This is a genomic window from Oceanicella sp. SM1341, from assembly GCF_003448965.1.
In the GTDB taxonomy this organism is placed as follows: domain Bacteria; phylum Pseudomonadota; class Alphaproteobacteria; order Rhodobacterales; family Rhodobacteraceae; genus Paroceanicella.
Genome location: NZ_QRGC01000019.1, coordinates 57,672 through 105,561, shown reverse-complemented (window position 1 = coordinate 105,561; position 47,890 = coordinate 57,672). Strand labels below are relative to the sequence as shown.

Genomic DNA, 47,890 nt, shown 5'->3' with positions numbered 1-47,890 from the left:
GAGCGCATCCGCGCCGAGGCCACGCGCCTTGCCCGCCACCCCGCCTTCCGCGCCGCGCGCGAGCCGGGGGAGGCGCCCACGCCCGCCGGGCTCGCCTCCCTCGCCTGGCCCGACCGCATCGGCCTGCGCCGGCGCGGCGACGACCCGCGCTATCTCCTTTCCGGCGGCAAGGGCGCGGTGCTCGACGCCGCCGACCCGCTCGCCGCGCAGCGCATGCTCGTGGCGCTCGACCTCGACGGCGACCAGCGCGAGGCGCGCATCCGCCTCGCCGCCGCCTTCTCCGAGGCCGAGGCCAAGGCCCTGCACCCCGACATGCTGGCCGAGGTCGATGTCTGCGACTGGTCGCGGCGCGAGCGCGCGGTGGTGGCGCGCAGCCGCTCCATGCTCGGCGCGCTGGTGCTGGAGGACCGGGTGTGGCGCGACGTGCCGCAGGCCGCCGTCGCCGCCGCGATGCGCGAGGGCATCGCCCGCGATCTCGGCCTCGAGGCGCTGAACTGGTCGAAACCGGCCCGGCTGCTCGCCGCCCGGGTGGAGTTCCTGCGCGGGCAGGGGGCGGAAATGCCGGACATGAGCCCCGAGGGCCTGCTCGCCAGCCTCTCCGACTGGCTGGAGCCGCACCTGGGTCGGGCGCGCCGGGCGGCGGACCTCGGGCGCATCGACCTGCTCGGCCCGCTGGAAAGCCTGCTCGACTGGGAGGCCCGCCAGGCGCTCGACCGGCTGGCGCCCGCGCATATCACCGCGCCCACCGGCACGAAGCTGGCGGTGGACTGGTCGGGCGAGCAGCCCTCGGTGTCGGTGCGGCTGCAGGAGATGTTCGGCCTCACCGAACACCCGGTGATCGGGCCGAAGCGGCTGCCGCTGCAGCTCGAACTGCTCTCGCCCGCCGGCCGCCCGGTGCAGGTGACCGCCGATCTCCCCGGCTTCTGGGCCCGCTCCTATGCCGACGTGCGCAAGGACATGCGCGGCCGCTACCCCCGCCATCCCTGGCCCGAGGACCCCACCGAGGCCGAGCCCACCCTCCGCGCCAAGCCCCGCGGCACCTGAGCCGCCGCGCGCGGGCCCCGGGGCAGCCGGAGATGCGAGCCGGATGGCCGGCACCCGCCGCCTCGCCTAGCCCCGGGGCATGAGATGAGCCGGGCGCCCGACGAGACAGGTGCGGGCACCGGGACGCGAAGGGCATGCATCGGCGCCCGACATGCGGTGGGTCCGGGGCGCCGGGCCGGCCTGGTGAAGCTCCGGGGGGGGGGGTGAAAACCGGCCGTGGAGGCCGTGCGAATGCCGCCGTTGGCCTTGCGGTCCGAGCGGCGAAGGCCACCGAGCGGAGCCACCCGGGCGAGACACCCCTGGCATCGGCGCCGGCGCGCCGGGGGCGTGCTTTCCGCAGGATCGGGTGACAGCGCGGGGCCGCGCGCGCGGGCGGCCGGGTGGTTCAGCCGTGATGCGGAACTCCCGCCGCGGCGGCGAGGGGTTCAGCGCCGGGGGCCGGGCGCCGAGGGGGTCATCGCGTCGCGGCGGGAACCAGGCGGTGGCGCAGCCATACCGCGCCGCCCTCCAGCACCTCGGCGGAGACCAGCTCCAGCCCGGTGGGGACGGTGGCCCCGGCGTGGTCGTAGATGGCGCCGATGCCGCGCGCGCCGTCGAGCACGGGGAAGACGATGGTGCTGGTCTGGTCGATCAGCCCCGCGGCGAGGAAGGCGCCGTTGAGCGTGCCACCGCCCTCGAGCAGCAGCCGGCTCACGCCGAAGGTTTCCGCGATGCGCGTGAGCGCGCCGCCGAGATCCTCGCCTTCCGGGCCGGAGAAGAACACCGAAACCCCCGCCGCCGCCAGCCGCTCGACATGCGTGTCCGCCACCCGGCCCGAGACGACGACCACCAGGTGGTCTCCCTCCAGGGTGCCGCCGGCGGGCGCGAGCCGGCCGTTGCGGTCGAAACAGATGGCGAGCGACCGGCCCTCGGCCGCTGCCGGCCTGTCCGCGCGGCCCGGCGTGGCGGGGCCGGTGCGGGGCGCGGCGGCGGGAAGGTAGTGTTCCATCGTGCGGCGGCCGACGATCCAGCCGCCGGCGCCGAGCCTGGCGGCAACGCTGTCGTAGCATTGCACCACCACCTCCTCGGGCACGTTCCAGCGCTCGGCGGCCAGCCGGCCGTCGAGCGAGGCGATCATGTGGCAGAGGATTTCCGGGCGGGGCATGCGGCCTCCCTTCGCTGGCGCCGGCCGGCGGATGCGGCCGTTCCCCGCGGCGGCAGGTCGGCCGGCCGCCGCGGGCAGGTGGCGGCGTCCCCTCCGCGGTGGGGGAGGGCGCCGCGGGGACTGGCTCAGCCCTGGTAGTCGGCGTCGGAGACCTTCTCCATCCAGGTGACGGGGGTGCCGTCGATGCTCTCCTGGATCGCGATATGGCTCATCGCCGTCTCGGGGCTCGCGCCGTGCCAGTGCTTCTCGCCGGCCGGGAACCACACGATGTCGCCCTGGCTGATCTCCTCGATCGGGCCGCCCTCGCGCTGCACCCGGCCGCGGCCGAAGGTCACGATGAGGGTCTGACCGGCGGGGTGGGTATGCCAGGCGGTGCGCGCGCCGGGCTCGAAGGTCACGTGGGCGCCGCTGGTGCGCCCCGGCTCCTCGGCCGAGAACAGCGGGTCGACCCGCACCGTGCCGGTGAAATAGTCCGCGGGTCCTGCTGCCGAGGGGTTGCTGCCCGAACGGATGATCTTCATGGGTCTTCTCCTTGCAGTGGGTCGCGCGGCTGAGGCCGCGCGGCGTCGTGATCCGCGCGGCCTCAGCCGCGCAGCTTCGAAAATCGGTAGGTGAGCGCCGCCCCGCCCGGCTGGCCGTAGGCAAGCTCGGCCGTCACCATGGCGAAGGGCTCGACGAAGCGCGCCCCGCGCAAGCCGCCCGCGGCCAGCGGCTCGAACCCGAGGTCGCGGATGAGCGCGCCGGCCACCCCGGCGGCGGCGCTGTCGTCCGCGCAGGTGAGCACCTGGGGAGCGGGGCCGCTGCCCCTGGCCCGGAAGGCGGGCGCGAAGCATTCCGAGGGCACCGTGTTGAGGCAGGACACCCAGCGCGCGGCGGGGCGGCGGCGGGCCAGTTCCTCGGCGCCGGAGGTGGTGGTGCCCAGCACCAGCTCGCGGTCGGCGGTGTCGAGCGGCACGCAGCAGTTGAGCACGATCCGGCCGTCGAGCGGCCCGGCCTGGTCCAGCACGTCCCCGATGCGCGACCAGTGCACGGCGAGCAGCAGCACCTCGCAGGCGGCGACCGTTCCGGCCACGCTGTCGCTGTTGCCGCCGCACCCGGCCGCGAGGCGCTCCAGCTTCGCGGGGCTGCGCGCGTAGGAGAAGGTGACGCGGTGGCCACAGGCGGCCCAGATCGTGCCGATCGCGGCGCCCATCCGGCCCGAGCCCAGAATGCCGATCTCCATCACCTGCTCCTCGGGCAGAAGGCCCGGCGACGCCTGCGTGACGCCGCCGGGCGCCACATCAGTTCTCGCGGCTCTCGAACACGTCGCGGGCCACCGGCAGCGCGGAGAACACCCGGGGCCAGCCGGCGTAGAAGGCCAGGTGCGAGAGCATGGCGCCGGCCTCCTCGCGGGTGAGGCCGTTGTCCATCGCGCGGTTGAGGTGGAAGGTCATCTGCTCGGGCTGGCCGGCCGCGATCAGCGCCGCCACGGTCACCATGCTGCGATCGCGCGGCGCGAGGTCGGGGCGCAGCCAGAGGTCGAGGAACAGCATCTGCTCGGTGTTGTCGACCACGCCCTGGCTCACGGCGGAGTAGTTGCCGGACACGTTCTCCTGGCGGGCGGCCTCGGCCTCCTCGTCGAGGGGCAGCAGCTCGGGCTGGGCGCCCGGCAGGTCTGCGGCGGCGATGCCGCGCTCCTCGAACACCGGCGCCATGGCCTCGGCCGCGGCGGTGGCGTTGCCCCAGCCGGTGTAGAAGGCGAGGTGGGTGATGGTCTCCGACAGCTCCGCCGGGGTCACGCCCGCGTCGAGCGCCAGCTCGGTGAAGGTGGCGAGGTTCTGCGTCTCGTGGCGGGTGGTGAGCGCGGCGAAGGTGACCAGGGCACGGTCGCGCGTGGAGAGCTCCTCACCGGCCCAGACCTTGCCGAAGAGCCCGTTCTCCGAATAGGCCTGCAGCGCCGGGGCCACGCGGCCGACGGCGTCGGGCAGGGTGGTGCCGACCTCCTGTGCCGAGGCGGCGCCGGCGGCGAAGACGAGAGCCGAAGCGGCGAGATGTCGTTTCATCAGTAAACTCCCCTGTGTGGATGCCGGTGGCAGTGCCACTGATGTGGCGTCCGGGGGCCGCGAGTTAATGCCCCGATGCCGAAGCCACTCATGAGCCCGGCTCAGCAATCCTCAGGCTTTTTCGCGCAGCGCATCCAGCACCACCTCGAAGGCCGAGGAGGGGCGCTGGCGGCTGGGGTAGTAGAGATGAAACCCCGGAAAGCGCGGGCAGTAGGCGTCGAGGCAGGTGGTGAGCGCGCCGGAGGCGATGTCCTCGGCCGCGAGGCGCTCGGGCACGAGGGCGAGGCCGTGGCCGTCGCGCGCGGCGCGCAGCACCGGGTGGATGGTGTTGAAGCAGGTCTGGCCCTGCACCCGCACCCGGATCTCGTGGCCCTCGGCGTCCTCGAACTCCCAGGCATAGAGCGCACCGTGGGTGGAGAGGCGCAGGTTGACGCAGGAGTGGCCGGTGAGCTCCTGCGGGGTCTGCGGCACGCCGTGCCGGGCGAAATGCTCCGGCGTGCCGACGCAGATCATCCGCTCGTCCGGGCCGATGCGCATGGAGATCATGCCCTCGCTCACCTGCTCGCCGTAGCGCACGCCGGCGTCGCACTGGGCGGTGGCGAGGTCGGTGTAGCCGTAATCCATCACCAGCTCGATGTTCACGTCCGGATATTGCTTGAGCAGCGGCGAGAGCCTGGGCCAGAGCAGGGTGTCGATGGCGTATTCGGTCGAGACGATGCGCACCTTGCCGCGCGGCTGGGCGCGGGTGTCGTTGAGCGCGCGCAGCCGGGCCTCGATGGTCTCGAAGCAGGGGGTCAGCGTCGCCAGCAGGTCCTCGCCCTCCAGCGTCGGGGCGACGGAGCGGGTGGTGCGGGTGAGCAGCCGGATGCCGAGCCGCTTCTCCAGGGCCTTGATGGTGTGGCTGAGGGCCGATTGCGACACGTTCAGCCGGGCTGCGGCCCGCGTGAAGCTGCGTTCCTCGGCGACGGCCGCGAGCGCGATGAGGTCGTTGATGTTCTCTCTGAGCATCCGGGAAGCCTCGTGCTGACGGTCGGAGGTCATGTCAGGTCTCCACGGAGATATAGCTGCCGATGGCGCGTCGGCCAATGGCATTGCGGCGGCCATGCGGGCGGCGGGCCGCCGGAACGGCGGCGCGTCCGGCCTGATGCGGGCGCGCTCCGGCGCGCCGGAGGCGGGCGGAACCCCGGCCCCGGCGCTGCGACGGGCGCAGGCCGCGGGCGCGGGGCCGGGCTCAGCCCGGGCTCACTCGGAGGCGAACTCCTCGTCGGTCACGTGCGCGCCCCAGGTGACGGCCGAGCCGTCGACCACCTGCTGCACGGCGTAGTGGGTCACGGGGGTGGTGTCGGTCGCGCCATGCCAGTGCTCGACACCCGGCGGGCACCAGACCACGTCGCCCGGGCGCATCACGATCTTCTCGCCGCCGCGCTCCTGCACCCAGCCGATGCCGGAGGTGACGATGAGCTTCTGCCCGGCGGGGTGCGTGTGCCAGGCCGAGCGCGCGCCGGGCAGGAAGGTCACCTCACCGGCGCTGACCGAGCCCATGTCCGGGGCGAAGACCGGCGCGACCACGACGGTGCCGGTGAAATACTCCGGGTTGCCGGACTCGGCGCTGCGGGTCTCGGCCCGGGTGATCTCCATGGACTGGGCGAAGGCGGCAGGCGCTGCGGCGATGAGGGCGATGGCGGTGAATGTGCGTAGCATGGGTCGTCTCCGTTGGTGAAGAGGCGGCCGTCCGGCCAGAACGGGGGATGTCCCCCGCCCCTCCATAAGCTGGGCGCGGGGAGCGGCGGGACAATGCGCGCACACCGGAAGGGCTCATGAGCCGTGCTCATCAAACCGGCCGGCGCCCCTGCCGGGCCCGGGCCGCCCGCGGCCGGACGGCGGACGGATGAGCGGAGCACATGAGTGCTTGCGCCTCGCGGCCGTTGATCCCGGCGCCGGAAAGCGCGAGGAGGGAGCAGGCCCCCCGGCACGCCGCCGGGGCAGGGGCGGGTGGTCCGCCCCGACACGCAGTTCGACAGCCAGGACAGGACCATGACAAGCATAACCCTCACCGTCGGCGGCGAGACCGCCCGCGCCACGCTCGCCGACAGTGCCGCGGCCCGGGACTTCGCCGCGCTGCTGCCGCTCGAGCTCACGCTGAGCGACTACCACGGCATCGAGAAGGTGGCCGACCTGCCGCGGCGGCTCGATACCTCCGGCGCGCCGCGCAGCCACAGGCCGGTGACCGGCGAGATCACCTACTACGCGCCCTGGGGCAATCTCGCGATCTTTCGCAAGCCCTTCTCCGACTCCGCCGGCCTCGTGCTGCTCGGCGCGCTCGAGGGGCCGGCGGCGGCGCTGCTCGCCGAGGGGCGTTTCCCGGTGCGCATCGAGATCGCCGGCTGAGCGGCACTCCCCTGTGCCTCGCCGGTGCCTCGAGAGTGGCGGAATGCGCGCGGCTCACTATGATGTTCCCCGTGAAGACACGCGGAGAGCCGCTGCGCTCTTCCCGCGCGGGGCACCGCAGACACTCCGGGTGCCGCGCCCCGGGCCGGGCCCGGGTGCCCCGGAAACCGGGCCCGCCCGGACCCGCGGGAGGCCGAGGCTGCCGCGTGCCGGATCCGAAACGATAAAGGCCCGCCACGACCGGGCACAGGGGATAGGAATGCAGATCCAGCACGAACCGAGCTTTCGCCAGTCCGTCGACATCATGTTCAACCGCGCGGCCGCGCTCCTCCACCTGCCCGACGGGCTGGAGGAGAAGATCCGGGTGTGCAACTCCACCTACACGGTGCGCTTCGGCGTGCGGCTGCGCGGGCAGATCCACACCTTCACCGGCTACCGCGCCGTGCATTCCGAGCACATGGAGCCGGTGAAGGGCGGCATCCGCTACGCGCTCTCGGTCAACCAGGACGAGGTTGAGGCGCTCGCCGCGCTGATGACCTACAAGTGCGCGCTGGTCGAGGCGCCCTACGGCGGCTCGAAGGGCGGCCTGTGCATCGACCCGCGCGCCTGGGAGGAGGACGAGCTCGAGCGCATCACCCGCCGCTTCGCCTACGAGCTGGTGAAGCGCGACCTCATCAACCCCTCGCAGAACGTGCCCGCGCCCGACATGGGCACCGGCGAGCGCGAGATGGCCTGGATCGCCGACCAGTACCGCCGCATGGCCACCACCGACATCAACGCCCGCGCCTGCGTGACCGGCAAGCCGCTCAACGCCGGCGGCATCGCCGGGCGCACCGAGGCCACCGGGCGCGGGGTGCAATACGCGCTGCGCGAGATGTTCCGCCACCCCGAGGACGTGGCCGAGGCGCATCTGAGCGGCAAGCTCGGCGGCAAGCGGGTGATCGTGCAGGGCCTGGGCAACGTGGGCTACCACGCGGCCAAGTTCCTCTCCGAGGAGGACGGCTGCCTGATCACCGGCATCATCGAGCGCGACGGCGCCATCCTCGACCCCTCCGGCCTGCCGGTGGAGCGGGTGCGCGCGCATATCAACGAGACGGGCGGCGTGCGCGGCTTCCCCGGCGCCACCTACGTGGCCGACGGCTCCTCCGCGCTCTGCGAGGATTGCGACATCCTGATCCCCGCGGCGATGGAGGGGGTGATCAACCTCTCCAACGCCCATTCCATCAAGGCGCCGCTCATCGTGGAGGCGGCGAACGGCCCCACCACGGCGGGTGCCGACGAGGTTCTGCGCTCCAAGGGCACGATCATCCTGCCGGACATGTACGCGAACGCCGGCGGCGTGACCGTCTCCTACTTCGAATGGGTGAAGAACCTCTCGCACATCCGCTTCGGGCGCATGCAGCGGCGGCAGGAGGAGGCGCGCCACCAGCTTCTCGTCGACGAGCTGGAGCGCATCGGCGGACAGATGAAGTTTCCCGGCGGGCTGTCTGACGCCTTCAAGCAGTCCTACCTGCACGGGGCGGGGGAGCTGGAGCTGGTGCGCTCGGGGCTCGACGACACGATGCGCGAGGCCTACCAGTCGATGCGCGCGGTCTGGCGCAACCGCGCCGACGTGACCGACCTGCGCCTCGCGGCCTACGTGGTGTCGATCGACCGGGTGGCGCAGAGCTACCGCGCGCTGGGGCTCTGAAAGAGGGCGGTGCGGCGCACGGAAAGCGCGCCGCGCCGCCTCAGTTCCCCGCCCCGGGCTCTGCCACCCCGGGGTAGACCGAACCGTGCCAGTCGTAACCCTGCAGCGCGTCGGCGCGGCCGCGGCGGAAGAGGGCCCGCATGTAGTCGCGGTCGAAGGGCTCGGTCTCGTGGCCGTCGAAATCCTCGGGCACGTAGGCGAGGTGGAAGGCGAAGCCGTCCTGCCGCGCACGGCTCTCGATGGCGAAGAGGTCGCCCGTGGTCTGCGACTTGATCAGCGTGCTCACCGAGCGCTGGGCGATGTCGAGCACGCGGGTGCGCAGCGGCGCGTAGTCCGGCCGCAGGCTGGCGTTGCGGATCAGCCAGAGCGCGCGGCCCTCGGGCGGGATGCCCAGCCGCTCCATGATCGGGCGGGCGTCGAAGCCCGGCGGGGTGACGAAGATCGAGCGGGTCACGCCGCCGTCCACGTGCAGCTCGCTGCCTTCCACGCCGTCCTGCGTCACGTCGAAGAGCACCGGCGGGAAGGCGGCGGGAATGGCGGCGGAGGCCAGCATCACCTCGCGGATCAGCTCCGGCGCGTCGTCGCGCCCGGAGGCGGCGATGGCGCCGATGTCCCAGATCACCGGGCGCTGGGCGTCGAGGTTGGTGGTGCCGATCAGCAGGATGCGCCCGCGCCGGTATTGCGCGGCGATGCGGGCGACGAACTCCGGCGTGATCTCGCGCTCGAGCAGCGCGCGCAGCGGCGCGGAATCGCCCAGCGAGGGCGCGCCGAACAGCGCGCCCAGCGGCGCGAGGTCGACGATCTGGTCGAGCGAGATGCTGGTGTAGAGCGCGCCGATCTCGTCGTCCTCCTGCCCGCCGAGGAAGGCGAAGGGGGCAATGAGCGCGCCGGTGGAGATGCCGGTGACCACGTCGAACTCCGGCCGGTCGCCGCGCGCGCTCCAGCCGGCGAGCAGCCCCGCGCCATAGGCGCCGTCCGAGCCGCCGCCGGAAAGGGCGAGGATGTCGAAGCGCCCGGGATTGGGCCGCGCGGCCAGCCTGCGGGCGATGAACGTGTCGATCATCTCCGGCGTGCGGGGCGGCACCTGGTCGCCGAAATAGCGGATCTGCCCGTAGCCCGGCAGGCTGGCGATGCCCTCGGGCGCAGGGGCGGGGATGGCCGGCGGCATGCGCGGCAGGCCCGAGCAGGCGGTGAGCGCGAGAGCCGCGCCGAGCAGCCCCGCGCGCAGGCTCACGAGGGCTCCCCGGGGGTGTCGCCCTCTGCCCCGGCGCGGCGGGCGGCGAGGCGCATCGAGATCGCCTGGGCCATCGCCTTCGCCTCCGGCGCGGAGACCGAGCCGCCCACGCCGAGCCGGCGGCCGAAGCGCCACCAGAGCCCGGGGGCGAAGCCGCGCGGCATCGGGTGGCGCAGCCGCAGCACGAAGCCGTTTGCCGGGCGGAAGGCGAGGAAGCCGTTCTCCACTGCCTCGATCTCGTCGAGCGCGGTGAGCAGGCGCCCGTCGGAGGTGACGAGCGCATCCTCCGTGAGCAGCACCGCGGTGCCGGTCGCGCGCCAGACCAGCAGCGCGAGGGCGAGCGCGCCGAGGCCGGCGAGGCCCAGCACGAGGGTTTTCCAGGCGCCTTCCTGCTCCGCCGCGATCACCGCCATGAACACCCCGAGCCCCGCCAGCACCGCGGTGGCGATGAAGCGCCGGGGCGCCGCGCAGCCGAGCCGGGCGATGGGGTGGGGCGCGTTCACCCGCGCCTCGATCGGGCTGCTCATCGGGCCCTTGCCGGGGGCGCTCATCGTGCGATGCCCAGCCAGGCCGGCAGCTCGGCGATGCTGGCGAGCACCACGTCGGCATGCGGGGCGAGGTCTTCGGCGCTCGCCACGCCGGTGAGCACGGCGATGGCGCCGGTGCCGGCGGCGCGGGCTGCCACGAGGTCGTGCAGGCTGTCGCCCACCATCGCCACCTCCTGCGGCGCGAGGCCGGTGGCGGCGAGGAAGCCCTGCACCATGCCGGGCCCGGGCTTGGCGCCGTAGCCGCTGTCGTAGCCGGCGATGTAGTCGAACCCGGCGGCGGCGGCGCCGAGATGGCTGCGCGCCGCGGTCTCGCCGTCGTTGGTGGCGACCCCGGTGCGCAGCCCGGCGCGGCGCAGGCGGGCGGTGAAGGCGGCGAGATCGGTGACCGGCGCCATCGCGACACCGGTGGCGCTGCGGTTGAGCAGCCGCTCGAGCCGGGGCAGGTCCCAGCCCGGCAGGTGCGGCAGCAGGGCGGCGGCGACATCGGCGGAGGTGCCGGCGATCACGGTGGACTCCGGGGTGAAGCGGCCGTTCGCCGCGTCGAAGCCGCCGGCGGCGCACAGGGCGCCGGCGCGGGCCGCATCGCCCTCCGCCAGCTCCGCCACCACCCGGGCGAAGACCGGCGCCCAGGAGGACTGGAAGTCGAACAGCGTGCCGTCCTTGTCGAACAGCAGCCCCTTGATCCGCTCTTGCATCGCGGCAATCCTCCGGCAGGCAGCGCGGCGCCGGGGCCGCGGGAGAACACAGGTGAGGCGAGGCCCATGCCCAGAGACCGCGCGCCGCGCGCAAGCTATGCATTTTTCCGCGAGATGACCACCCGCTGGCGCGACAATGATGTCTACGGCCACATGAACAACGTCGTCTACTACGAGTTCTTCGACGCGCTGGCGAACCTCTGGCTGATCGAGGCGGCGAAGCTGCCGGTGCCGGGGGGCGAGGTGATCGGGCTGGTGGTGGAGACGGGCTGCATCTATCACGCCTCGCTGGGCTGGCCGCGGGGCGTGGAGGCGGGTCTCGGAGTGGAGCGGGTGGGCACGAGCTCGCTCACCTTCCGCATCGGCCTCTTCGCCCCGGGCGAGGCGCTGGCCGCCGCCGAGGGCCGCTTCACCCACGTCTACGTGGATGCGAGCACCCGCCGCCCCGTGCCGCTGCCCGAAAGCCTGCGCGCCGCGGCGCAGGCGCTGGCGGCCGAGACGCGGACGGGCTGAGAGCGTCGGCCGGGAGGCTCGCGGGCCGGGAACGGGCGTTCAGGACGCTGGTTGCCGAGAGGCCGGCGGACAGGGCGCCGGTGGCCCAAACGCCAAGGACCGAAACGCTGGTTGCCGAAACGCCGGTGGGCGGGGTGCAGCTGACCGAAGCGCCGGCGGGCCGGGAGCGGACCGCCCTTCCCGGCGCCCGCCCGCGCGCCGCCGCGGCCCGGGCGCGCTCAGGCCCCGAGCAGTCCGGCAATCTCTTCCCAGCTCAGCACGGCATGGTCGGCGCGCGGCACCGGGGGGAGGATGGCGCGCAGCATCTCCGAGCCGCTGAAATGGATGCGCCGCACACCGGCCGCGTGGCGCGCGGCGCTGTCGATCTGCAGCGGGCTGTCGTCGACAAAGGCCACCGGCGCCGAGACCCGGCCCGCGAGCGCGGCGAGCGCCGGTCCCTTCGGCCCGGAATTGGCCAGCAGCGGGTAGCCCATGCCGAGGGCGGCGAGGTTTGCCACCCGGTCGGCGCGCACCCGGGCCGGCACGTTGGTGAGCACCACCACCTGGGTGTGGCGCGAGAGGGCGGCGAGCGTGTCCGCCGCCCCCTCCACCGCGAGCTGGTTCCGGGTCTCGGCATCGATGAACCCGTCGAGCAGCTCGCGCAGGCGCAAGGCGCCGGGGGGCTCGCCGGTCTCGATGTGGCGGATGGCGCCGTCGAGCTTGTACTCGGTGAGCCGCAGCGCCCAGCCCTGCGCCTCCAGCCAGCGGGTGAGATGCTCGGCGAAATGCACCATCACCTCGTCGGCATCGACCACCAGGAGCGGGCGGTTCTCGTCGAGCGCGAGCGCGCGGATCTCGGCGTGCAGGGCGGCGTCCAGGGTCATGCGCGCTCAGGTCCAGGCCGGCAGGTCGCCGCCCGGCAGCGCCTGGCGGGCGCGCATCGGCGCCTCGGGCGGCAGGCCGGCGGCGGCGCAGAAATCGCACACCTGCCAGTCCTCGGTGAGCAGGAAGTCGAGCACGAAGCCGAGGAACACCGGGTCCTCCAGCCGCCCGGCGAGCTCGGAGGGGTCGGTGCCCGACCAGCCGAGGAAGGCGCCGGCGCGCTCGGGGTCCTCGAGCAGCCAGGAAAACGCGGCTAGTGCGATTTCCTCCGGCGTCGACTGCATCTGGTGACGCATGATGTGAACTCCGCTATACTCGTTTGTGTTGGATCAAATATTCGAACGAGATCGATTCTGTCAGCCCGTGACGGGAAGCGCAAATTTCGCGCGATGACCGGGTGGGAACCAGTACGGGGGCCCGGCCTGTCCGCCATGCGGCAAGAATGTCATTCTGGGCGGTCCTTCCGGGCCGCGGTGCCATGCCGATTTTCCGGGGCGCGGTCTGCCGGACCGCGGGGAGAGAGGCCGGCCGCTTTCGGGGAGCGGAAATGTCGGGAAGAATTCTTGTGATCGATGACGTGGAGACCAACCGCGTCATTCTCAGGACCAGGCTTGCTTCGGCCTACTACTCTGTACTGCTTGCGGAAAACGGACTTCAGGGGCTCGAGATCGCCGCGCGGGAGGAGCCAGATGTCATCCTCCTCGACGTGCTGATGCCCGAGCTCGACGGCTTCGAGGTGTGTCGCCGGCTGAAGGCGGATGCCCGGCTCGCCCATATCCCGGTGGTGATGATCACGGCGCTCAACTCGCCCGAGGAGCGGCTGCGCGGGCTCGAGGTGGGCGCGGATGACTTCCTCTCCCGCCCGCTGCGCGACGTGGCGCTGCTCGCCCGGGTGCGCAACCTGCTGCGCTCCAAGCTGATGTTCGACGAGCTTCGCCTGCGCGACCGCACCAGCCGCGGTCTCGGGCTGGGCACCACCCTGGCGGAGGGCGACGCCCTGCTGGCCGGCGGCGCGGGCAGCGTGATCTTCGTGTCCGACCCGCCGGAGGAGGCGCGCGACTGGGCCGACAAGATGGCCCGCCGGCTGGGCGTGCGCACCCGCTGCTGCGCTGACGGGGCGCAGGTGATGGCGCTCGTCGGCTCCGAGCCGCCCGACGCGATCGTGATCTCGCAGAACCTGGGGCGCGGGGCGGCCTGCGGCGCGGGTGGAAGCCCGGACGGGATCCCGGACGGGCGTCAGCTCCTCGCCGCGCTGCGCTCGCACCCCGAGACGCGGCAGGCCGCGATCCTCTTCGCGGTGAACGGCGATGATGCCGAGTTCGCGGCCCAGGTTCTCGACCTCGGCGCGAACGACTATTTCCATGTGCCGCCCGATCCGGCCGAGCTGGCTGCCCGGCTGCGGGCCCAGCTGCGTCGCAAGCTGGTCTCCGACGGGCTGCGCTCGAGCCTGCGCGACGGGCTGCGGCTGTCGATGGTCGACCCGCTCACCGGCCTGTTCAACCGCCGCTACGCGCTCCATCACCTCGACAGCATCCTCACCCGTGCGCGTGAGACCGGGCGCGGGTTCGCCACGATGATGCTCGACCTCGACAGCTTCAAGGCGGTGAACGACCGCTACGGCCATGCCGCCGGCGACGCGGTGCTGCGCCAGTTCGCCGAGCGCCTGCGCCAGACGGTGCGCGGCGAGGACCTGGTGGCGCGGCTGGGGGGCGAGGAGTTCTTCGTGGCCATGCCCGATGTCGACGCGCGCATCGCCGCCCAGGTGGCCGAGCGCATGCGCGTGGCGGTCGAGTCGACCCCCTTCCTCGTCGAGGGTCTGCCCGAGGGCCTGCCGGTGACGGTGAGCATCGGGGTTTGCGTGGGCAGCAGCCCCGCGCCCGCGGGCGTCGAGGAGCTGATGCGCCGCGCGGATGCGGCGCTCTACGCCTCGAAGCACGGCGGGCGCAACATGGTCACCGTGGTGGCCGACGCCGCCTGAGCCGCAGGCAGGCAGCCCGCGCCGCCGCCGGGTGCTGCGCCTGCGCGGGCCCGGCCGGTGCTCCCTTGAAATCGCGGCCTCCGCGCTCGCAGGCCCCCGCGCCGACCGGAAGCCGTCGCCCGGAAACCATCGGTCCCCGCACCACCTGTACGCGCCGGAGGTCGACCCTCGGGCCGCCGGGCCGGGATGCGGTCGCGGCACGTCGGGCCGCGCGCAAGCGGGGCGCTCGGAGCGGCCGGTGAGCAGCCCCGTGGGGCTTTCGCCCCGCTCGCGCGACCGCAGGGAACCGCGCCGGGCCGACTTCGCGGGATCGCGGCGCCACCTGCGGGCGGTTGCCGCTGTCGCGATGCCGCCGCGCCGCAGGCGCGGCCCGGCCCAAACCGCAGGAGACGCGCCCGCGAGGGCGGGTCGACGCAGGGCGGGAGGCCCCCGGCCCGGAGGGATGCCCGGAGACGGAGAGGGCGCCCTCCCGTGCCGGGGCCACCTGTCGGTGTCCCCGCCTTTGGGCCCGGCCGGGTGCTGTGCACCCGGTGGATCGCTGCGCCGGCGGGAGGCAGGGAACCCGGGTGGGGCAGCCCCCCGTGCAGGCGCCCGCCTGCGCGCGGGGTGGTCCGCGGCCCTCAGCGCCGGGCGAGCAGCTTCGCGTAGACGTCGAGCGTCGCCGCCTGCATCGCGGCGATGGAATACTGCGCGCGGACCCGGGCGAGGCCCGCGGCCCCCATCGCGGCGCGGGCGTCCGGGCCGAGGGCCAGGGCCTCGCGCAGCGCCTGTGCCAGCGCGCCCGCGTCCCCCGGCCGCACGAGCCAGCCGGACACCCCGGGCGCCACCGTCTCGCGCGCGCCGCCGTGGTCGGCGGCGATGACCGGGCGGCTCATCGCCTGGGCCTCGACCACCGCGCGGCCGAAGGCCTCCGGCTCCAGGGAGGGGCAGACGACGACCGCCGAGAGGGCGAGCGCCGCGGGCATGTCGGTCACCGAGCCGACCAGGCTCACGTCGCCCGAGAGGCCGGCCGCCCGCGCGCGCTCCTCGATCTCGCGGCCGAAGGCGCCGTAGGGGTCGCCGCCGGCGAGCACGATGCGGAAGGGCAGGGGGCCGTCCTGCGCCATCAGCGCCGCCGCCTCCACCAGCAGGCCCTGGCCCTTCCAGCGGGTGAGGCGGCCGGGCAGCAGCACGATGGGGCGGGGATCCTCGGTCAGCTCCCAGTCCTGCGCGATCGCGGCCGTGCGCTCGGGGGTCACCAGCCTCTCGTCGAACACCGAGAGGTCGGCCCCGCGCGGGATCACCACGATGTCCTCGCGCGCCAGCCCGTGTTTCTCCATCACCCGTGCCGCGATGAATTCGGAGACCGCGATCACCGGCCGCCCCTTCGCCATCACCGAGTTGTAGAGCCGCTTGCCGGGAAAGCCCTCGGAGTAGCTGCCGTGGTAGGTGGTCACGAAGGGCCGGTGCTCGGCGCGGGCGGCGAACCAGCCGGCCCAGGCCGGGGCCCGGCTGCGGGCGTGCACGATGTCGACCTTCTCGGCCAGGATGATCTCGCGGATGGCGCGGATGAAGTCCGGCAGCTTGAACGGGTTCTTCGCGTCGAACCCCGGCCGGCGGATCAGTTCGCCCCCCGCCCGGCGCAGCGCCGGCTCCAGCCGCCCGCCCGCCGAGGCCAGCAGCGCCCGGCCACCCGCCGCGGTGATGGCGGCCGATATCTCCACCGCACCGCGCTCGACACCGCCCTCGTTCAGCGCCGGCACCAGTTGCAGCACGGTGAAAGCCGGTGCATGGTCGGCCCCGCCGCGCGCGCCCGGCGCGGGCTGCGCCGAAGAGGCCCGTACTTTCGAGGCCCGTTCTGTCGAGGCCCGCTCTGTTGAGGATTGCTCCATGACCGCTCCCCAGTTTCATTCCACGACCCATGGCCGCCGCATTGCCTATAACAGAACCATGCCGGAGGGGGATGGGGCAAATCTCCCGGGGATCGTGTTTCTGGGCGGGTTCCGCTCCGACATGGAGGGCACCAAGGCGATCTGGCTCGAGGCGCAGGCGAGGGCGGAGGGCCGGGCCTTCCTGCGCTTCGACTATTCCGGCCACGGGCAGAGCTCTGAGGATTTCCTCGACGGTTGCATCGGAGACTGGGCGGCGGATGCGGCGGAGGTGATTGCGGCGCAGAGCGAGGGGCCGCAGATCCTCGTCGGCTCCTCGATGGGGGGGTGGATCTCGCTCCTGCTGGCGCGGGAGCGGCCGGAGCTGGTGGCCGGGCTGGTGGGTATCGCCGCGGCGCCGGATTTCACCGAGGACAGCATGTGGGAAGGCTTCTCCGACAAGCAGCGCGCCGAGATGGAGGCGACCGGCCGCGTGGCCCTGCCGTCGGACTATTCCGAGGAGCCCTACATCATCACCGCCCGGCTGATCGAGGACGGTCGGCGCAACCTCGTGCTGCGCAGCCCGCTGAAGCTGCCCTTCCCGGTGCGCCTGCTGCACGGCACGGAAGACACCGACGTGGCGCTTTCCGTGCCCATGCGCCTGATCAGTCATGCCGAGGCGGCCGACATGCGCCTCACCGTGATGAAGGGGGCCGACCACCGCTTCTCCGCCGCCACGGACCTGCACCTGATTTGGGGCGCCGTGTCGGAGGTGACCGAGAGCCTCGGCTGAGGCTCAGACCCCGAGGATGAGGGCGGCGAGCACCAGAGCCGCCCCGAGGAAGCCGGTGGAGATCGAGCCGAGGTTCACCGCCACGAGCCGGCGCATCTCCACCTTCGCCTCCTCGGGCGAAAGATCGCTGCGCTGCAGGGCGCGGGCGCGGACCACGCACCAGCCGAGGCCGCCGATGCCGGCGAGGGCCATCAGGATGCCGATGATGAGCAGGGCGGTCATGGTCGGGCCTCCTCCGGGGGCTGCGGCGTGGGTGGCTGCCCGCATAGAGACGCGGGCGGGGCCTGGCAAGCCCTTGCGGGCGGGCGGCGGTCTTTGTAGGGTCCGCGCTTCCCCTTTCCATGCAGGACGACACGGATGGACGAGATCATCGAAGAGCACGAGGGTGCCCCCTCCCAGTACCGCGTCACGGCGGGCGAGTTGCGCCAGTTCATCGAGCGCTTCGAGCGGCTCGATGCCGAGAAGAAGGACATCGCCGACCAGCAGAAGGAGGTGATGGCCGAGGCAAAGGCCCGCGGTTACGACACCAAGGTGCTGCGCAAGATCATCTCGCTGCGCAAGAAGGACCCGCAGGAGATCTCCGAGGAGGAGGCCGTGCTCGAGCTCTACAAGGAAGCGCTGGGCATGTGACGCCCGGCCCCGGCCCGGCGGAACGCCCGCCTCGCCGAGGGGTCTTGCGCCCCCGCAGCTCGCCGGGCGTGGCGAAGGCCCCGGAGGGCCTCCGCCCCTTGCGGCACCCGGGGGGCACAGCTCACCCTCTGCCGTACGGCGGTGTTGCGCTGCACCTGCAGCTTTTCCCTTCCGCCCGGGCGACCAGCCCGGGCCGCGCCCGACCCTCCCCCCCCGGGAGGGCGCGATGGCGATGTCGGTCGGGGTTCAGCCGTCGTCCGGGGCTTTCGGGATAAACCGCTGACCACACGCGTGGCGCGCGCCCGCCCAGGGTCGGGCGCGGCCCTCCGCGCGCGGCGGAGGCGTTGCAAACATGCCCCTTGGGCGGCGGCGGTAGGTTCTTCAAATGCGCCGTCAGAATGGGTCTTGCACGGGCGTTCGAGCATAGGCATGCGCGCTTCCGGCTTCCGGCTTCCGGCTTCCGGCTTCCGGCTTCCGGCTTCCGGCTTCCGGCTTCCGGCTTCCGGCTTCCGGCTTCCGGCTTCCGGCTTCCGGCTTCCGGCTCCCGGCTCCCGGCTCCCGGCTGCGGCGGACGGGCCCGCGGCGGCATGCTCTGCCAGCGGGATGAGGTGCGGCGGTGCTGGCGGGGGGGAAACAAGGCCGGGAGGCTGTCTGCCCTCGCCCGGCTCTTTCCGCCGCCAGGGCGCAGGGCGATCGCCGGGCCCTTCCTGGCCATCCCGCCTCTCTTCATGCTGCCCCCGGGGCACCACCCGCACGGCTCCGCCGCCTGGCGCGGCCTCCGCGCTGTCTCAGGGCCGGCGCGGGCCTCACCGCTGCCACAGGACCTCCTGCCGCGCGACAGCGCGGCCGGGCCCAAACCGCAGGAGACGCGCCCGAAGGGCGGGTCGACGGAGGGCGGGAGGGCTCCGGCCCGGCGCAAGAGAGGCCGACCGCGGTGCGACCTCCTGCCGGGGCCGCGGCTCCGTGGCGGCGGCCGATGGGGAGCATACCTTCGCTTGCCCGCGCTGCGGGGCGGGGCGGGGCGGGGGCGAGGCGCACCGGAGCAGGCGGCCTGCTCCGGCGCTCGTCGCTCAGGCGCGCGCGGCGTGGAACCGGCTGCGCAGCGCTTCGCCCAGCACCATCGAATCCGAGCCCATGATCACGAAGGGGATGCCGGAGGCGATGCGGGCGCGGGCCTCCTCGGGGGTGCCGGCGAAGATGCCGGCGGCCACCGGCGAGGCGGCGATCTCGGCCGCAAGGCTGGCGATCGCGGCGTCGAGCGCGCCCTGGCCGGGGCGGCCGGAGGCGGCAAGCGTCACCGCGAGGTCGCCCGGGCCGATGAAGGCGAGGTCGATGCCGGGCAGGGCGAGGATCTCGGCCGCGTTCTCCACCGCCTCCGCCGTCTCGAACTGCACCGCGAGCACGGTCTCGTCATTGGCCCGAGCGATGTAGTCCGGGATGCCGGGGCCGTAAAGTGCCGCCCGGCCGGGCCCGGCGCCGCGCTTGCCGAGGGCGGGGTAGCGGGCGGCCTCGATCACCGCGCGTGCCTCGGCCACGGTGGAGACCCGGGGTGCCAGGATGCCGGCCGCGCCCGCGTCGAGCGCCGCGGCGATCGCCTCTGGCGCATGGCCGGGCACGCGCACAAGGGCGGGCACGCCATGCACCTGCGCCGCGCGCAGCATGTTCTCCAGCCGCTCGCCGGCGATGGGGCTGTGCTCGCCGTCGATGCACAGGAAATCCGGGCCCGATGCGGCGAGGATCTCCACCGTCATCGGGCTGGGAATGGCGGCGAAGGCGCCGATCAGCGGCGTGCCGGCGGCAAGCGCCGGGCGCAGGGAGACACGGCTCATGCGAAGGCCTTCGTGGGGTTGAGGATGTTGTTGGGGTCGAGCGCCGCCTTCACCTGGCGCATCAGCGCGATCTCCTCGGGGGTGCGGCTGTAGCCGAGATAGGCGCGCTTGATCAGCCCCAGCCCGTGCTCGGCCGAGATGGTGCCGGCAAGATCACGCGTCATGCCGTAGACGAAGCCCTTGATCTCCTTGTCCGGCTGCTGCTGGCCGGCGGAGGGCACGTTCACCACGAGATGGAGGTTGCTGTCGCCGATATGGCCGTAGGACAGGGTGATCGCGTCGGGGAATTTCGCCTTCAGGCCGGATTCGAGCGCCGCGACCGCCTCGGCCATCCGCTCGAGCGGGATGCCGATGTCGAAGGCGTTGATCGGGCCCATCAGGTTGGGATACTCGGCCACGCTCTCGCGCACCGCCCAGAGCGCGCGCTCGTCCTTGCCGGAGGCGGCGAGCACGGCATCGGTCACGTCGCCCTCCTCCATCGCCGCGCCGAGGCAGGTCTCGAGCATCTCGCGCGCCGCGGTTTCGGTGAAGGCGGAGGCTTCGACGATCACGTAGATGCCGTGCTCCTCGGCGAGGATGCGGCGCTGGTGGGTGCCGTCGGACATGAAGTGGTAGAAGCTCGGCCACATCACCTCGAAGGAGGTGAGCGCGGGCCCCAGCGCCTTGCGCGCGGCCTGCAGCAGGCGCAGGCCGGCGGGCAGGTCGGGGCAGCCGCAGAAGGCGGTGGCGGTGAAGGGCGGGCGCGGCTGCAGGCGCAGCACCGCGCGCGTCACCACGCCCAGCAGGCCCTCGGAGCCGATGAAGAGCTGCTTGGTGTCGAGCCCGGCGTTGTTCTTGATCATCCGGTTCATCGCGTTCACCACCGTGCCGTCGGCCAGCACCACCTCGAGCCCGAGGATGTGCTCGCGCGCCATGCCGTAGCGGATCACCTGGTTGCCGCCGGCATTGGTGGCGATGGTGCCGCCCACGGTGCAGGAGCCGCGGGCGCCCAGGTCATAGCCCAGCATCAGCCCGGCCTCGGAGGCGGCGGCCTGTGCTGCCTCCAGCACCACGCCGGCCTCTACCGTGAGGGTGGCCATTTCGGGGTCCACGCCCTCGATGCGGTTCATCCGGTCGAGCGAGAGCGAGACGGCGGCGGCATCCGGGTGCGCGCCACCCGAGATGCCGGTGAGCCCGCCCTGCGGTGTCACCGGCGTGCCGGTGGCGTTGCAGATCGCGAGGGCTTTCGACACCTCTTCCGTGCTGCGCGGGCGCAGCAGGGCGAGCGGCTGCACCGGCGGCAGGCCCGACCAGTCGTGCCGGTAGCGGGCGGGGATGGCATCGCCCGTGCTCACCACGTCGGGGCCGAGGGCTTCGAGAAGCTGGGAAAGAACGTCGGACATTGAAGGTACCTCGGAGGGGGTCAGGCGGGCGCGATGGTGAAGGTGCAATGCGCTGCACCGCAGGCGGCACAGCCGGTCTCTTCTACCCGGACAGGGCCGCCGAGCACCATGGGGCCGATGGCCCCCAGCATGCCGCGGATCGGGGCGCAGACCGGGGCGGGGGCGGGGCCGTGGCCGGCGGGGAAGGGGGCGTTCGCCACGGTGAGGGTGAGGCCATCGGCGCCGCGCGCGAAGGACCACACGCCCCAGCCGAGCTCGGGCGCCGTGGCGGCGATGACGCCGAGCAGCGCGTCGGCCTCCGCCGCGCCCATGTCGCGGTAGGCGGCGGCGGACTTGCCGCCGGCCTTCGTGATCGAGCGGGCCATGGCCTCGAGCACCGCCGGGCGGCTTTCCTCGGGAAGCTCGTGGAGGATGCCCATCAGCGCGTCGGGGCGGATCATCATGTAGCGGATCCCGCTGTCGAGGTATTCGCCCCGCGCGGCGTCGAAGCTGAGCCGGTCGCGAAAGCTCATTGCCGCAGCCCCGCCTCGCGCAGGAGCGGCAGCACCTCCGCGAGGAAATACGGCAGCTCGTCGAGGAAGTTCACGAAGCTCACCGTGGTGCCGGCGAAACCGGCGTCGGCCATGCGCACCATCTCGGCGGCGATATGCTCCGGCGTGCCCACCAGCGGGTAGGTGCCCGCGCCGCCCGCGAAGCGCTTCTGGTGGCGCGCGAAGGTCTCGGGGTCGTGCGAGGCGGCGTGCTTCATCTTCTGGCTGGTGTGGTAGTCGAGCGCGCCCTGGTCGGCCTCGGTGACCGCGTAGCGCTCGTAATAGGCCTCGGCCTCGTCCTGGCTGGGGCGGCAGACGACATGGGTGGTGGTGTAGGTGCCCACCGAACGCCCCGCTTCCGCTGCGCGGGCGGAGATGTCGGAGATGGTCTCCCGTCCGCCCTCGATGTCCACGAAGGTGGTGAAGAGATAATCCGCATGCGCCGCGGCAAAGGCCCGGCCCGGCGGCGAGAAGGCGGCGTTCAGCACCACGGGGCGCGGCGACTGCAGGGATTTCGGCGCCGTGACGGCGCCCTTCACCGAGTAGAACTTTCCTTCGAAGTCAAAGGGCTCCGGCGCGGTGTAGAGACGCTCGATGAGCGAGATCCACTCCGCCGCCTGCTCGTAGGGCGCGTCGGTGCGCTCCAGCCCGAACATGGCGAACTCGTCGGGGTTCCAGCCCGCCACGATGTTGAGGCCCGCGCGCCCGCCCGAGGCATGGTCGACGGTCGCCAGCGCCTTCGCGGCGAAGATCGGGTGGACCATCGGCACATGCACGGTGGAGAACAGCGCGATGTTGCGCGTCACCCCCGCCAGCGCCGCGGCGAAGGTGAAGGTCTCGAAGGAATGTTGGCGCGAGTTGGTCTCGCCCTCGAAGCCCTTCCAGCGCGCGATGGGCAGGAAGAACTCGATGCCCGCCGCATCGGCCATCTGCACCACCTGCACGATCTCCGGCCAGCGGGCGGGCCAGCGCTCGGGCACCTTCGTGAGGGTGAGCCCGCCATCGGCATTGGCCGAGAAGATGCCGAGCTTGAAGCGGTTCGCGCCATGCATGGGATGGGTCATGACGGGGGTCCTCACATGATCGCCGGCAGCCAGGTGGCGAGCGGCGGAAAGACGATGAGCAGGGCGATGAGCAGGAAGACGCAGAGCATGTAGGGCAGGGCGGCCTTGGCCACCTCGGCAAGGCTGGTGCCCGGTGGCGCCACGCCCTGCATCACGAACAGCAGCAGGCCGAAGGGCGGCGTGGTGAAGGACACCTCGAGCATCAGCAGCATGATCAGCCCCCACCACACCATGTCGAAATGCAGGCTGGCGGCGAGCGGCACGAACACCGGCAGGGTGATGAGCATCATCGACACCTGGTCCATGAACATGCCGAGCACGAAGAGGATCAGCAGCATCACGAGGAGCATCTGGGTGGGGCCCATCTCCATCCCCGTCGCCCACCGCACCAGCCCCGAGCTCGCACCCGAGAAGGCGAGCAACTGCGCGAAGGTGGAGGAGGCGGTGATGAGCAGGAAGGTCATGCCGGTCACCCGCGCGGCCTCGATCACCGCCTTTTCGATCGCCTTCCAGTTCAGCGCGCGGAAGGCAAGGGCGAGGAAGCCCACCGCGAAGACGCCGAGCGCGCCGCTCTCCGTGGGGGTGGCGATGCCGGTGAGGATGGAGCCCACCACCGCGGCGATGATGATCGCCATCGGCATCACGTCACGCGCGAACACCCAGAGCCGGCGCGACAGCGGCATGGCCTCGACCTCGTAGAAGGGCGCCGCCTCGGGGTCGAGCTTGGTCTGGGCATAGATGAGCCCGGCGTAGAACACCGCGAGCACCAGGCCGGGGATCAGCCCCGCCACCAGCAGCGCCCCGATGTCGATGCGCGCGAGCGAGCCGAGCAGCACCGCGAGCGTGGAGGGCGGGATGATCACCGCGAGCCCGCCGGAGCCGAGGATCGGCCCCAGCGCCATGTGCTTCTTGTAACCGCGGTCGATCATCTCCGGCACCATGAGCGAGCCGAGCATGCCGGTGTTGGCGAGGCTGGAGCCCGAGAGCGCGGCAAACACCGTGCCCGAGGTGACGGTGAGATAGGAGAGCCGGCCCGGCAGGCGGCCGATCAGCAGGTCGATCGCGTCGAGCACCCGGCGCGCGAGGCCGGAGTAGAAGAACAGCGAGCCCATCACCAGGAAGAGCGGCACCGGCGCGAGCGAGTAGGTGGAGACGGCGGTGGTGGCGTTGGACAGCATCTGGTCGATGCCGCGCGAGCCGCCCATGAAGATGTAGACGCCGATCACGTTCACCGCGAAGAAGGCGAGCGCCACCGGCAGGCCGATGCCCATGGCAAACAGCAGGCCGCCGACGAGAATGGCGATGGAGACGGTCCAGTCGAGCATCACAGGCCTCCCTTTTCACCGGCCGCACCGGCGAAGAAACTGTCGCCCCTGAGCGGGAAGGCGAGGAACTGCAGCCCGCCCAGCAGGAAGCCCGCGGGCATTGAGGCGAAGAGCATCCACATCGGCATGTCGAAGGAGCGCACCTCGTAGGAGCCCTTCACGATCGTGTCGGCCAGCGACAGGCCGGAGCGCCAGGCGAGGTAGAAGCAGATCAGCGCCGAGACGATGTGCAGCGCCAGCTCCCAGGCCGTCCGCACGCCGGCGGGCAGGTAGCTCAGCACCAGCTCCACGCAGACATGGCCGCGCGTGCGCACCAGCCAGGGCAGGGCGAGGAAGGTGATGTGCAGCATGCCGTATTCCACCGTGTTCACCGCCCAGTTCGGCGGGGTGAGCCCGAGGTTCCGCGCGCCCACGTCGTAGGTGACGATGAACACGAGGGCGGCGGTGATGAGGATGGCGAGCAGGAAGAGCAGGCGGGAGATCAGGTCTACGGCGGTGATCAGCATGGACATTTGGGCGCCCCGGCGCGGGAGGTGGGCAGGGCCCGGCGGCGCACCGCCGGGCTGGAGAGGTGGGGCCGAAGGGCCGGGATCACTCGAAGGGAGTGAAGAACAGCTCGCGCAGCTTGTCGTAATGCGTGGCGTCGCGCGATTTCAGCCGCTCCCAGGAGGTGGCATAGGCCGCCTTGAGGTAGTTCTGCGCCGCGTCGCCCTCGAGGGTGATCACCTCGATGCCGCTGTCGCGCAGGGCCTTGTCCTCGGCGGCTGTCGCCTCGGCCATCGTTTCGTAGGAGATCTGCTCGTACTCGGCGCCGACCTCGTTGAGGATCGCCTTCGCCTCGTCCGACAGGCCGTTCCAGCTGTCGAGGTTGAGCGAGATCAGCACGTCGGTCTGGAAGAAGCCGGGGTCGATCCGGTATTTCACGAACTTGTGCCAGTTGAAGTCGCGCATGCCCACGATGGTGTAGGCGGTGCCGTCCACGATGCCGCGCTCGAGCGAGGTGTACACCTCCTCCGGCGACTGGGTGACGTTGATGGCGCCGAGGTTTTCCACGAAGGCGCGCTGCAGCGGCGCGGTGCGCACGCGGAACTCGGAGAGGTCCACCGTGCCCTCGGGGGTCATCTCGGGCTTCTTGGTGAGGAACAGGTGGAAGCCGTTGCCGCCGTCCACATGGGCGATGATGTGGGCGTTGGCCTTCTCGTGGTAGATCTCGTTGATGTAGTCGAGCGCGCCGGAGGCGCGGTTTTCCATCGGCGTGTGGTTGGAGCCGGAGAAGGCCTCGCCCTCGGGCACCATGTTGAGGTAGAGGCCGGCGGGCAGGTTGAAGATGTCCGCGACACCGTTCTGCTGCGCCTCGCCCTGCCGCAGCGAGGGGATGGCCTCGGGCCCGCCGATGATCTGGATCTGCACCACGCCCTCGCCGCGTTCGTTGACCATGTCGACGAAGGTCTGGAAGTGCTGGGCGTAGATCACCTGCGACGGGGTGAAGGTGATGGCGCGCAGGGTGACCTCTTCCGCATGGCCGGCGAAGGCCGATGCGGCGAGGGCGGCGGCGGCCAGGCCGGCGCGCAGTTTCGTCATGACTTTCATTGGCTTACCTCTCCTTGTTGGTCGTGCTTGTCAGGGGCGGTCTTCGGGGAAGGCCGCCTCGAAGAACTCGAAGGCGGAATCGACGAATTCCGACATCTCGGCGGCCGCGCGCTCCGCGTCTCCGGCGAGGAAGGCGGCGGCGAGCCGGTGCAGCCCGTCCAGCGCCACGCTGCGGGCGCGCGGGTCGACCAGCGTGGTGCGGCGCACCAGCGAGACCTGGTCGTCGAAGCGCAGCAGGGTCTTGCGCAGCCGCCGGTTGGCGATGCGCGACACCCAGAGGCCGCGGAAGGCGATGTTCGCCTCGGCGAACTCGATCACGCTGCGCGCGGCCTCGGCCCGGGCGAGGGCGTCGCGGAACGCGGCGTGGTCCTCGGCGGTGAGGCTCACGGCCACCTGTGCGGCGGCATGCGGCTCGAGCAGGCGGCGGATCTCGAAGATCTCCTCCACGTCCTCGAGGGTGAGGCGCAACACCGCCACCCCGCCGTCCTGGAACTCCACCAGCCCGTCGGAGGCGAGCCGCGACAGCGCCTCGCGCACCGGGGTGCGGGAGACATCGAGCCTGCGGGCGAGATTGGCCTCCACCAGCCGCTCGCCGGGCTTGAAGGCATGTTCGCGCATCAGCTCGCGCAGGCCGCGGTACACCTGGTCGGCAAGCGGCGGGTTGCGCTGGATGCGGTCACTGTCTGGCATGCGGCGGGATCCCTTGCGATGTCATGCTCGGGACACGGTGCACGGTATACCTTCATGTGTAAAATAATTTTCGCCCCACCGGGCGGAATCTTTCGTCTTGCCTGCTTATTGAGCAACTTCCGCCCGAATTTCCGGCGCTCGCGGCCGGTCGGGCGGGGTTGGGGCGCGCAGAATCACGCGCCGCCCGGGCTGGCAGGCCCGGGCGGCGTGGAATCGGCCGTCTGGCGGGAGAGCAGTCGCGTCAGGCGGCGTCGGCGCGCAGGGTGGTTCCGGGGCCGGGGGAGGCCTCGTCCGGTGCACCCTGGGTGATCAGCCGGGCGCTGCGCTGGTTTCGGGTATGGATCCACAGCCAGTTCACAGCCACGGCCAGCCGGGCGCGCATGCCGATCAGGAAGAAGATGTGCGCAATGCCCCAGATCCACCAGGCGAGCGCGCCGCGCAGGCGGATGCGGCCGAAGTCGATCACCGCCCGGCGCTTGCCGATCTGCGCGAGGCTGCCCTGGTGGCGGTAGGCAAAGCGCGGGGCGGGGCGACCGGCGAGCCGGGCCCGGATGGTGGCCGCCACATGGGCGCCGCCCTGCTTGGCCGCGGGGGCGATGCCGGGCACCGGGCTGCCGTCGGGCCGCGCCACGGAAACCGTGTCGCCGATGGCGAAGATCTCCGGGTGGCCGGGCACGGTGAGGTCGGGCTCCACCCGCAGGCGGCCGGCGCGGTCGGCCGGGGCGCCGAGCCATTCCGCCGCCGGCGAGGCGCGCACGCCCGCGGCCCAGATCATCGTGCGGGCGGGCAGTGTGGTGTCGCCGTAGACCACGTGCTCGCGGGTGCATTCGGTCACCGGCTGGCCGAGCGCCACCTCGACGCCGAGCCGCTCCAGCTCGGCCTGCGCATAGGCCGAGAGGCTCTCATGGTAGCCGCCGAGCAGCCGCGGCCCGGCCTCGATCAGCAGCACCCGGGCCTTGCGCGTGTCGATGGCGCGGAACTCGGGGGCCAGCGTGTCATGCGCGAGCTCGGCGATGGTGCCGGCCATCTCCACCCCCGTGGGCCCGCCGCCCACCACCACGAAGGTGAGCAGGGCGGCCCGGCGGGCGGGGTCGGGCTCGCGCTCGGCCCGCTCGAAGGCGAGCAGGATGCGCCGGCGCAGCAGCGTGGCGTCCTCAATGGTCTTCAGGCCGGGGGCCGCCTCCTCCCACTCGTCATGGCCGAAATAGGCGTGGCGCGCGCCGGTGGCCAGCACCAGCGTATCGTAGGGCAGGCTGTCGCCATCGGCGAGCAGCACCCGGCGGCCTGCGGCATCCACCCCGGTCACGGTGCCGAGCAGCACCCGCACCCCCTCCTGCCCGCGCAGCACGCCGCGGATCGGCCAGGCCACCTCGGAGGTGGCCAGCGAGGCGGTCGCCACCTGGTAGAGCAGCGGCTGGAAGATGTGGTGATTGCGCTGGTCGACGAGGGTGATGTCGACACCGGCGCCCTTCAGGCGCTTGGCCGTCTCCAGCCCGCCGAAGCCGCCGCCGACGATCACCACCCTGTGCCGGGCGTCGGAAGCGGGGCGGTCCTGCGCGGAAACGGTGTGCGGAGCGGGGGTGGTCATCGGGGCTCTCCTCGGACTGGCAAGGCAACAGCGCGGAGGGCGGAGCGGGCTCCGGCCCGGCAGTCGCGGGGCCGGGGGCCCCGGAGGCGCGCCGCGCTGTCCTGCTTATGTCGGTGCGATCCCGCCCGATGACAAGGTGCGCGCCATGCCTTCCATGCATGGCGTGACGGCGCAGGGCCTGCGCAAGTGCCTGATCGGGCCGGGATATCCGGAGGGAACGGCATGCCGTGGCATGCGGAAGGCTGCGCCCGGGCGGGCGGCGCGATGCCCCGGGGCGGGGCATCGCGGGGCGTCAGAAGTCGAGGTTTTCCACGCTCAGCGCATTGTCCTGGATGAACTGGCGCCGGGGCTCCACCACGTCGCCCATGAGCTTGGTGAAGATCTCGTCGGCCTCGTCCATGTGCTCGATGCGCACCTGCAGCAGGGTGCGGGCCTCGGGGTCGAGCGTGGTTTCCCAGAGCTGGTCGGGGTTCATCTCGCCCAGGCCCTTGTAGCGCTGCAGCGAGAGGCCGCGCTCGCCCTCGCTCATCACCGCGTTGAGCAGCTCGGAGGGGGCGTTGAGGCGCAGCTCCTTGTCGCGCCGCACCAGCCGCGCGGTGGTGGAATAGACCTCCTGCAGCGCCGGCGTGAGGTTCGCGAGCCGCCGCGCCTCGGGGGAGCGCAGCACCGGCCCGTCGAGGGTGCGGACCTCCTCCACCCCGCGCACGGTGCGGAAGAAGCGCAGGCCGGCGTCCTGGGTGGGGCGGCCGGTCCAGCCCTTCTCGGCCTCGGCGGCGACGATGTCGAGCCGGGCGGCCACGCTGTCGGCCAGCGCCTGGGCGTCGCCCTCCAGCGCATCGGTGCCGAGCGCGCCGGCAATGGCCGCCTGCTCGAGCACGAAGCGCGGGTAATGGGTGGGGAAGTTGGCCAGCGTGTTGCGGGTTACCCGGGCCTCTTCCACCACGCGGGCAAGGTCGGCGCCGGTGAGGGCGGCGCCGTTGCCAAGGTGCAGCACGGCGTCGGTAAGCCCCTGTTCGATCAGGTAATCTTCCAGCGCCGGCTGGTCCTTCAGGTAGACCTCGGACTTGCCGCGCGCCACCTTGTAGAGCGGCGGCTGGGCGATGTAGAGGTAGCCGCCCTCGATCAGCTCGGGCATCTGGCGGTAGAAGAAGGTGAGCAGCAGCGTGCGGATATGCGCGCCGTCCACGTCGGCATCGGTCATGATGACGATCTTGTGGTAGCGCAGCTTGCCGATGTTGAACTCGTCGCGCCCGATGCCGGTGCCGAGCGCGGTGATCAGCGTGCCGATCTCCTGGCTCGAGAGCATGCGGTCGAAGCGGGCGCGCTCGACGTTGAGGATCTTGCCGCGCAGGGGCAGCACCGCCTGGTTGTGGCGCGAGCGGCCCTGCTTGGCGGAGCCTCCGGCCGAGTCACCCTCCACCAGGAAGAGCTCGGACTTGGAGGGGTCCTTCTCCTGGCAGTCGGCGAGCTTGCCGGGCAGCGAGGCCACGTCCATCGCGGTCTTGCGGCGGGTGAGCTCGCGCGCCTTGCGCGCCGCCTCGCGCGCCAGCGCCGCCTCGACGATCTTGGTCACCACGATGCGCGCGTCGGATGGGTTTTCCTCGAACCACTCGGCGAGCTTCTCGTTCATCAGGCTCTCGACCGCGGGGCGCACCTCGGAGGAGACCAGCTTGTCCTTGGTCTGGGAGGAAAACTTCGGGTCCGGCACCTTCACGGAGAGCACGCAGGAGAGGCCCTCGCGCGCATCATCTCCCGAGAGGGTCACCTTCTCCTTCTTCGCGAGGCCGGAGGAGGCGACGTAATTGTTGATGGTGCGGGTGAGCGCGCCGCGGAAGCCGGCGATATGGGTGCCGCCGTCGCGCTGGGGGATGTTGTTGGTGAAGGGCAGCACGTTCTCGTGGTAGCCGTCGTTCCACCACATGGCCACTTCCACGCCGATGCCGTCCTTCTCGCCGGTCACGTAGATCGGCTCGGAGATCAGCGGGGTCTTGGAGCGGTCGAGGTATTTCACGAACTCGCGCACGCCGCCGTCATAGAGCATCTCGATGGAGAGCGGGTCGGCCGGGCGATCGTCGCACAGGGTGATGCGCACGCCGGAGTTCAGGAAGGCGAGCTCGCGCAGCCGGTGCTCCAGCGTCTTGAAGCTGTAGTCGAGGTTGGAGAACGTGTCGGTGGAGGCGAGGAAGCGCACCTCGGTGCCCTTGCGGCCGTTCGCGTCGCCCACCACGCGCAGGTGCTCCACCGTGTCGCCGCGCTCGAAACGGGCGTAATGCTCCTTGCCGTCGCGCCAGATGCGCAGCTCCAGCCAGTCGGACAGGGCGTTGACCACCGAGACACCGACGCCGTGCAGACCGCCCGAGACCTTGTAGGAATTCTGGTCGAACTTGCCGCCCGCATGCAGCTGGGTCATGATGACCTCGGCCGCCGAGACGCCCTCTTCCTTGTGGATGTCGGTGGGAATGCCGCGGCCATTGTCGGAGACCGACACGGAACCGTCAGCATGCAGGTGTACGGAGACGGTGTCGCACCAGCCCGCGAGGGCCTCGTCGATGCCGTTGTCGACCACCTCGTAGACCATGTGATGCAGGCCCGAGCCGTCATCGGTGTCGCCGATATACATGCCCGGCCGCTTGCGCACGGCTTCGAGGCCCTTCAGGACCTTGATGGAGTCGGCACCATAGGCCGAATTCTGCTCGGTATCCGCCATTTTGTTGTCCTTCTTGGAAGTGGCCGCAATCTATCGTGGCGGGGGGGGAATGTCACGCGCAGGGGGGCGCCTGCGCGGGGCGGAATCGGGGTTTTTTCCCTTAATCCGGCAGGGTCAGGCTGCCGTCCGTGCCCAGCGGCCAGAACGGGTTCACCGCGATCTCCCAGACATGGCCGTCGGGGTCGGCGAAATAGCCGGAATAGCCGCCCCAGAACACCTTTTCCGGGGCTTTCAGCGGCGTGGCCCCGGCGGCGAGCGCCTCTTCCCACAGCCGGTCCACGGCCGCCTCCTCGGACAGGTTCTGCGCGAGGGTGACGGCGCCGGTGCCGAGGGCCGCATCCGGGCGGCCCTGGTCGGCCGCGAGCGCGTCGCGCCCGAAGAGCGCGAGGGCCATGCCGTTCATCTGGTAGAAGCGCACCCCCTCCTGGCTCTGCGCCGAGGGCCGCCAGCCGAGGGCGGCGTAGAAGGCCTCCGAGCGGGCGAGATCGGCGACGCCGAGGGTGATGAGCGTGATGCGGGGATCCATGTATGCAATATCGGCATTCGCGGGCCCCGGGGCAAGGTGCAAGGGCCCGCCCGGGCCCCTGAAATGCCGCCTCAGAGCGCTGCGGGGGCGAGACGGGAGGCGCCGGCCTCCTCCGTGACCGCGAAGGCCATGGCGCGGGGGCCGAGGGTGGAGAACAGCTCCGGCCCGGTGCCGGTCATCCAGGCCTGCGCGCCGAGGGCTGCGATCTCGTCATGCAGCGCCGCGCGGCGGTCGGCGTCGAGATGGGCGGCGACCTCGTCGAGCAGCAGGAGGGGCGGGCCCTCGTCGGCCGCGAGCGCCCGGGCGTTGGCCAGCACCAGCGAGACCAGCAGCGCCTTCTGCTCGCCGGTGGAGCAGAGCCGCGCCTCCACCCCCTTCTCGGCGTAAAGGGCGGTGAGGTCGGTGCGGTGCGGGCCGGTGAGCGAGCGGCCGGCGGCCATGTCGCGCGGCCGGCCGCGGGCCAGTGCCTCGCGCAGGGCGGGCTCGTCCTCCGGGCCCGGGTCCTCGGGGTCGGCCAGGGCGAGGGTGGCGCGGGGGAAGGCGGTCTCGGCCCCTTCCTGCGCGGCGGTGATCCGCTCCAGCGCCGCGGCGCGGCCGGCGATGATCTGCGCGCCGGCGCGGGCCATCTGCAGCTCCAGCGCCTCATACCAGCGGGCATCGCGCACCTGGTCCTTCAGCAGGCGGTTGCGCTCGCGCATCGCCTTCTCGTAGGCGAGCGTGGCCTCGGCATGGGCGGGCAGGAAGCTCATGGTGATGCGGTCGAGGAAGCGGCGGCGCTCGGAGGCGCCCTCGGTCCAGAGCCGGTCCATCGCGGGGGTGAGCCAGAGCACGCGCAGCAGCCGGGCGAGGGCCACCTGCGGCTGGGCCTTGCCGTCGATCTCCACCTCGCGGGTGCCGCCCTGCGACCAGGTGGCGAGCTCATGCGCGTCGCCCCCGTTGGCGAGCTCGGCGGTCACCTTCCAGCCCAGGCCCGCGGCGCGGCGGGCCATGTCCTCGGCCGGGGCGCGGCGCAGCCCGCGGCCGGGCGAGAGCATGGAGACGGCTTCGAGAATGTTGGTCTTGCCCGCGCCGTTCGGCCCGAACAGCGCCACCGGCCGGCCGTCGGTCTCGATCACGCTGCGCGGGTGCGAGCGGAACTGCGACAGCGTGAGGCGGGTGAGGGCGGTCATGGCGCGGGCCTTGTCTGCCGGGGCGGAAGGGCCGGGGCGGCGGGGCGACCGGAGGGGGGCGGAGCGGCCCGGGGCCCGGGCCGTTCGCTGATCGGAAAGGCGCGCCTCAGACGCGCATCGGCATCACCACGTAGACCGCGCTCTCGTCATCGCCCTCGCGCACGAGGGTGGGGTCGTTCATGGAGTTGAACATGAAGACGGCGTTCTCGCGGTCGATCTGGCTGGCGATTTCCTGCAGGTATTTCGCGTTGAACCCGATGTCGAGCGGCTCGTCGCCGTAGGCCACGGCGAGCTCCTCGGTGGCGGCACCGCTGTCGGGCGCGTTCACCGAGAGGGTGAGCCGGTCCTCGTCGAGCGAGAGCTTCACCGCGCGGGACTTCTCCGACGAGACGGTGGACACGCGGTCCACGGCGGAGGCGAACTCGGCCGCATCGACCTCGAGGCGCTTGGTGTTGCCCTGCGGGATCACGCGCGTGTAGTCCGGGAAGGAGCCGTCGATCACCTTCGAGGTGAGGCTCACCTCGGGCGTGGCGAAGCGGATCTTGGTCTCCGACACCGAGACGGCGATCTCCGCCTCGTCATCGTCGAGCAGCTTGCGCAGCTCGCCCACGGTCTTGCGCGGCACGATCACGCCGGGAGCGGCCTCGGCGCCGGCCGGCACCTCGGCGTCGATGCGCGCGAGGCGGTGGCCGTCGGTTGCGACACAGCGCAGGCGCCGGCCCTCCGGGCTCTCGGCCACATGCATGTAGACGCCGTTGAGGTAGTAGCGCGTCTCCTCGGTGGAGATGGCGAATTTCGCCTTGTCGAACAGCCGCCGCAGCACCGGGGCCGGGCAGGTGAACGAGCAGGAATATTCGGAGGAGGCCATCACCGGGAAGTCCTCCTTCGGCAGGGTGGCGAGCGAGAACTGGCTGCGCCCGGCGCGCACTTCCAGCCGGCCTGCGGTGCCGTCGTCCTGCAGCTCGACCATCGCGCCGTCGGGCAGCTTGCGCACGATCTCGTGCAGCGTGTGCGCCCCCACGGTGGTGGCGCCGGCGCGCTCGACCATGGCCGGCGTGCGGTCCAGCACCTCGATGTCGAGATCGGTGGCGCGGAAGGCGATCTCCGCCCCCTCGGCCTCGATCAGCACGTTGGAGAGGATCGGAATGGTCGTCCGCCGCTCGACAACACCCTGAGCCCGGCCCATTGCCTTCAACAGCGCGCTGCGTTCAATGCTGACCTTCATCTGCCTCTCGCCTTCCGGTAATCAGGTGGCCCGCCGGACGCCCGGCAGGGCTTGAGACACTATCCGAACCGCGAGCAGGGTCAATCGCTTATAGCGTGTGAATCGCGCCCGGCGCACCGTTCGGGGCCCCGCGCGGGGGCGGGCGCCGCGCGGGGCCGCGCGTTGCGTGCAATACGACCCCCGCGGGCGGTGTTTGAATGGGAGGGCGGGGCGCTCAGGCCTCGAGCATGCGGCGCAGCAGCTCGATGTCCTCGGCCAGGCCGCTGTCGGTCTGGCGCAGTTCCTCGATCTTGCGCAGGGCGTGGATCACGGTCGTGTGATCTCTCCCCCCGAAGCGCCGTCCGATCTCGGGCAGCGATTTCGAGGTGAGCGATTTCGCCAGGAACATGGCGATCTGCCGCGGCCGGGCCACGGAGCGCGCGCGCCGGGCCGAGAGCAGGTCGTTGATCTTGAGGTTGTAGTGGTCGGCCACCTTGCGGATGATCTCGTCGATGGTGACCTTGCGGTCCGAGGCGCGCAGCGTGTCGGCGAGGCATTCCTGCACCATGTCGAGGTCGATGCGCCGCCCCACCAGCCCCGCGAAGGCGAAGAGCCGGGTGAGCGCGCCCTCGAGGATGCGCACGTTCGAGGAGATGCGGTGGGCGAGGAACTCGATCACCCCGGAGGCCAGCTGCACGTCCGGCTGGGCGGCGAGATGGGTCTCGGCCTTGGACTGCAGGATGCCCAGGCGCAGCTCGTAATCGGTGGGGTGGAGGTCGACCACCAGGCCCCACTGCAGGCGCGAGCGGATGCGGTCTTCCAGCCCGTCGATCTCGCCGGGCGCGCGGTCGGCGGAGATCACCACCTGCTTGCGCTGCTCCACGAGGGCGTTGAACGTGTGGAAGAACTCCTCCTGGGTCGAGCCCTTGCCGGAGATGAACTGCACGTCATCCACCATCAGCACGTCGACGGAGCGGAAGATCTGCTTGAAGCCCAGCGTGTCCTTGAAGCGCAGGGACTGCACGAACTTGTACATGAAGTGCTCGGCCGAGAGGTAGAGCACCTTCTTGCCGGGGAACTGGCGCTGATATTCCAGCGCGATGGCGTGCATGAGGTGGGTCTTGCCGAGGCCCACGCCGCCGTAGAGGAACAGCGGGTTGAAGCTCACCGGGCCGCCCTCGGCCACGCGGCGCGCGGCGGCATGGGCGAGCTCGTTGGGCTTGCCGACCACGAAATTGTCGAAGTTGTAGCGCGGGTCGAGCGGCGAGCCGGGCAGCTCCGGCTCGGGCGCCGCGGCGGCCGCGGGGGCGCGGACCGGCTCCGGCGCCGGGGCAGGGTGGTTCGCGGCGGCCATCGACAGGCCGGAGGAGACCGGGGCGGAGACCTCGAGGCCCTGCACGGCCGCCGGCACCGCGGCCGGCCGGCCGTGACCGATGATGTCGAAGCTCAGCCGGTCGACCAGCACGCCCTCGGACTGCATCAGCGCCACGATGATGTCGCGGTAGTTCCGCTCCACCCAGTTGCCGAAGAAGGTGGTGGGAACGCCGAACTGCGCCACGCCGTTCTCGGCCGAGCGGAAGCGGAGGGGCGCGATCCAGGCCGTGAAGGCGTCCCGGCCGATCGCAGCCTCGAGCGGACCGCAGATCCTGCTCCAGACGGTTGCCTCCTGCTCGACCATTCTTGCTGTCCCCTGCACTTCGTCACCCCCGACCGAAGAAAAAACCACTGCCCGGGGCCAGGCCCCGGTCTGCCCGCTACGCTCTCGGGGGCGTCAACTCTGCCGCCAGGCGAGTCCTCGCGCCTTCCAACCGTTGAGGTGCGCGCGGTGGCCCTCCTGGTCGAGGTCGCCCTCGAAGCCCTCGCGCACGTTGATGCATTCGGTGGCCTCGCCGAGATGCGCCGCGGTGTGCATCGCGGCTTCCATCGACCTGGCGCCGGAGCGGCACAGGAAGAAGATCTTCGCCGGCGGCGTGCCGATCTGCTCCATCAGGGCGGGAACGAAGGCCTGGTTCACGTTCATGCCGGGAAACTGGCGCCACTCGGTGAGGATCACCTGCTTGCCGATGCGCGTGAGATCCGGCGTGCCGACGAAGCCCCACTCGGGCCGGGTCCGCACATCGACCAGCACGGCATCGGGCTCGTTCTCGAGCACCTGCCAGGCCTCTGCGGGATCCACTTCGCTTACCTTCGCCGCCGCCATCATAGTCTCCCGCACGTTCTGAATCGTCCTCCGGAAGTTACGAAATCGAGCGGCCGTTTGGCAACTGGATGTCGACCTCGGGGGAAAAAAAGCAGTTGGGTATCAAGCTCTTCGCGAAACGCAAAAGTTAAAGACAGATTAATACTCTACCAGCAAGCATTGAATACTTACCGGTGGTATATCTGTTCGGCTTTCGAGAGTTTTGAAGGGCTGTTTCCGATTCCCTGCGTAGGACAAACCTAGCCCAGATGGGGGGTCATCTCAACCGGACCGAACACGGAACATGTCAGTCCGATGGCAGGGAAATGACAAACGCTCCCGGCGAGGGGAGCGTTGGACATCGTCTCAGGCTGTTCCGGTCGGGATCAGGCGAGAGCCTTCACCCGGCTGGACAGGCGGGACACCTTGCGGCTGGCGGTGTTGGCGTGCAGCACGCCCTTGGTCACGCCGCGCATGATTTCCGGCTGCGCGGTGCGCAGGGCTTCCTGGGCCACCGCCTGGTCACCGCCGGCAATCGCTTCCTCGACCTTCCGGATGAAGGTGCGGATGCGGCTCTTGCGGGCCTTGTTGACGGCGGTCCGGCGCTCAATCTGGCGGGCGCGCTTTTTGGATGACGGCGAGTTGGCCATAAGTGATTCCGGTTCTCTAGGGTGTGAATTCTGTCGAGCGGCGTCTATACACAGGGGGGGCAGGCGGGTCAACCGGTTTCCGGCCGGAAATTCGCGCCCGCTCCGCCGCGCCCGGCTCAGCGGTCGCGGAACTGCGGCGCGCGCTTCTCGGAGAAGGCGGCCATGCCCTCGGCCTGGTCCTCGGTGGAGAACAGGCTGTGGAACACCCGGCGCTCGAAGAGCACGCCCTCGCGCAGCGAGGTCTCGTAGGAGCGGTTGACCGATTCCTTCACCGCCATGGTGGCGAGCAGGGATTTCTCGGCGATCTTGGCCGCGGTGGCCTTCGCGTCGTCCATCAGGTCCTTGGCGGGCACCACGCGGCTCACGAGGCCGGAGCGCTCGGCCTCGGCCGCGTCCATGAACCGGCCGGTGAGGTTCATCTCCATCGCCTTCGACTTGCCCACGAAGCGGGTGAGGCGCTGGGTGCCGCCCATGCCGCCCATCACGCCGAGGTTGATCTCCGGCTGGCCGAACTTGGCCGTGTCCGAGGCGATGATGAAGTCGCACATCATCGCCAGCTCGCAGCCGCCGCCGAGCGCGTAGCCCGAGACCGCGGCGATGATCGGCTTGCGGAAGCGCAGCAGCGCCTCGGTGGGGCCGGTGAAATAGTCGGCCTCGAACATGTCGGTGAAATTCTTCTCCGACATCTCCTTGATGTCCGCGCCGGCGGCGAAGGCCTTCTCGGAGCCGGTGATGATGACCACGCGCACCTTGTCGTTGCCCGAGAAGCTCGCCAGCACGTCGGCCAGCTCCTCCAGCAGCTGCATGTTGAGCGCGTTGAGCGCCTCGGGCCGGTTCAGGCGGATCAGCCCGATATGGTCGGCGACCTCCACGATCAGCGTTTCATAGGCCATCAGATCGGCTCCTTTGTGGATGTTCCGGGGCGCGTCCTTACCGGCTGGGAGGCTGGACGATCAAGCGCATGTTGTCGAGTGTGATCGAGGGGCGGCGCCGCTGTGGGAACATCGGGGGGGTGGTGTCTTCGGGGGGAATGTCCCGGGATATGTCTCGGTTGCTCCTGCCTAGACCTGGCATGCCGGGCAGAAGAAGCTCGACCGGCCCGATTGTACAATCCGGCTCACCGTTCCGTTGCAACCCGCAGTGCGGCAGGGCTGCCCCTCGCGGCCATAAACTGCGAAACTGTGCTGAAAATATCCCAGATCGCCATCGGCCTGGCGGTAGTCGCGCAGGCTGGAGCCGCCGGCGTCGATCGCCTCGAGCAGCACGGCGCGGATGGCGGCGACGAGTCGCTCCAGCCGGTCGGGCGCCACCGAGCCCGCGAGCCGCTCCGGCCCGATGCCGGCGCGCCACAGCGATTCGCACACGTAGATGTTGCCCAGGCCCGAGACCAGCCGCTGGTCGAGCAGGGCGGCCTTCATCGGCATGCGCCGGCCGGCGAGGCGGGCGGCGAGATATGGCGCGTCGAACGTGTTGCCCAGCGGCTCGGGCCCCAGCCCGGCGAGGAGCTTGTGCGCTTCCACCTCGGCCGTGGGGGCGAGGTCCATCGCGCCGAAGCGCCGGGCGTCGTTGAAGGTGATGCGCGCGCCCCCCTCCATGTCGAGCACCACGTGGTCGTGCTTCTCGGGCGCGGGGTGCTCATGGTGGAAGGCGCCGGGGGCCGCGCGTTCGGCCTTCGGGGCGGAGATCAGCATGCGGCCGGACATGCCGAGGTGGATGATCAGCGTCTCGCCGCCCGAGAGATCGGCGAGGATGTATTTCGAGCGCCGGCGCAGTGCGGTCACCACCTGTCCGGTGAGGCGCTCGGCCATGCGCGGCGGCAGGGGCCAGCGCAGGTCGGGCCGGCGGGCCTCGGCGGCGAGGATCCGGCGGCCCTCCATCACGGGTGCGAGGCCCCGGCGCACGGTTTCGACCTCGGGAAGTTCGGGCATGTCGGGGGCGTCCTGTCAGATCTCGCGGTCCGGCGCGCGGGTGCCGGAGGCTTCGGCGATGGCGATGGCATGGGCGGCGAGATGCCCGAAGCCGCGCAGCGCGGAGCCGATCCTCACCGTCTCTCCCGCGCGTGTGCGGGCGACGAGGGCGGCCTGGCGGGTCGGGGCGAGGGCACTTGCCGGGCGGCGTGTCTCGATGCGGATATCGCAAAGCGCGCTCCAGGGCCAGTGCTCGCGCCGCCCGCCGGGCGAGAGCCGGGTGAGCCCCTCCGCGTCGTAGCGCAGCCGCAGGCCGCGCCGGTGCCAGGCGAGCCCCGCCCCGAGCGCGCAGATGAGCGCGAGCCCGCCCAGCACCGCCGCCTCGCCCGCGCCGCGCCCGCCGAGCGCCCCTGCAGCGAAGCTCACGCCCGACAGCGCCAGCGCCGCCGCCACGGGCAGCAGGGCCGCCGAGGGCCGGGCCTCGAAGCCGCCGCCGGGCAGGGGGGCGGGGGCCGCATCCCGGTCCTTCGCGGCCTGCCAGAGCGCGAGCCCGGCCAGAAGGCCGATCGCCGCGAGCGCCGCTGCCAGAAGCGCCAGTGTCATCCCGCTCACGCACCTCCCCGTGCCGTTGTCGCTGCCCGCCCCGCGCCATCACGCCGCCGGGAGCACGGCCAAGCGGAATTGTGTCTCGCCGCCGAAGCCCTATAAGGAGTCCAGACGCGAAACGGGCAGAGGCCGAGCATGAACGAGCGCAGCGAAAACACCACCCATTTCGGTTTCCAGACCGTGCCGGAGGCCGAGAAGGCCGGCCGCGTGCACGGCGTGTTCACCTCCGTCGCCTCGAAATACGACGTGATGAACGACGCCATGTCGCTGGGCATCCACCGCATCTGGAAGGACGCGATGATGGACTGGCTGGCGCCCCGGCCCGACATGCGCCTGCTCGACGTGGCCGGCGGCACCGGTGATGTCGCCTTCCGCTTCCTCGACCGCAAGGGCGGCTCGGCGGTGATCTGCGACATGACCGCCGCCATGCTGGAGGAGGGCCGCCGCCGCGCCGAGGCCGCCGACCTCGCCGAGCGGCTCGACTGGGTGTGCGGCGACGCGATGGCGCTGCCCTTCCCCGATTCGAGCTTCGACGCCTACACCATCTCCTTCGGCATCCGGAACGTGACGCGCATTCCCGACGCGCTGAAGGAGGCCTACCGGGTGCTGCGCCCCGGCGGCCGCTTCCTGTGCCTCGAGTTCAGCCAGATCCCGGTCTCCGGCCTGCAGTGGCTCTATGACCGCTACTCGTTCAACGCCATCCCGGCGATGGGCAAGGCCATCACCGGCGACCGCGACAGCTACCAGTATCTCGTCGAATCGATCCGCCGCTTCCCCGACCAGGAGAGCTTCGCCGCGATGATCCGCGAGGCGGGCTTCGAACAGGTGCGCTACCGCAACCTCTCCATGGGCATCGCCGCGCTGCATTCGGGGTGGAAACTGTGACGGCAGTCTCCAGTCTCTGGCGGCTGATCCGGACCGGGGCCACCTTCGAGCGCACCGGCGCGATGCGCGAGGCGCTCGAGGCGGTGGATGCGCCGCCGGCGCTGCGCGTCGCCGCGCGGGTGCTCGGCCGCCCCTTCTCCTGGGCGGGCCTTAAGGGCGACGAGAGCCTGCCGCCGGTGGTGCGCGCGCTCTCCGCGCTGGGGCCGGCCTACATCAAGTTCGGCCAGGTGCTCTCCACGAGGCCCGACGTGGTGGGCCCGAAGATGGCGCATGACCTGCGCGTGCTGCAGGACAAGCTGCCCCCCTTCGGCGAGGAGGAGGCCCGAGCCGAGATCATCCGCGAGCTCGGCGCCCCGGCCGAGGAGCTGTTCTCCGAGTTCTCGCCCCCCATCGCCGCCGCCTCCATCGCCCAGGTGCATCGCGCCGTGCTGCGCGAGGATGGCCGGGCCGTGGCGGTGAAGATCCTGCGCCCGGGCATCGAGCGCGCCTTCCGCCGCGACGTGGACGCCTTCTTCTTCGCCGCGCGGATGATGGAGCTGATCTCGCCCTCCTCGCGCCGGCTGCGGCCCACGGCGGTGATCGAGCATTTCGCCTCCGTGGTGCGGGGCGAGCTGGACCTGCGCATGGAGGCCTCGGCCGCCGGCGAGTTCCGCGCCAACACCGCAGAGGACCCCTCCTTCCGGGTGCCCGAGGTGATCTGGCCGCTCTCCGCCCGCCGCGTGCTCACCACCGAATGGGTGAGCGGCACCAACATGGGCGACGTGGAGGCGCTGGTCGCAGAGGGCCAGGACATGAAGACCCTCGCCGCCTCCATCGTGCAGACCTTCCTGCACCACGCGCTGCGCGACGGCTTCTTTCACGCCGACATGCACCAGGGCAACCTGAAGGTGGGCCCGGGCGGCGAGATCATCGCGCTCGACTTCGGCATCATGGGCCGGATCGACGCTTACACCAGAAGGGTTTACGCCGAGATCCTCATGGGCTTCCTCAAGAAGGACTACCGCCGCGTGGCGGAGGTTCATTTCGAGGCGGGCTACGTGCCGGCCGACCGCGATGTCTCCGAGTTCGCCCAGGCCCTGCGCTCTATCGGCGAGCCGATCTTCGGCCAGGACGCCTCGCGCATCTCCATGGCGCGCCTGCTCGCGCATCTCTTCGACGTGACCGAGCGCTTCGGCATGGAGACCCAGACCCAGCTCATCCTCCTGCAGCGCACGATGGTGGTGGTCGAGGGCGTGGGCCGCTCGCTCGATCCCAACATGAACATGTGGGAGGTCGCCCGACCGGTGGTGGAGAACTACATCCGCGACAATCTCGGCCCCAAGGCCGTGCTGCGCGACCTCGCCGGCACCGCCCGCATCCTGTCGCGCTTCGGCCCGCTGCTGCCGCAGATGGCCGAGGAGATGCTCATCCGCACCAACCGCAACATGCGCCCCGTGGAGAGCAAGCCCCTCGTGCCCGGCTGGGCCTGGGCCGCCTGCGGCGTGGTGCTCGGCGCGCTCGCCGGGGCTGCGGCGGTCGCGGCGTTCTGAGGGCGCGCGCCCGCACCGTCCTGCCGCCGCCCGCCGTCTCGCGCGGCCGGTGACGTGCCCCCGTGCGTGAGCACGCGGCCGAGGAGGTGGGGCGCCTGCGCCCCGGCGAGGAGGCCGTTTTCGCCGCCCTCAGTCGCGCAGCTCGCCGCCGATGCGGGTCTCGCACCAGCGCACCATCTCGGTGACCGCGCGCGCCGGCCCGAGGTCGCGGTCGGCCTGCTCCCAGAGCTTTTCGCCGAGCGAGAGCATCGGCAGGTCGAGCCCCTGGTCGCGGCCCAGCCGGTTGGCGATGCGCACGTCCTTGAGCATCAGCTCCAGCTTGAACCCGTCCTCGAACTTGCGGTTCAGCACGTCCTGGTGCAGGCGCTCCGTGGTCCAGAAGCTCTGCCCGGTCGACACGTTCAGCACATCCGCCATCACCGAGGGCACGAGGCCGTAGGCCTTGCCGATCAGCATCGCCTCGGTGGTCGAGACCACGGCCATGGCGGTGATCACGTTGTTGATGGTCTTCATCGCGTGCCCGGCGCCGAGGGGGCCCACGTGGAAGGTCTGCTTGCCCATGAGGTCGAGCAGGGGGGCGATGCGGGCCATGTCTTCGGCGCCGCCGCCGCACATGAACACCAGCTCCGCCGCCTCCGCCCCCCAGCCCGCGCCCGAGACCGGGGCATCGACCATGCCCACCCCGCGCGCGCCGAGCAGCGCCGCGGTCTCCAGCGTCAACCACGGCTCGGCGGAGGAGCAGTCCACCAGCAGCGCGCCGGGAGACGTCGCCTCGGCGAGGCTCTCCTCCACCACCGCGCGCACCGCACCCCCGTGCGGCAGCATGGTGAAGACGATCTCCGCCCCGCGCGCCGCCTCCGCCGCACTCGCTGCCGCCGTGAGCCCGCGCGCCTCCGCGGCACCGGGCGCGAGGTCGAAGCCCCGCACCCGGTGGCCGGCGGCGGCCAGGTGCCCCGCCATCGCGCCGCCCATCACGCCCAGTCCGATGAAGCCGATTTCCATGTCTCTCTCCCTCCCCTGCGGTGCGCCCCCGGCCGGTCTGCGCCGGCCCCTGGGGGGCTATTTCATCGTCATCGGCAGGAACATCACGATGGCCGGGAACAGGATGAGCAGGATCAGCCGCACCACGTCGGTCATCACGAAGGGCAGCACGCCGCCGAAGATGCGCGGCAGGCTCACGTCCCTCGCTATCGTGTTGATCACGAAGACATTCATCCCCACCGGCGGGGTGATCAGCCCCAGCTCCACCGTCATCACGATGATGATGCCGAACCAGATCGGGTCGAAGCCGAGTTGGCTGATCACCGGAAACACGATCGGCACCAGCAGGATGATCATCGCCATCGCGTCGAGAATGCAGCCCATCACCAGGAAGAACACCAGGATGACCGCCAGCGTGCCGTAGGCGCCCATGTCGAGCCCGACGAGAAAGGCGGTGATCTTCTGCGGCGTCTGGGTGATGGCGAGGAAATAGCCGAACAGCATCGCCCCGATCAGGATGGTGTAGATCGCAACCGACGTGCGCAGCGCCTCGGTGCAGCTCGCGATGATCTCGCGCCGGCCCAGCCGGCCGCGCGCCACCCCGATCACCCCGGTGAGCAGGGCACCAACCGCCGCGGCCTCGGTGGGCGTGGCGATGCCGAGATAGATCACCCCGATGATGGAGACGAACAGCAGCCCCACCGCCCAGACCTTCCTGAGCGAGACGATGGCCTCGCGCAGATCGAACGTCTCGCCGCCCGGCAGCACCCGGCCGTAGGCGATGCGCACGGTGAGCATGTACATCAGCACCGCCAGCAGCCCCGGCACCACGCCGGCGATGAAGAGCTGGCCCACGTCCGTCTCGGTGATGTAGCCGTAGACCGCGAGCACCACCGAGGGCGGGATGAGGATGCCCAGCGTGCCCCCCGCCGCCACCACGCCGGTGGCGACATTGTCGGGGTAGCCGAAGCGGCGCATCTCGGGCAGGGCGATCTTGGTCATCGTCGCGGCCGTGGCCACCGAGGAGCCGCAGATCGCCGCGAAGCCCGCGCAGGCGGTGATGGTCGACAGCGCCAGCCCGCCGCGAAACGGCTTCAGCCAGGCATGGCCGGAGCGGAACAGCTCGCGCGACATGCCCGAGTTGGTCGCCAGCACGCCCATGAGGATGAAGAACGGGATCAGGCTGAGATTGTAGTCGGTTATCGTGCGGATCGGCGAGGAGGCAAGCTGCGCCAGCGCCGGCTTCCACCCCACGACGGAGGCAAAGCCCCCCACGCCCACCAGCCCCATCGCGATGCCGATGGGCACGCGCAGCGCCATGAGCGCGAACAGCGCCACGAAGCCGCCCACGGCGACGAGATCGGATTCACTCATAGGAAGCCCCTTCGGCGGCGTCGTCGATGCTCTCGTGCTCCTCGAGGCTGCCGTAGCCCATCGCCATCAGCACGATCTTGGCGGTGGTGGTGAGGATGGCGGCCGCCACCCCGGCCCAGATCAGCAGCATCACCGGCCAGACCGGCATGCGCAGGTCGGAGGTGCCCTCGCCGTTGACCATGGTGGTCTCCACCCGGCCGAACATCTTCCAGCACAGGAGCACGGTGAAGAGCAGCAGCACGCACCAGGCGAAGACATCCACCCAGCGCCGCGCCTTCGGAGACAGCATCAGCGCGAAGAGGTCCACCTTGATGTGCGAGCCGCGAAACCCCACCGAGGCGAAGCCCCATGTGATGGCGGCGCCGATGAGCAGGCGCGAGTAGTCGAAGGCGTCGGGGATCGGGGTGGCGAAGCCGTAGCGGCCGATGGCGGAGGCCACGATCACCACGGTGAGCGCGGCGAGCATCAGGCCGGCGAGCACCTCGATCATCCGCGAGAGCGTGTCGAGGAAGCGGGCGATTCTGGTCACGGTGACAGGTCCCGGGCAAGCAGCAGGAGGGGGCGCCGGGGCGGCCGCGGCGGGCCGCCCCGGCCGTGGCTCAGTATTTCACGCCGTATTTCTCCAGCGTGTCCTGGTAGCTCTGGTAGATCGCGTCGGCGTCATGGCCCTTGGCGGTGACATCCTGCTTCCAGCTGTCGACCAGCGGTGCGGCGGCCTCGCGCCACAGGGCGATCTCCTCGTCGGTGGGCGCGTAGAGCGTGTGGTCGGGGCTGTCGACCATCTTCTGCCGGCCCGCGGCCTCCCACTCGGCCCAGCCGGTGGAGAATTTCTTCGACCATTCCGGGGTGCAATGTTCGTCGATCACCGTCTTGAGATCATCGTCGAGCGCGTCGTAGCTCGCCTTGCTGATCAGCAGGGTCTGCAGCGAGGCGTAGAACGGCATGTCGAGGTGCTCGTGCAGGATCTGGTCGATGCCGAAGAGATAGACCGAGTTCCACGGGAAGGTCATCGCGTCGGCCACGCCCTTGGAGAGCGCCTCGCGCGCCTCCGGTGCGGAGACCTGCACCGAGGAGCCGCCGAGCAGGCTCACGAAGCGGGCGATGGTGGCGTTGGCGGGGCGCACGTTCATGCCGTTCACGTCGGCCGGCACGTGGATCGGGGTCTTGGAGTGGAAGGCGCCGGGGTCGTGCGGGTTCATCATGCACACCTTGACGTCGGGCATCTCCTGCTCGGCGTACTGCGCGTACCACTCGTGCATGGCCGCGGCACCGTCGGTGGCATTGGTCACCTGGAAGGGGATCTCGATCAGCGAGGCGATCGGGAAGCGGCCGGCCTGGTAGCCGGGGTTCACGTAGGTGACATCGGCGATGCCGTCCCGGGCCATGTCGTAATGGTCGGGCGCCGCCCCCAGCTGCTGGGCCGGGAAGATCGTGATATTTATCCGGCCGCCGGAGGCCTCCGAGATCGATTCGGCCCAGGGCTCGATACCGTCCGGCTGGATGGGATGCGTGGCGGGCAGCCAGTGCGACAGGCGCCACTCCACCTCGGCGGCCTGGGCGCCGAAGGCCGACAGGCCCAGCGCGGCCGCGAGGGTCACTCGCGTCAAGCAGATCATCTTCGTTTCCTCCCTCGAAGGATCGTTGTCCTTCATAACAAATTACGTGTTAAGTAATCACGCTGCGGGCCGTCCTGTCAAGCGCGACGCCCTGCCGGGCGGGGCTTTCGCGGCCTCGTGACGGGGCCTGCGGCAGGGGGGCTTGTGGCGTGTAACCACGCGCGGCAAAGGCCCGCCACGGGCGGTCAGCCCTCCTCCGGCTCCGTCTTGCCCAGGTGGAGGGCGAGGAAGGCCCCGGCCTGGTCGAGGGCCTGGTCGGCTTCCTGCAGCCGGCCCTGCAGAAGCTGCCAGACATGGAAGGTGCGGCGCCAGAACTGCATGCGCACCAGGCCGCCCGCGGCCTGCAGCCGTGCCCCGATGGCGCTGGCGTCATCCTCGAGGATCTCCACCCGGCTGGCCTGGATGAGGGCGGGCGGCGGCCCCTCGGGGAAACGGGCCCTGGCGGGCGAGACCAGGGGGTCCTGCGGGTCGGCTCCGTTGAGGTAGGTGTCGCGCACCTCCGCAAGGCGGGTGAAGGGCAGCATCACGTCGCGCCGGGCGTTGCGCCGCAGGCTGGCGGAGGAGAGGGTGAGATCGGTCCAGGGGCAGAAGGCCACCACGCAGGCGGGGGCCGGCAGGCCGCGGGCATGGGCGTCGAGCACCAGCGAGAAGGCCAGCCCGCCGCCGGCGCTGTCGCCGCCGAAGGCGATATGCGCGGGGTCGTAGCCGGCGCGCAGCAGGGCCTCGTAGCAGGCCCGGGCATCCTCGAGCGCGGCCGGGTAGGCGTGTTCGGGCGTGAGCCGGTAGCGCGGCAGGATCACCCGCGCCCCGCAGCGCGCGGAGAGGGCGGCGCCGAGGTGGCGATGGGTCTCCGGGCTGCCCTGGAAGAAGCCGCCGCCGTGGAACCAGATCAGCACCCGGCGGCGGTCGACCCGCCCCTGCGAGGCCTCCAGCACCTTCACGCCGCCCAGCCGGTAGGGGCGATAGCGCGCGCCCTCGGGGTGGATGAACCAGCGCTCGGCCGCGCGGTCGAACTGCCGGCGCAGGGCGGCGACATCGGTGGCGCGGGCGAGGTAGGGTTTCTCGACCGCGCGCAGCACGAAGTTCAGCAGGGTGAGGCGCAGGCTCATGGCACGAGCCCCCCCGGCGCGGCAGGCGACCGGGGGGGAACGCGGTCCGGGCCGGGGTGCGACGGGGCGCGCATCAGGCGCGGCGTGCCTCGATGGCCTCCCACATCGCCGCGGCGGCATTGATGCCGTCGAAGCGCTCGAGCTCCTGGATGCCGGTGGGGGAGGTGACGTTGATCTCGGTGAGCATGCCGCCGATCACGTCGATGCCCACGAAGATCTGGCCCTTCTCCTTCAGCAGCGGGCCGATGGCGGCGCCGATCTCGCGGTCGCGCTCGGTCACGGCCACCTTCTCGGCCCGGCCGCCCACGTGCATGTTGGAGCGGGTCTCGCCGGCCTGCGGCACGCGGTTGATCGCGCCGATCACCTCGCCGTCGACGAGGATCACACGCTTGTCGCCCTTGGCCACGTCGGGCAGGTATTTCTGCGCGATCAGCGGCTCGCGGCTGAAGCCGGAGAACAGCTCGTGCAGCGAGGCGAGGTTGCGGTCGTCGCGGCCGAGCTTGAAGATGCCGGCGCCGCCGTTGCCGTAGAGCGGCTTGAGGATGATGTCGCCATGCTCCTCGCGGAAGGCGCGCAGGGCGGCGAGGTCGCGGGCGATGCAGGTGGGCGGCGTGAGCTCGGGGAAGGTGAGCACCAGCAGCTTCTCGGGGAAGTTGCGCACCCAGAACGGATCGTTGACCACCAGCGTCGTGGGCTTGAGGAAGTCGAGCAGGTGGGTGCTGGTGATGTAGGCCATGTCGAAGGGCGGGTCCTGGCGCAGCCAGACCACGTCCCATTCCGCGAGGTCGACGGTCATCTCCTCGCCCAGCGTGTAGTGGTTGCCCTTCTCGCGGCGCACCTCGACGGGCCAGCCGGTGGCGAGCACCCGGCCCTCGCGCCACTGCAGGCGGTCGGGGGTGTAGTAGAACAGCTCATGCCCGCGGGCCCGGGCTTCGAGCATGATGCGGAACGTGCTGTCCGCGTTGATGTCGATGGGCCCGATCGGGTCCATCTGCATGGCGACCTTCAGGCCCATGTGCAAGTTACTCCCCTCTGCCGGTCTCAGGACGAGGCCGGATCTCCCGCCATCCGCCGCTGCGGATCGTCGTAGAGATAGACATGGCTGACCACGCGCACCACCCCCGGCACGCGGGCGGCATGATAGACCACGCGCTCCAGCTCGCGGTCGCTCTCTGCCAGTCCCATGAGATGGACGGTCCCGCGCACGGTTTCAATATTGAAATTGAGCGAGCGCACGTCGCCGTCGGTGAGCAGGCGGCTGCGCAGCTCGGTGGTGATGCGGACATCGTCGAGATAGGCGCCGGCATCCTCGCCCTCGCCGACGGCGATCGCGTCGGTCACCCGGCGCACGGTGGGCACGGTCCAGATCAGCCGGATCGCCTCGGCCCGGTCCTCCGCCGTGGGCAGCTCCCCGGTCACCAGCACGTGGCCCTCGTAGACCTCGGTGGAGAGGGCGGTGAACATCGGCTCGCTCTCGCCCAGCAGGGTGAAGTTGATGCGCAGCTGGGTCTGGGTGTCGAGCAGCGCGTCGACCGTGTCGCGCTCCTGCAGGCTGGTCACGCCCAGCGTGGGCAGCATCACCGACGCCACCGGATTGGCCGTGCACCCGCACAGCCCCAGGCCCGCGGCCAGGATCAGGGTCTTGCGCATCTGTCTCTCGTTACTGCTCTCGGTCCTGCCCGGCGTTCTCGATCAGCTCCGGCACGCCCGCCTGGTCCAGCAGGACGAGGTCGAAGCGCATCAGGGCGTCGATGCCGATATTTTCCGAGATCATATAGCGAAACGCCGCGCGCTCCAACCTCCGCCATTTCGCCCGGGTGACGGACCCGGCCGCCTCCGCGTGGCTGCGGCGCTGGCGCACCTCGACGAAGACCAGTTCATCGCCGTCCCGGCACACGAGGTCGAGCTCGCCCTCCCGGCAGGTCCAGCGCCGGGCGAGCACCCGGGCCTGACGGCGGTCGTAGAGCCGCTCGGCGATCTCCTCCGCGGCGAAGCCGGTCTCGCGCGCCGCGAGCCCGCGGCGCCGCGCCGGGCGCGGCCAGG

Annotated in this window: 49 protein-coding genes (1 of these 49 running past the window's edge); 9 read left to right on the top strand and 40 right to left on the bottom strand. The window is 71.3% G+C overall.

Translation table 11 applies throughout. The features are described from left to right. A partial coding sequence (locus D3P35_RS16815; protein ID WP_304481860.1) for an ATP-dependent helicase C-terminal domain-containing protein occupies positions 1-1,044 on the top strand: 1,044 nt, incomplete at its 5' end. 454 nt (positions 1,045-1,498) lie between these two features. Here the strand turns inward: D3P35_RS16815 and D3P35_RS16810 are convergent. From D3P35_RS16810 to D3P35_RS16785, 6 genes are all read right to left on the bottom strand, one after another. Beyond that, the gene (locus tag D3P35_RS16810; RefSeq protein ID WP_118135902.1) at positions 1,499-2,188 is read right to left on the bottom strand and encodes a dihydrofolate reductase family protein; all 690 of its coding nucleotides are present in this window, start codon (positions 2,186-2,188) and stop codon (positions 1,499-1,501) included. A gap of 125 nt (positions 2,189-2,313) precedes the next feature. Beyond that, entirely contained in the window at positions 2,314-2,709 is a 396-nt protein-coding gene (locus tag D3P35_RS16805; RefSeq protein WP_118135901.1) for a cupin domain-containing protein, read from the bottom strand. Between the two features lie 62 nt (positions 2,710-2,771). Beyond that, positions 2,772-3,410 carry an NADPH-dependent F420 reductase gene (locus D3P35_RS16800; protein ID WP_118135909.1) on the bottom strand — a complete coding sequence of 213 codons (639 nt, stop codon included), beginning with the start codon at positions 3,408-3,410 and terminating at the stop codon, positions 2,772-2,774. 58 nt (positions 3,411-3,468) lie between these two features. After that, positions 3,469-4,230: a carboxymuconolactone decarboxylase family protein gene (locus D3P35_RS16795; RefSeq protein WP_118135900.1), complete on the bottom strand. Its 762-nt coding sequence runs from the start codon at positions 4,228-4,230 to the stop codon at positions 3,469-3,471. Positions 4,231-4,341: 111 nt separating this feature from the next. Continuing rightward, positions 4,342-5,271 (bottom strand): LysR family transcriptional regulator, encoded by a 930-nt coding sequence (locus D3P35_RS16790; protein WP_232830528.1) that lies wholly within the window; start codon positions 5,269-5,271, stop codon positions 4,342-4,344. Positions 5,272-5,472: 201 nt separating this feature from the next. After that, the gene (locus tag D3P35_RS16785) at positions 5,473-5,931 is read right to left on the bottom strand and encodes a cupin domain-containing protein (protein ID WP_232830527.1); all 459 of its coding nucleotides are present in this window, start codon (positions 5,929-5,931) and stop codon (positions 5,473-5,475) included. Positions 5,932-6,264: 333 nt separating this feature from the next. Between D3P35_RS16785 and D3P35_RS16780 the strand changes: the two genes are divergently transcribed. Then, positions 6,265-6,618 (top strand): cyclophilin-like fold protein, encoded by a 354-nt coding sequence (locus D3P35_RS16780; RefSeq protein ID WP_118135899.1) that lies wholly within the window; start codon positions 6,265-6,267, stop codon positions 6,616-6,618. Between the two features lie 259 nt (positions 6,619-6,877). After that, complete coding sequence (locus tag D3P35_RS16775; protein WP_118135898.1) at positions 6,878-8,308, top strand: Glu/Leu/Phe/Val dehydrogenase; 1,431 nt, start codon at positions 6,878-6,880, stop codon at positions 8,306-8,308. Positions 8,309-8,348: 40 nt separating this feature from the next. On the opposite strand, the gene D3P35_RS16770 is transcribed toward D3P35_RS16775, so the two are convergent. The 3 genes from D3P35_RS16770 to D3P35_RS16765 are packed head-to-tail and all read right to left on the bottom strand — an operon-like array spanning position 8,349 to position 10,785. Next, positions 8,349-9,542: a patatin-like phospholipase family protein gene (locus D3P35_RS16770; protein ID WP_157982184.1), complete on the bottom strand. Its 1,194-nt coding sequence runs from the start codon at positions 9,540-9,542 to the stop codon at positions 8,349-8,351. After that, entirely contained in the window at positions 9,539-10,069 is a 531-nt protein-coding gene (locus D3P35_RS26225) for a hypothetical protein (protein ID WP_157982183.1), read from the bottom strand. Before D3P35_RS26225 ends, D3P35_RS16770 begins: the two co-directional genes overlap by 4 nt. Before the next feature lie 20 nt (positions 10,070-10,089). Continuing rightward, positions 10,090-10,785 carry an HAD family hydrolase gene (locus D3P35_RS16765; RefSeq protein ID WP_118135896.1) on the bottom strand — a complete coding sequence of 232 codons (696 nt, stop codon included), beginning with the start codon at positions 10,783-10,785 and terminating at the stop codon, positions 10,090-10,092. A gap of 66 nt (positions 10,786-10,851) precedes the next feature. On the opposite strand from D3P35_RS16765, the gene D3P35_RS16760 reads away from it, so the two are divergent. Then, entirely contained in the window at positions 10,852-11,298 is a 447-nt protein-coding gene (locus D3P35_RS16760) for a thioesterase family protein (RefSeq protein WP_118135895.1), read from the top strand. Between the two features lie 218 nt (positions 11,299-11,516). Here D3P35_RS16760 and D3P35_RS16755 read toward each other — a convergent pair whose 3' ends face one another. Then, entirely contained in the window at positions 11,517-12,161 is a 645-nt protein-coding gene (locus D3P35_RS16755) for a hypothetical protein (RefSeq protein WP_118135894.1), read from the bottom strand. Positions 12,162-12,167: 6 nt separating this feature from the next. After that, on the bottom strand, positions 12,168-12,455 hold the full coding sequence (locus D3P35_RS16750) for a DUF3572 domain-containing protein (protein ID WP_118135893.1): 288 nt from the start codon (positions 12,453-12,455) through the stop codon (positions 12,168-12,170). 269 nt (positions 12,456-12,724) lie between these two features. Between D3P35_RS16750 and D3P35_RS16745 the strand changes: the two genes are divergently transcribed. Continuing rightward, positions 12,725-14,137, top strand: coding sequence for a diguanylate cyclase (locus tag D3P35_RS16745; protein ID WP_198670665.1), 1,413 nt, complete (start codon positions 12,725-12,727; stop codon positions 14,135-14,137). A gap of 620 nt (positions 14,138-14,757) precedes the next feature. Here the strand turns inward: D3P35_RS16745 and D3P35_RS16740 are convergent. Further along, entirely contained in the window at positions 14,758-16,008 is a 1,251-nt protein-coding gene (locus D3P35_RS16740; protein WP_118135891.1) for a glycosyltransferase family 4 protein, read from the bottom strand. Here D3P35_RS16740 and D3P35_RS16735 point away from each other — a divergent pair. Then, the gene (locus D3P35_RS16735; protein ID WP_118135890.1) at positions 16,007-16,777 is read left to right on the top strand and encodes an alpha/beta fold hydrolase; all 771 of its coding nucleotides are present in this window, start codon (positions 16,007-16,009) and stop codon (positions 16,775-16,777) included. The genes D3P35_RS16740 and D3P35_RS16735 overlap by 2 nt on opposite strands. A gap of 3 nt (positions 16,778-16,780) precedes the next feature. On the opposite strand, the gene D3P35_RS16730 is transcribed toward D3P35_RS16735, so the two are convergent. Beyond that, positions 16,781-16,999 (bottom strand): hypothetical protein, encoded by a 219-nt coding sequence (locus D3P35_RS16730; protein ID WP_118135889.1) that lies wholly within the window; start codon positions 16,997-16,999, stop codon positions 16,781-16,783. Between the two features lie 135 nt (positions 17,000-17,134). Between D3P35_RS16730 and D3P35_RS16725 the strand changes: the two genes are divergently transcribed. Next, the gene (locus D3P35_RS16725) at positions 17,135-17,407 is read left to right on the top strand and encodes a DUF2312 domain-containing protein (RefSeq protein WP_118135888.1); all 273 of its coding nucleotides are present in this window, start codon (positions 17,135-17,137) and stop codon (positions 17,405-17,407) included. Between the two features lie 1,070 nt (positions 17,408-18,477). On the opposite strand, the gene D3P35_RS16715 is transcribed toward D3P35_RS16725, so the two are convergent. The 19 genes from D3P35_RS16715 to D3P35_RS16625 form a co-directional block, all read right to left on the bottom strand. Next, positions 18,478-19,236 carry an HpcH/HpaI aldolase/citrate lyase family protein gene (locus D3P35_RS16715; protein WP_118135887.1) on the bottom strand — a complete coding sequence of 253 codons (759 nt, stop codon included), beginning with the start codon at positions 19,234-19,236 and terminating at the stop codon, positions 18,478-18,480. After that, entirely contained in the window at positions 19,233-20,618 is a 1,386-nt protein-coding gene (locus tag D3P35_RS16710; protein ID WP_118135886.1) for an FAD-binding oxidoreductase, read from the bottom strand. Before D3P35_RS16710 ends, D3P35_RS16715 begins: the two co-directional genes overlap by 4 nt. Before the next feature lie 20 nt (positions 20,619-20,638). Next, a complete protein-coding gene (locus D3P35_RS16705; protein ID WP_118135885.1) occupies positions 20,639-21,130 on the bottom strand; it encodes a V4R domain-containing protein in 492 nt (163 codons plus the stop codon). Next, entirely contained in the window at positions 21,127-22,212 is a 1,086-nt protein-coding gene (locus tag D3P35_RS16700; protein WP_118135884.1) for an LLM class flavin-dependent oxidoreductase, read from the bottom strand. Before D3P35_RS16700 ends, D3P35_RS16705 begins: the two co-directional genes overlap by 4 nt. Positions 22,213-22,223: 11 nt before the next feature. After that, positions 22,224-23,537, bottom strand: coding sequence for a TRAP transporter large permease (locus D3P35_RS16695; RefSeq protein WP_118135883.1), 1,314 nt, complete (start codon positions 23,535-23,537; stop codon positions 22,224-22,226). Continuing rightward, positions 23,537-24,049, bottom strand: a complete 513-nt coding sequence (locus D3P35_RS16690) for a TRAP transporter small permease (RefSeq protein ID WP_118135882.1) — start codon at positions 24,047-24,049, stop codon at positions 23,537-23,539. Before D3P35_RS16690 ends, D3P35_RS16695 begins: the two co-directional genes overlap by 1 nt. Positions 24,050-24,128: 79 nt before the next feature. Next, positions 24,129-25,127, bottom strand: coding sequence for a TRAP transporter substrate-binding protein DctP (gene dctP, locus D3P35_RS16685; RefSeq protein WP_118135881.1), 999 nt, complete (start codon positions 25,125-25,127; stop codon positions 24,129-24,131). 30 nt (positions 25,128-25,157) lie between these two features. After that, a complete protein-coding gene (locus tag D3P35_RS16680) occupies positions 25,158-25,817 on the bottom strand; it encodes a GntR family transcriptional regulator (protein ID WP_118135880.1) in 660 nt (219 codons plus the stop codon). 241 nt (positions 25,818-26,058) lie between these two features. After that, positions 26,059-27,405 (bottom strand): NAD(P)/FAD-dependent oxidoreductase, encoded by a 1,347-nt coding sequence (locus D3P35_RS16675; protein WP_118135879.1) that lies wholly within the window; start codon positions 27,403-27,405, stop codon positions 26,059-26,061. 292 nt (positions 27,406-27,697) lie between these two features. Further along, positions 27,698-30,112 carry a DNA topoisomerase (ATP-hydrolyzing) subunit B gene (gene gyrB / locus D3P35_RS16670; protein WP_118135878.1) on the bottom strand — a complete coding sequence of 805 codons (2,415 nt, stop codon included), beginning with the start codon at positions 30,110-30,112 and terminating at the stop codon, positions 27,698-27,700. A 100-nt stretch (positions 30,113-30,212) separates the two neighbouring features. After that, entirely contained in the window at positions 30,213-30,638 is a 426-nt protein-coding gene (locus D3P35_RS16665) for a VOC family protein (RefSeq protein WP_118135877.1), read from the bottom strand. Positions 30,639-30,709: 71 nt separating this feature from the next. Next, positions 30,710-31,807, bottom strand: coding sequence for a DNA replication/repair protein RecF (gene recF, locus D3P35_RS16660; RefSeq protein ID WP_118135876.1), 1,098 nt, complete (start codon positions 31,805-31,807; stop codon positions 30,710-30,712). A 106-nt stretch (positions 31,808-31,913) separates the two neighbouring features. Further along, positions 31,914-33,032: a DNA polymerase III subunit beta gene (gene dnaN / locus D3P35_RS16655; protein WP_118135875.1), complete on the bottom strand. Its 1,119-nt coding sequence runs from the start codon at positions 33,030-33,032 to the stop codon at positions 31,914-31,916. A gap of 214 nt (positions 33,033-33,246) precedes the next feature. After that, positions 33,247-34,689: a chromosomal replication initiator protein DnaA gene (dnaA, locus tag D3P35_RS16650; RefSeq protein WP_118135874.1), complete on the bottom strand. Its 1,443-nt coding sequence runs from the start codon at positions 34,687-34,689 to the stop codon at positions 33,247-33,249. A 93-nt stretch (positions 34,690-34,782) separates the two neighbouring features. After that, positions 34,783-35,187 carry a rhodanese-like domain-containing protein gene (locus tag D3P35_RS16645; protein WP_232830526.1) on the bottom strand — a complete coding sequence of 135 codons (405 nt, stop codon included), beginning with the start codon at positions 35,185-35,187 and terminating at the stop codon, positions 34,783-34,785. Positions 35,188-35,576: 389 nt separating this feature from the next. Continuing rightward, complete coding sequence (rpsT, locus tag D3P35_RS16640; protein ID WP_118135872.1) at positions 35,577-35,840, bottom strand: 30S ribosomal protein S20; 264 nt, start codon at positions 35,838-35,840, stop codon at positions 35,577-35,579. A 116-nt stretch (positions 35,841-35,956) separates the two neighbouring features. Then, positions 35,957-36,733: an enoyl-CoA hydratase gene (locus tag D3P35_RS16635; RefSeq protein WP_118135871.1), complete on the bottom strand. Its 777-nt coding sequence runs from the start codon at positions 36,731-36,733 to the stop codon at positions 35,957-35,959. A gap of 168 nt (positions 36,734-36,901) precedes the next feature. After that, positions 36,902-37,768 carry a bifunctional DNA-formamidopyrimidine glycosylase/DNA-(apurinic or apyrimidinic site) lyase gene (gene mutM, locus D3P35_RS16630; protein WP_118135870.1) on the bottom strand — a complete coding sequence of 289 codons (867 nt, stop codon included), beginning with the start codon at positions 37,766-37,768 and terminating at the stop codon, positions 36,902-36,904. A gap of 15 nt (positions 37,769-37,783) precedes the next feature. Continuing rightward, positions 37,784-38,350: a PH domain-containing protein gene (locus tag D3P35_RS16625; RefSeq protein WP_118135869.1), complete on the bottom strand. Its 567-nt coding sequence runs from the start codon at positions 38,348-38,350 to the stop codon at positions 37,784-37,786. A gap of 138 nt (positions 38,351-38,488) precedes the next feature. Here D3P35_RS16625 and ubiE point away from each other — a divergent pair, with 138 nt between their 5' ends. Next, positions 38,489-39,238, top strand: a complete 750-nt coding sequence (ubiE, locus tag D3P35_RS16620; RefSeq protein WP_118135868.1) for a bifunctional demethylmenaquinone methyltransferase/2-methoxy-6-polyprenyl-1,4-benzoquinol methylase UbiE — start codon at positions 38,489-38,491, stop codon at positions 39,236-39,238. Then, positions 39,235-40,767, top strand: a complete 1,533-nt coding sequence (gene ubiB / locus D3P35_RS16615) for a 2-polyprenylphenol 6-hydroxylase (protein ID WP_118135867.1) — start codon at positions 39,235-39,237, stop codon at positions 40,765-40,767. The genes ubiE and ubiB overlap by 4 nt, the downstream gene beginning before the upstream one ends. Positions 40,768-40,896: 129 nt before the next feature. Here ubiB and D3P35_RS16610 read toward each other — a convergent pair whose 3' ends face one another. The 8 genes from D3P35_RS16610 to D3P35_RS16575 form a co-directional block, all read right to left on the bottom strand. Further along, entirely contained in the window at positions 40,897-41,769 is an 873-nt protein-coding gene (locus D3P35_RS16610) for an NAD(P)-dependent oxidoreductase (RefSeq protein ID WP_118135866.1), read from the bottom strand. A 57-nt stretch (positions 41,770-41,826) separates the two neighbouring features. Then, positions 41,827-43,122: a TRAP transporter large permease gene (locus D3P35_RS16605; RefSeq protein ID WP_118135865.1), complete on the bottom strand. Its 1,296-nt coding sequence runs from the start codon at positions 43,120-43,122 to the stop codon at positions 41,827-41,829. After that, on the bottom strand, positions 43,115-43,651 hold the full coding sequence (locus D3P35_RS16600) for a TRAP transporter small permease (protein WP_232830525.1): 537 nt from the start codon (positions 43,649-43,651) through the stop codon (positions 43,115-43,117). Before D3P35_RS16600 ends, D3P35_RS16605 begins: the two co-directional genes overlap by 8 nt. A gap of 70 nt (positions 43,652-43,721) precedes the next feature. Then, positions 43,722-44,738 carry a TRAP transporter substrate-binding protein gene (locus tag D3P35_RS16595; RefSeq protein ID WP_198670664.1) on the bottom strand — a complete coding sequence of 339 codons (1,017 nt, stop codon included), beginning with the start codon at positions 44,736-44,738 and terminating at the stop codon, positions 43,722-43,724. A gap of 185 nt (positions 44,739-44,923) precedes the next feature. Next, positions 44,924-45,847 (bottom strand): alpha/beta hydrolase, encoded by a 924-nt coding sequence (locus D3P35_RS16590; protein WP_157982182.1) that lies wholly within the window; start codon positions 45,845-45,847, stop codon positions 44,924-44,926. A 73-nt stretch (positions 45,848-45,920) separates the two neighbouring features. Next, positions 45,921-46,862, bottom strand: a complete 942-nt coding sequence (gene gshB / locus D3P35_RS16585) for a glutathione synthase (protein WP_118135863.1) — start codon at positions 46,860-46,862, stop codon at positions 45,921-45,923. Positions 46,863-46,888: 26 nt separating this feature from the next. Continuing rightward, positions 46,889-47,497 carry a BON domain-containing protein gene (locus D3P35_RS16580; RefSeq protein ID WP_118135862.1) on the bottom strand — a complete coding sequence of 203 codons (609 nt, stop codon included), beginning with the start codon at positions 47,495-47,497 and terminating at the stop codon, positions 46,889-46,891. 10 nt (positions 47,498-47,507) lie between these two features. Then, positions 47,508-47,890: the 3' portion of a YraN family protein gene (locus D3P35_RS16575; protein ID WP_118135861.1), read on the bottom strand. Its footprint extends 70 nt past the window's final position; the window shows 383 of its 453 coding nt (coding positions 71-453); its start codon lies off the right edge, out of view; its stop codon occupies positions 47,508-47,510.

Coding starts and splice junctions, on each gene's coding strand:
- D3P35_RS16810 (WP_118135902.1), bottom strand. CDS start 2,188: ATGCCCCGCCCGGAAATCCTCTGCCACATGATCGCCTCGCTCGACGGC.
- D3P35_RS16805 (WP_118135901.1), bottom strand. CDS start 2,709: ATGAAGATCATCCGTTCGGGCAGCAACCCCTCGGCAGCAGGACCCGCG.
- D3P35_RS16800 (WP_118135909.1), bottom strand. CDS start 3,410: ATGGAGATCGGCATTCTGGGCTCGGGCCGGATGGGCGCCGCGATCGGC.
- D3P35_RS16795 (WP_118135900.1), bottom strand. CDS start 4,230: ATGAAACGACATCTCGCCGCTTCGGCTCTCGTCTTCGCCGCCGGCGCC.
- D3P35_RS16790 (WP_232830528.1), bottom strand. CDS start 5,271: ATGACCTCCGACCGTCAGCACGAGGCTTCCCGGATGCTCAGAGAGAAC.
- D3P35_RS16785 (WP_232830527.1), bottom strand. CDS start 5,931: ATGCTACGCACATTCACCGCCATCGCCCTCATCGCCGCAGCGCCTGCC.
- D3P35_RS16780 (WP_118135899.1), top strand. CDS start 6,265: ATGACAAGCATAACCCTCACCGTCGGCGGCGAGACCGCCCGCGCCACG.
- D3P35_RS16775 (WP_118135898.1), top strand. CDS start 6,878: ATGCAGATCCAGCACGAACCGAGCTTTCGCCAGTCCGTCGACATCATG.
- D3P35_RS26225 (WP_157982183.1), bottom strand. CDS start 10,069: ATGAGCAGCCCGATCGAGGCGCGGGTGAACGCGCCCCACCCCATCGCC.
- D3P35_RS16765 (WP_118135896.1), bottom strand. CDS start 10,785: ATGCAAGAGCGGATCAAGGGGCTGCTGTTCGACAAGGACGGCACGCTG.
- D3P35_RS16760 (WP_118135895.1), top strand. CDS start 10,852: ATGCCCAGAGACCGCGCGCCGCGCGCAAGCTATGCATTTTTCCGCGAG.
- D3P35_RS16755 (WP_118135894.1), bottom strand. CDS start 12,161: ATGACCCTGGACGCCGCCCTGCACGCCGAGATCCGCGCGCTCGCGCTC.
- D3P35_RS16750 (WP_118135893.1), bottom strand. CDS start 12,455: ATGCGTCACCAGATGCAGTCGACGCCGGAGGAAATCGCACTAGCCGCG.
- D3P35_RS16735 (WP_118135890.1), top strand. CDS start 16,007: ATGACCGCTCCCCAGTTTCATTCCACGACCCATGGCCGCCGCATTGCC.
- D3P35_RS16740 (WP_118135891.1), bottom strand. CDS start 16,008: ATGGAGCAATCCTCAACAGAGCGGGCCTCGACAGAACGGGCCTCGAAA.
- D3P35_RS16730 (WP_118135889.1), bottom strand. CDS start 16,999: ATGACCGCCCTGCTCATCATCGGCATCCTGATGGCCCTCGCCGGCATC.
- D3P35_RS16725 (WP_118135888.1), top strand. CDS start 17,135: ATGGACGAGATCATCGAAGAGCACGAGGGTGCCCCCTCCCAGTACCGC.
- D3P35_RS16715 (WP_118135887.1), bottom strand. CDS start 19,236: ATGAGCCGTGTCTCCCTGCGCCCGGCGCTTGCCGCCGGCACGCCGCTG.
- D3P35_RS16710 (WP_118135886.1), bottom strand. CDS start 20,618: ATGTCCGACGTTCTTTCCCAGCTTCTCGAAGCCCTCGGCCCCGACGTG.
- D3P35_RS16705 (WP_118135885.1), bottom strand. CDS start 21,130: ATGAGCTTTCGCGACCGGCTCAGCTTCGACGCCGCGCGGGGCGAATAC.
- D3P35_RS16700 (WP_118135884.1), bottom strand. CDS start 22,212: ATGACCCATCCCATGCATGGCGCGAACCGCTTCAAGCTCGGCATCTTC.
- D3P35_RS16695 (WP_118135883.1), bottom strand. CDS start 23,537: ATGCTCGACTGGACCGTCTCCATCGCCATTCTCGTCGGCGGCCTGCTG.
- D3P35_RS16690 (WP_118135882.1), bottom strand. CDS start 24,049: ATGTCCATGCTGATCACCGCCGTAGACCTGATCTCCCGCCTGCTCTTC.
- dctP (WP_118135881.1), bottom strand. CDS start 25,127: ATGAAAGTCATGACGAAACTGCGCGCCGGCCTGGCCGCCGCCGCCCTC.
- D3P35_RS16680 (WP_118135880.1), bottom strand. CDS start 25,817: ATGCCAGACAGTGACCGCATCCAGCGCAACCCGCCGCTTGCCGACCAG.
- D3P35_RS16675 (WP_118135879.1), bottom strand. CDS start 27,405: ATGACCACCCCCGCTCCGCACACCGTTTCCGCGCAGGACCGCCCCGCT.
- gyrB (WP_118135878.1), bottom strand. CDS start 30,112: ATGGCGGATACCGAGCAGAATTCGGCCTATGGTGCCGACTCCATCAAG.
- D3P35_RS16665 (WP_118135877.1), bottom strand. CDS start 30,638: ATGGATCCCCGCATCACGCTCATCACCCTCGGCGTCGCCGATCTCGCC.
- recF (WP_118135876.1), bottom strand. CDS start 31,807: ATGACCGCCCTCACCCGCCTCACGCTGTCGCAGTTCCGCTCGCACCCG.
- dnaN (WP_118135875.1), bottom strand. CDS start 33,032: ATGAAGGTCAGCATTGAACGCAGCGCGCTGTTGAAGGCAATGGGCCGG.
- dnaA (WP_118135874.1), bottom strand. CDS start 34,689: ATGGTCGAGCAGGAGGCAACCGTCTGGAGCAGGATCTGCGGTCCGCTC.
- rpsT (WP_118135872.1), bottom strand. CDS start 35,840: ATGGCCAACTCGCCGTCATCCAAAAAGCGCGCCCGCCAGATTGAGCGC.
- D3P35_RS16635 (WP_118135871.1), bottom strand. CDS start 36,733: ATGGCCTATGAAACGCTGATCGTGGAGGTCGCCGACCATATCGGGCTG.
- mutM (WP_118135870.1), bottom strand. CDS start 37,768: ATGCCCGAACTTCCCGAGGTCGAAACCGTGCGCCGGGGCCTCGCACCC.
- D3P35_RS16625 (WP_118135869.1), bottom strand. CDS start 38,350: ATGACACTGGCGCTTCTGGCAGCGGCGCTCGCGGCGATCGGCCTTCTG.
- ubiE (WP_118135868.1), top strand. CDS start 38,489: ATGAACGAGCGCAGCGAAAACACCACCCATTTCGGTTTCCAGACCGTG.
- D3P35_RS16610 (WP_118135866.1), bottom strand. CDS start 41,769: ATGGAAATCGGCTTCATCGGACTGGGCGTGATGGGCGGCGCGATGGCG.
- D3P35_RS16605 (WP_118135865.1), bottom strand. CDS start 43,122: ATGAGTGAATCCGATCTCGTCGCCGTGGGCGGCTTCGTGGCGCTGTTC.
- D3P35_RS16595 (WP_198670664.1), bottom strand. CDS start 44,738: ATGATCTGCTTGACGCGAGTGACCCTCGCGGCCGCGCTGGGCCTGTCG.
- D3P35_RS16590 (WP_157982182.1), bottom strand. CDS start 45,847: ATGAGCCTGCGCCTCACCCTGCTGAACTTCGTGCTGCGCGCGGTCGAG.
- gshB (WP_118135863.1), bottom strand. CDS start 46,862: ATGGGCCTGAAGGTCGCCATGCAGATGGACCCGATCGGGCCCATCGAC.
- D3P35_RS16580 (WP_118135862.1), bottom strand. CDS start 47,497: ATGCGCAAGACCCTGATCCTGGCCGCGGGCCTGGGGCTGTGCGGGTGC.